We start from the raw sequence: 47,733 nt of genomic DNA, 5'->3' as shown, positions 1-47,733 counted from the left end.
ATCCGCCACCAGCCCAAACTCAAGAGCCAGAGCAACCTAACGGAGTCCTACTAGTCGGCTAGTTGGCTAGTCGAGGTGTCGGCTCCCCTTGGGGGGAGGGAGCCGACACCGTCCTATGCGCTCATGATGCCTCGGATGACTCCGAGGTCCAGCAAGTCCTGTGGCCGGATGCGGAGTTGGTCGGCCGTGGCCCGCACCTCGCCGGCCGGGCGCTTGAGGATCGCTGCGGCGAGCTCCGGCGCGATGACGGAGAAGTAACTGTCCGGCGTGGCCCAGGTGTTGCCGGGCGCGGCCAGCGCGAGCGCGCCGCCCGAACCGCCCTCGCCGATCACCAGCGTGGTGACCGGGGTACGGGCCGTTGCGACCGCGGCGAACAGGTCCGCGATCGCCGAGCCCGTGCCCTGCCGCTCGGCCTCCGCGTCATTCGCGGCGCCCGGAGTGTCCACCAACGTCAGTACCGGGAAGCCGAGTCGGCCCGCGAGGCGGATCAGGCGCGCGGCGGTGCGGTAACCGGCGGGGCGGGTGGCCGTCCCGCACTGGGCGGCGTACGCGATGGTCCGCCCGCCATGCGAGCCGAAGCCGCACAGCATGCCGGCGTCGGTGCCGCCGCAGCGGTCGCCGCTGATGGTGGTGCGGTGGGTGAAGTAGGAGTCCAAGTAGGCGGCGGCGCGCGGGCGTTGGGGGGAGCGGGCACGATCGGCCGCGTCCCAGCCGGTGGTGGGGAGGTCGGGTGTGCCGAGGGCGGGTGGAGGGGGCGCGGGCTCCGGCGAGGGGCTGGTGAGCAGCTCCAGCCACAGCGACAGCGTCTGCCGCAGCTCCTGCGGCTGTACGACGGCGTCCACCGCGCCCGCCGACACCTGGGCCTCGGCCGTGTACGCCGCCGGGTCCGCGTCGGGCGGGCGGACCCGGGAGCCCGCGAAGCCCACCTGGGCGCCGGGCAGCGCAAGGGTCACGTCGGCGCCCGCGCCCAGCGTGGCCCAGCCGCCCCCCGTCGTCGGGTCCCGCAGTACGGCGATCTGTGCCGTCCCCGCTTCCCGGGTGAGCGCCGACTGGCGTGCCACGCGCTGGAGTTGGGTGAGCGCGAGCATGCCCTCCTGCATCCGGCTGCCGCCGGTCGCGACGAGAGAGACCAGCGGGAGACGGTGCTCGCGCGCGTAGGTGTACGCCGCCTCCAGCCGGTCGCCGGTGCGCTCGCCGAGCGAACCGCCGAGGAAGCCGAACTCGAAGGCGATCAGTACGACGGGGGTGGAGCCGATGGTGGCGCGGCCGCAGACGACGGATTCCTCCTCGCCGGTGCGGGTGGCGGCGCGGGCGCGCGAGTCGTCGTACCCCTGCCAGGACAGTGGGCCGTCGGGCTTGAAGTTGCCGACAGGGGAAGCCAGTTCACTGAACTCGCCGTCCGCGACGAGGGCGATGGCCTCGCGGGTCGTAAGGCGTTCAGTCATTGCTGTTCCTTAGGGCCCGCTTCAGGATCTTGCCCATGTCGTTGCGGGGCAGGGCGTCCAGGAAGTGCACGACGCGGGGGCGCTTGTGCGGGGCGAGGCGGCGGGCTACGTGGTCGGAGAGCTCCGGGCCGAGGGCGGCGGGGGCGGGGGTGCTGACCGGCACCACCCAGGCCACGATCCGCTCGCCGAGATCGTCGTCGGGTTCACCCGTGACGGCCGCCTCCCGCACGGCGGGGTGTTCCAGCAACGCGTTCTCGATCTCACCGGCGCCGATCTTGTAGCCGCCGCTCTTGATCAGGTCGGTGGCCTTGCGGCCGACGATGCGTACGTAGCCGTCGGCGTCCAGGGTCGCCATGTCGCCGGTGCGGAACCAGCCGTCCTCGGTGAACGCGGCGGCGGTGGCGTCGGGGCGGTTCAGGTACTCCGTGAAGAGGTTCGGCCCGCGGACCTGGATCTCGCCCACGCGGTCATCGTCGGTCGCGCCGGTCGGTGCGCCGTCGGTGTCGTACGCGGCGATCGTCGAGCCGTCCTCCTCGACGAGCCGCAGGTCGACGCCGGGCAGCGGCACACCGACGGTCCCGGGCCGGGGTTCACCGTCCACCCGGACACTCGTGTTCATCAGGGTCTCCGTCATGCCGTACCGCTCGATGACCCGGCGCCCGGTCGCGGCCGTGATGCGCCGGTGGTCGTGCACGGGCAGCGCGGCGGAACCGGACACCAGGAGCCGCGCCCTGCCGAGCGCCTTGGCCAGCTCCACGTCCTCGTCCAGGGCTTCGGCGAGCCGGTGGTACATCGTCGGCACCCCGAACAGCATCGTGGCGCCGTCGTTCAGCTCCCGGGCCACGCCCTCCGCGCTGAACCGCCCCAGATGCCGCAGCGACCCGCCGCGCCGCAGCGGCCCCAGCACCCCCAGGATCAGCCCGTGCACATGGAACAGCGGCAGCCCGTGCACGAGGACGTCGTCACCGGTCCACTGCCAGGCGTCGGCCAGCGCGTCGAGGGTGGCGGCGATCGCCCGGCGGGGGATGACGGCGCCCTTGGGCGGGCCGGTGGTGCCGGAGGTGTAGACGACGAGGGCGGCGGAGTCCTCCGGGAACTCCTGGACGGCAGGCGAACCGCTACGCGCTGGGCGCACCTCGACACCGCCACCCCTTGGGCGCACCTCGACGTCGATCCGCTCCAACTCCCGTAGGCCGGCGGGCAGTTCCGCTGCCGCCGACGTCAGCACCACCGACGGCCGGCTGTCGGACAAGATGTGCCCCAGCTCGCCCTCACCCGACTTCGGGTTGAGCGGCACGGCGGGCACTCCGGCGAGCAGCGCGCCCACCACTCCTACGGCCGTCTCCAGGCTCGGCGTCGCCCACACGGCGACCCTCCCGGCCCCGCCGAGCCGCTCCGCCAGCGCCCCCGCCGCGTCGGCGAGCTCCCCGTACGACAGCGACCGATCACCGAACCGCACCGCAGGCCGCTCCGCGACCGAGCCGCCCACCAGGGCCGGAAAGAGGTGAGACACGCGTACTCCTTGTCAGAGGGACTGCGCAGGGACTTTCTGCGGGGGACCTTCTGATCTGTTCCTACACGATGACGCTTCTGAAGTGGGTGGTGAGTCGCCGGTCCGCGTCCAGGACGTGGAACGCCAGTGCGGGCGGCAGGCCCAGGTGGACATGGTCCTGCGGGTGGGCGCGGTCTTCCCACGGGAGGCGGGCGGTGGAGACGACACCCGGCGCCACGAGGAGGGGGCGGCCCGCGAAAGTGGTCGCCGCCGGGGTGTGGGCATGGCCGGTCAGGAAGGCGGTGAGGTGGGGGTGGCGGGCGGCCAGTTCGGCGAGCGGGTGCTCGTCCAGCAGGCGGATGCTGTCGACGTAGGGGATGTTGAGGGTGGTCGGAGGGTGGTGGAAGGCGACCAGGACCGGGGTCGTCGCCTCTGTCAGTACCTGGTCCAGCCAGACCAGTGTCGCGTCGTCCAGGTGGCCGTGGTCCTTGCCCGGCACCGAGGAGTCGCACAGGGCGAGGGTGAAGCCGGGGGCGTGGTGGACCTGGTTGACCGGGCCGGGCGCGAGCCGGTGGCCGAGCAAGTGCTCGCGGAACGAGGCGCGTTCGTCGTGGTTGCCGGGGCAGACCACAACCGGGTGTCGGGAGGTGAGAAGCCGGCGGGCCTCCTCGTACTCGGACGGCAGGCCGTGGTCGGCGATGTCACCCGTGACGAGGACAGCGTCCAGGTCGTAGGGGAGGCCTTCCAGATACGCCATGACGGCGCGGGTGCGTTCGATGCTGCGCTGCCCGCTGTCGATGTGGATGTCGCTGAGGTGGGCGATGACGATCACGGGGGTCCTTTCGTGGTCCGCTTGTTCGTCCGTGCCACGAACCTAAGCGACTCCCGGACCACGAATAAGATCCAGTCCCATGCCCGAAAACTGGTCCAGTTCGCGGCTCGACCTGCATCTCGACCTCGACGCCGAGGGTGGCCGCCGCGCCCGCCTGGAGACGGCCCTGCGCGACGCGATCCGCGCCGGCCGGCTGACCACCGGGACGCCGCTGCCCTCGACGCGGGGGCTCGCCCAGGAGCTGGGCCTGTCGCGCGGGACCGTCACCGCCGCCTACGACCAGCTCGCCGAGCAGGGGTACTTGACTACTCGGCCGGGCGCCGCAACCAGGGTGGCCGAGGTGCTGCCCCATCTTCCGGCTCAGGTACCGGCCGACACTCCTGCACATCCTCCGCCGCATGATCTGCGCCCCGGCCGTCCCGACGTCAGTGCCTTCCCTGCCCGCGCCTGGCTCGCCGCGACGCGCCGCGTCCTGGACCGGGCCCGCCCCGAGGTGTTCGGCCCCGGCGATCCCCAGGGCCGTATCGAACTGCGTACCGCCCTCGCCGACTACCTCGGTCGCACCCGCGGCGTGCTCACCACCCCGGACCGGATTGTGATCACGTCCGGCTACTACCAGGCAGTCCAGTTGCTCTGCCGGGTCCTGCTCGCCCAGGGCCGGGAGGTCGCCGCGTTCGAGGACCCCGGCCACGACTTCTACCGGGACACGGTCTGCCGTGCGGGCCTCCGCGCGCACGCGCTTCCGGTGGACGCGTACGGCGCGGACACCGAGGCCCTGACCGCACGCACCGACGCGGTCTTCCTCACTCCCTCGCACCAGTACCCGACGGGCGTGCCACTGCACCCCGGCCGCCGCCAGGCCTTCTGTGCCTGGGCGCGCTCCTCGGGCGGGCTGATCGTCGAGGACGACTACGACGGCGAGTTCCGTTACGACCGTCGTCCCGTCGGCGCGCTCCAGAGCCTGGCGCCCGACCATGTCGCGTACTGCGGTACGACGTCCAAGACGCTCGGCCCCGCCCTCCGCCTGGCCTGGACGGTCCTGCCGCCGGATCTGGTCGAACCGGTCGTTCGGGTGAAGCAGGAAGACGACCTGTACACGGAGACGCTGGGCCAGTTGGTCCTGGCCGACTTCATCGCCACGCACGCGTACGACCGCCACATCCGCGCCGCCCGCCAGCGCTACCGCATACGCCGGGAACTGCTGATGGACCGGCTGGCCGCGTTCCCCGGCCTCACCGCCCACGGCGTCCCGGCCGGCCTGCACACCCTGGTCACCCTGCCGCGCGAAGGGCCCACGGAGGCCGACCTCCTGACCATGTGCGCAGACCGGGGGGTGGCCCTGCGCGGTCTCACCGAGCTGCACCACCACCCCGACAGTGACCGCCCCGAGGGCCTGCTGATCGGCTTCGCGGCGCCTTCCGAACGGGCTTGTCCGGCAGCGATCGACGCCCTGACGGGGGTCCTTGCGGAATCCATTACGCTCCCGAGCGCCCGTCGTCCGAGGCCACCGCAACCTTGAGGACGGCCCAGACGGTCTTGCCCAAGCTGTGGTCGACGGTCCCGAACTCGTCGGCCAGTTCCCGGACCAGATAGAGCCCTCGGCCGCCGCACCCGTCAGGGTCGGGCTCGCGGACCTCCGGGCTCCCGTCACCACTGTCCAGGACCTCGACCTTGAGCAAGTCGTCCTGCAAGGACAACCGGAGTAAGCACTGCCGGCCGGGCGGCACTCCATGGAGTACCGCGCTGGTGGCGAGTTCCGAGACGCACAGCTTCACGTCCTCGTGGCGGCTGGTGACCCCCCACTTCGTCAGCGTGGCGAGGGTGAACTCGCGTGCCGCGCGGACGGAGACGCGTGACCGCGGGAACCGTCGCTGCCGTAGCAAGAGCATGGTGCTCCACCATCCTTGGTCCTGGGCTGTACGATTTCCAGCAAGTTACTGCTATTCGCGAAAAGCGGCAAGGTATCGGAAGGGTGGTCCGGCTCTTCAACTCGCTTACTGTGTAAAGCGGCAAGGTTCGGTGGGCGCGTGGACACGAGAGGGGAGGCGCCATGAGTCCCGGCGAGTGGACCAGCACCTCGATGCCGTATCTGACTCCGCGTGAACAGGGGGAGCCGGACGCCTGGAGTGCGGAACTCGAAGCGCGGGGGCAGCGGGGAAGCCAGCGTGTCGTACACGCGGGGGAGGTGCCGGCGCCTTCCGGAATCGCCGAGTTGCTGGGTCTGTCCGTGGCGGCGACGGTTGTCGTACGTCGCCGCGTCATCTATCTCGCTGATGAGCCCTGCGAGTTGACGGACACGTACTACCCCGTTGACATCGCCCGGGGTACCCGGCTCGCGTCGACGGCCAAGATCCGAGGCGGGGCGGTCACCCTGCTCGCCGAGCTCGGGTACGCGGCGGCCCTGGTACGGGAGGACGTCGTGGCACGTATGCCTACCGAGGACGAGCGAGAGGTACTGGGGACAGCGGAGGGCGAACCCCTCCTACAGCTGACCCGGGTCACTTTCGATCACGAGGACCGGCCCATCCAGGTGGACCGCATGGCGATGCCCGCCCACCGCCAGCAACTTCGGTACGAGATCAGGGTCGGTGACGACAGTGCCCAGAGCTGAGGACGAGGACCTCGACCGCCGTTCGCTGCATGAGCGGATCGCGGCCGATCTGCGCGAGGACATCATGTGCGGGGATCTGCCGCCAGGGGCCAAGGTGCCGTCCACGGTGCAGCTCAAGGCCCGCTTTGACGCGTCGAACGCCACTGTGCAGAAGGCGCTGCAACTCCTCAAGGACGAGCGGCTGGTCGTCGGGCGCGCCGGTGCCGCCGTCACCGTCCGGGAGCACCGCCAGCGGACGGTCCGGCCCGCCGACTACATGGCTCCTGCCGAGCCGGGCGAGCCCTACCCCTGGCTCAGGGAGTCGTCCAAGGACGGGGCGAGTGCGCGCAGCGAACTGCTGGAAGTGGCCGAGGTGACACCTCCCGCGGATGTCGTCGAAGCGCTGCACCTGCCAACGGGCGGCTCGGCGTTGCTGCGCGCCCAGTTGCTGCTGATCGACGACGAACCGGCGGAACTGGTTCAGTCGTACTACCCGTTGGAGATCGCCCGTGGCACGGCGATGGCCAAGCGCCGCAAAATCAAGGGCGGTACGCCCGCGCTCCTCGCGGACCTCGGGTACCCGCCGCGCTTGAGCGTGGACAGGGTATCGGCCCGTGTCCCCACGCAGGAGCAGTACGGGCTGCTGCAACTCCCCGGCGACCTGCCCGTGTTGCGCACGCTCCGCGTCGTACACAGCGACGGTGACCGGCCCATCGAAGCGTCGGTGCTGGTCAAGGCTGGGCATCTGTACGAGTTGCGGTACGAGTTCACCGCCCCGCCGATCTGATCGTTACTGTGCCCGTGTGCTGCCTGACATCGAGTTGACGCCCCCGGAGCGACAGGTATGGGACGCCTTTGCCGAGGGGCGGTGGGTGGATCTGCGGAGCGGGGAGGCCGAGGCCGATGATCCGGTGCGGGGCGGGAGTTGGGGGCCCGAGCGCACCGTCCGGGCGGCTGTGCTGGTCGCGTTGCTGGTGGGCGGTGACGCCGGGTCCTCCGGTGCTGTCGCCGGTCTGCGGCTCGCCGGTGCGCGGATCACTGGGCAGCTCGACCTCGACGGTGCGGAGATCGGCCATGTGCTCTGGCTGGAGCACTGCCGACTCGAGGAGGCGGTGAGCCTCTATGGGGCGTCGACCCGGACAGCCCACATCAGGGACAGCTGGGTTCCTGGCGTGGAGGCCGGGCTGGCCCGGGTCCAGGGGCATCTCGACCTGAAGCGTTCGGTGCTGGACGGGGACCGGCTCTCGCTCGTCAACGCCCACATCGCCGGCGAGCTGAACCTGAACGGGACGCGGATATCCACCCCCGGGGAGTGGGCCGTCTTCGCGGGCGGCCTCGTCATGGAGGGTGGTGTCTTCTGCAAGAACCTCACCACGCGGGGCGGGGTGCGGTTGTTGGGCGCTCAGTTGTCCGGGGGACTGTTCATGCAGGGGGCGCGGCTCAGCAGTCCCGAGGGTGTGGCGCTGGCCGCGGACAGCGTGACCGCCGGGACGCTGGATCTGTCGAAGGGGTTCACCGCGGAGGGCACCGTACGCCTCCGAGGCGCCCGGATCTCCGACAACCTGACCTTCGAGGGGGCGACCCTGAAGGGTGCGCGGGGCGGGGAGGAGCCCTCCGTGGTCTGCCTTCTGATGCAGGCCACCGACTTCGACTTCACCGTTGCCGAGACGCCCGAGGGGGCCGTCGATCTACGGGGCGCCCAGGTCTCGTACCTCTATGAGGGCGAGCACAGTTGGCCGGCCGTGGTGGAGCTGGACGGATTCGTCTATGGGTCCATCAAGATGGTCGAAGGGGGGCGACGGCGCGAGGCGGTGGGCCGGCCGGAGGGCGTGGTGCGCCGGGTGGGCTGGGTTCGGCGGAGTCCTGGTTACAGCCCTCAGCCGTACGAGCAACTGGCCAGCTGCTACCGGAAGGTAGGCCACGACGACGACGCCCGCCGGGTGCTGCTGGCGAAACAGCGCCATCGACGCCGTACGTCGGGCCCGGCCGGACGCGCCTGGGGACATGTGCTGGACGCCACCGTCGGATACGGATACCGGCCGTGGCTGGCCGGCGTCTGGCTCCTCGCGCTGATCCTGCTCGGCACGCTGGTCTTCGCGGCCGATGATCCGGTACCGGTCAAGGAAGGCGAAGGAGCCCCGTTCCAGCCCTTCGTCTACACCCTCGACCTGCTGATTCCCCTCGGCGGTCTGGGCCAGCGGGCGAACTGGTACTGGGCGGACGGCGGCGCGCAGTGGCTGGCGTACGCCCTGATCGCCGCCGGATGGGTGCTCACCACGGCGGTGCTCGCGGGCGTCACCCGCACCCTGAACAGGACTTAGCGTCGGGGACCAGGAGTCCGCGGCGGGCGAACCCGAAAGTCATGGCGCGGCCCGACCGGGGCACGTAGGGTCGGCGGAAGCTGACAATTTGATGAGTTAACTTCCGGGAGCCCCTTGGTGAGTGAGTCCCCGACTCTTGCCGAGACACTCGCGCGTCCCGACGCGCGGACCGCCGAGAAGAGCCTGCACCGAGGCGCAGCCCTCGGCGTACGGGTGCTGCCCGCGGCGTATCTCGCGGAGAGCGGGAAGCCGCTCTCCGAGTTCCCCCACGGGGAGCGGCGATGAGGCTTGTCCGTGGAGTGCGCGGGTTCGTGGCGGGGCTGCGGCCGGCCGGAACCGACTCCGAGATGCGGCGTCTCGCGCTGGAGCTGAGCCGTGTGCTGCGCAAGCGGATCGACAGAACCCCGGTGGATGTCCGGGAGTTGGCGCAGGCGCTGTGCGAGGAGATGAGTGGGCGCCGGGACGGGCGGCCCGTGCGGCTCCGCTTCGAGCGCTTCCCCGACGAGTTCGAGGTCACCGGCCTGTGGATGGAGTTCCACGACTTCGACCTCGTCGTCATCGAGGAGCGCGCCGAGGCCGTGCAGCAACTCGTCATCCTCGGCCACGAGTTGTGGCACATGAGGCAGGGACACCACAACCATCACATCGACGGGGCGGCCGCCGCGGCCCGTACCCTGTCGGACGGCACCGGCTGGCAGGAGATCGCCCTCACCGTCGCCGCCCGCCACGGGTCCCATGCGGCCGAAGAGGACGAGGCCGAGGATTTCGGGCTGCGGCTGGCGAGTGTCTTCCGCTCGTGGGTGACCGGATCCGGTGCGCGACCGGGGCCGGTCGACCCGGTCGGTCAGGCCATCCAGGCGTCACTGGGCTATCGCGGACCGCAGGACTGATCGGCGATGAGTCCCTCCAGCTTCTTCGACGACCTCTACATCTCCTTCTGGATACCGACGGCGGTCCTGGCCGTCGCCCTCGCGATCAAACTGCCCAGCATCGTCAAGCTCTGGAAGGACCCACTGCTCAGAGCGGTGGGCGGTCTGCTCGTCCTCGCCTGCGGTGTCTTCGTCTTCGCGGCGCCGCCGACCATCGCCTGGACCAACCGCGTCACCGGCGTACCGAACATCTCGGCGCCCGTGGTCTACAGCCTGCTCACCGCGTTCTGCGGATCCTGCCTGTTGCTGATCGCCGCCTGGCGGAACGGCATCTCCGACCGGTCCGAGGCGACCCGCCGCATCACACGGTGGGTCGTCATCCTCTACTCGGGCGTGATCATCGCGCTGTGGGTGCTGTTCGCGCTCGCCGACGTCCACCAAGAGCGGCGGCGGGACCTCGACACGTACTACGCCACCACCGCCTTCATGCGCGAGGAGATCCTGCTCTACCTGCTCGCACACACCGTCGCGTGTCTGATCACCGCCAAGCTGATCTGGAACTGGGTCCGCACCGACGGTCTGGACGTATGGCTGCGAGGCGGCCTGATGTGCCTGGGCGTCGGATACGCGCTGAACCTGATCTTCGACGGGGCGAAGCTCACGGCCGTCGTCGCCCGGTGGACCGGCCACGACCTCGACTGGCTGAGCACCAGTCTCGCGCCACCCGTCGCCTGTCTCTCCGCCATCCTGATCGCGGTGGGCTTCATCCTGCCCCACGGCGGCCAGTACCTGCGCCGCCGTGCCCGCACACGGCTCAGCCACTGGCGCCTCCGGTCCCTCTACCTGCTGACGCGAGCCGTCGGCGGCGACCGCGTCCCCTTCGAGCTGAGGGCCACGCCCGAACTGCGGCTGACGCGCCGCGAGACCTTCATCCGGGACGAGCTGCTCCACCTCGCGCGCCACATCGACGAGGACCTGAACCGACGGGCGTACGACAGTGCGGTCGGCCTGGGGCACGAGGCCGGCCGGGCGAAGTCGCTCGCCCATGTCGTGACGATCCAGGACGCCATCGAGACCAAGCGACAATGCCGGAAGGACGCCGCCTCGGCCCCCCTCAACAGCCCGGACATCGAGGACCTGCTGGGGGAGATCGAGGCCGTGTCCCGAGCCCTCCGCCACACGGACGACATCAGGGCGGTCCGCGAACTCGCGGCCGCAGCAGCAGAGAGTGTGCCCGCCACATGAGTGCCAGCCCCCGGAACGCCGATCCCCGGAGCGCCAGCCCCCGCAACGCCGATCCCCGGAACGCCCGTCGCCGGAGCGAACGACCTTCCGGCGCACGGCCCACGAGATCCGCCGTCGTCCTCGGCGGCAGCCTGGCCGGACTGCTCGCGGCGCGCGCCCTGACCGAGTTCGCGGACGTCGTCACGGTCGTCGAACGCGACGTCCTGCCCGAGGGGCCCGGGCCCCGAAAGAACCTGCCCCAGGCCCAGCACGTCCATCTGCTGTGGTCCGGCGGCGCCTCGGCGATGGAGGAACTCGTCCCCGGCATCACCGGACTGCTCACGGACGCCGGCGCCAACCGCCTTCCGCTGACCACGGACATGGTCGCGCTGTCGCCCCAGGGCTGGTACCGCCGCTGGAGCGAGTCCCACTACATGGTGCTCAGCAGCCGCGACCTCCTCGACGCGACCCTCCGCGCACGGGTCCTCGACGACGAACGGATCAAGCTCGTCGAACGCACCGAGGTGCTCGGTCTCCAAGGCACCGCCGGCGCCGTCACCGGAGTCCGCGTCCGCGGCCACGACGGCGCGGAGCGCACGCTCCCCGCCGGCCTGGTCGTCGACGCCACCGGACGGGGCTCCCGCGCACCGGAGTGGCTCGCGGCCCTCGGCCTCCCCGCACCGCGACAGCGGCAGGTCAACTCGGGCCTCGCGTACGCCAGTCGCCTCTACCGTGCCCCGGACACGGCCCGGCGCGGCTTCCCCGTCCTCAATGTGCAGGCCGCCCCGCGCGGCGGGGGCCCCGGCAGGGCGGGCATCCTGATGCCCGTCGAGGAGGGGCGGTGGCTGGTCACGCTCACCGGCACCCGCGGCGGCGAACCCACCTCCGACGAGAGCGACTTCGAACGCTTCGCCACCGAGGAGCTGCGCCACCCCGTCATCGGCGAGTTCATCGCGGGCGCCGAGCCGCTGTCCGGTGTCGCCTTCACCCGGTCCACCTCGAACCGCCGCTACTACTACGAGCGTTCGCGTCCCTGGCCCGACGGTTTCACGGTGCTGGGCGACGCGCTCGCGGCGTACAACCCGGTCTACGGCCACGGCATGTCGGTCGCGGCGCAGAGTGCCGTCGCGCTGCGCGACACGATCCGCGCCCGCGGCTGGGGCGGCCCCGGGCTGGCCCGCGCCCTGCAGAAGGCGGTGGCCCGGCCGGTGAACGCGGCGTGGGACCTCGCCACCGGCCAGGACGTCTTCTACCCGGGCGCGACGGAGAACGGCCCCACGCTCAGGGACCGGATCCTGGCCGCGTACGTCGACCGCCTCCTGCTCACCGCCACCGGAAACGGCCGCATAGCCCGCCGCTTCACCGACGTGTCGTCCCTGGAGCGCGGCGCCCACGTCCTGCTCGCGCCCAGCGTGCTCCTCGCCGCCGCGGCCGGCCCGCTCAAGCCGCAGCTCACCGGGCCGCCCCTCACGGCCGAGGAGTGGAAGGCCGCCGTCCCCCTCGGGTGAGCCGCCCCGCCGTGTGGAAACGCCTGGCCCTGCTCCGCGAGCGGTTGTTAGCCTGCGGAAAGATCACCAGGAGTTGCCTGCCGTACGAGGATGGAGCCCACCGTGGCCCGCAGTGCCGCACGTGTCCGTATCGCGCTCGCCACCTACCTCCCCGGTGAGGAGTCGCCCAGGGACCGGGACCTGCCCGTGCTGGTGGCTGCGCTGGAGAAAGCGGGGGCCGAGGCCGTTGCCGCGCGCTGGGACGATCCGGACGTCGACTGGGCGGGGTTCGACCTCGTCGTGATCCGGTCCACCTGGGACTACAGCTGGCGCGTCGCGGAGTTCGTGGCCTGGGCGGAGCGGTGCGGGCGGGCGACGCGGCTGGTCAATCCGGTGGGTGTGGTGCGGTGGAACGCCGATAAGAGGTACGTCGGGGATCTGGCGCGGGCGGGGGTTCCGGTGGTGCCGACCCGGTATCTCGCGCCGGGGGATCCCGTCGACCTTCCCGAGAACCGCGAGTTCGTCGTGAAGCCCACGGCCGGCGCGGGCGCGCGGTATGCCGCCCGGTACGCCCCCGAGGAGCGGGAGACGGCCGTACGACAGCTCGCGCGGATGCACGCGGAAGGGCTCACCGCGATGGTGCAGCCGTACGTGAAGAACATCGACGCCGGTGGAGAGCGGGCACTGCAGTTCTTCGGCGGGCGGCTGCTGCACGCCAGCCGGAAGGGCGCCGTCCTGGAGCCCGGGACGGCGTACGACGAGGTCAAGGTCGCCCATCCCCGGCTGGAGCCCTGGGAGCCGACCCCGGCCGAACTCTCCGTCGCGGAGCGCGCGTTGGCCGCCGTACCGGACGCGGGAGAGGTGCTCTACGCGCGCGTGGACCTCGTCGACGGCGAGGACGGGGAGCCCTGCGTGATGGAACTGGAGCTGATCGAGCCCAATCTCTTCCTCTGGCTGCACCCGGAGTCGGTGCCCGCGGTCGCGCAGGCGATCATCACGGCCGCCCACTGACGCTTACGCGCTGCAACAGGGGTTATGACTGCTCATTGATGCCCACGCGCTGCAACAGGGGTTGTGGCTACCCATTGATGCCAACACGCAGCAAGAGGGATTATGACTGCTCATTGATGAAGCCAACGCGCCGCAACAGGCATGACGGCTGCCCGTTGCGCCACTCGCTCCAGTAGCCGTCACGGCTGCCCCTTGACGCCAACACGCTGCAACAGCCCCCAGGTGAACTCCGCCGCGCAGTCGTGTCGTACGCCCGATGTGTCCGGGGCCGCGAAGGCCAGACCCCAGCGGGTCGGTGCCGTGCCTTCCAGGGGGCGGGCGGGGGCGAAGGCGTGGGCCGCCTCGTCGACGGTGCAGGACCAGGGGGTGAGGTCGTCGAGGGTATCGAGGACCGGGCCCGGGGCGCCTGGGGCTCGGACCAGCCACTCGTTCCAGGCCACCCCGTTCGGGGCGACCAGGACCTCGAAGCGGAGGTCGGGCCAGAGGGGGACGGGCCAGAGCAGGGCCTCGCAGGCCAGGTCGCCGATCTGGCGGGGGATCACCGACTCAGGGGTGCCCAGGATCGAGCGGTAGCGGGAGATGGCCGCGCGGGAGCGCGGGGCGTGCTGCATCGCCTGCCAGCGGCGGTTGGCCTCGCGCATGTCGGCGATGGAGACGCCCAGCTCGTGGCGGGCGTCCTCGACGAGGTCAGGGTTGTGGTCCGCCATGCGGCGCAGCAGGACCAGCTGGAAGTCGAGAGGCGTGAAAGGAGTCGTGGGGCGTTTCGCGGGCGGCATGCGGTCCATCGTCGCGTATGCGCGCGGCGCCCGGACGGCGGCCGTCCGGGAGGAAGAGGACGGAGTTCACATAGCGGGGGCCGCGCGGCGGAAGCACCCTGCGCAGCAGTCCCTGCGAGACGACGTGGGACGTACGGGCCTGGTGGGCTTCCAGGGGGAAGGACGCGAGGGGCAGCCAGGTGTCGCCGGGCAGCACCCAGCCCACGTAACCCTGCTGGGTGAGGTGCGCGACGACGGGGGCGACGGGCTGGATCCGGGACTCCAGCTCGATGAAGAGAGCCGGGCGGTCGTGGGCGATGAGGGCGTTCGCGCCGCGCAGGACCGCGAGTTCGTTGCCGTCCACGTCGATCTTGATGAAGTCGACGTCGTGGAGGTCCAGGCTGTCCAGGGTCAGGCAGGGCACGTCCAGGGCGCGGGCGTGGATGTCCCTGCGGACGAGAGAGGACACGCCTCGGTCGCCGGCGTCGTCCGGGGGGAACCACAGGTGGGCGGTGCCCCGGTGGTCGGAGGCGGCGGCGTGGATCACGCGGACGTTCGCGGGAGTCGCGGAGGAGAGGAGCCGGGCCAGGTGCGGGACCGGTTCGACGGTCACCACGCGGTCGGCCCTGGTGGCCAGACGGCGTGTCCAGGGGCCGTACCAGCCGCCCACGTCCACCGCCGTGCCGCAGCCGGGCGGGCAGAGGTCGGACAGCCGGGCCAGTTCGGGCTCGAAGCGCGGGTAGACGAGGCGGGCGGTCGCGGCGACCAGACGCGTGGGGAGGAAGCGGGCAAGGCGGGCGGTCAAGGTCCTCGGCGCAGGGCCGTTCGCAGGGCTGCTCATGGGGCCATCCGCTTGAGGAGTTCCTCGTGTTCGTCGGCGCCCACCTGCTCCCCCGAGGACGGCAGCAGTTGCGGAATGCCGTCCACGATCGGGTAACGGCGTTGCAGGCGCGGGTTGTACAGCGCCGCTTCCGAACCCACCGACTCATCGGGTGCGAGGAGGTGGAGCGGGCCCTTGTCCAGCGGGCAGGCCAGGATCTTCAGCAACGGGTCGTCGGGGTTCACGGGGGAGTCAACTCCTTGGTCGCTACGGGGGGTTGGGGCGCGGTGTCGTGCTTGGGCATGGCGAGCAGGACGGAGACCGCGAGAGCGGTACCCGCCAGCCGCAGCGTGAGCCGCACGGGTTCGTGCGGCAGCGCCTCGCCGAACGCGAGGGTGCCGAGCACGGCCGTGAACAGACTCGTCACCGTCGTGCAGACCGGCACGATCAGCGAGGCCCGGCAGCGCTGCAGTGCAGCCTGCGACATGACCAGGCCGAACGCGCCGGTGAAGAGCAGGAGATAGGGGTACGGGGAGCGCAGTAGATCAACCATCGCGCCGCCCAGGCCACTTGTCGTCAGATAGCTGGACACACCCTTGATGGCGAGCGAGCTGACCCCGTACAACAGGCCCACCGCCACGCCGTATTCGACGCCGGTGGACGGCGTCCGGTGCCGGTGCCGGGAGCGTCGCTCGGCGGCCCCGTACAGCCAGATGCCCGCCGCCAGGGACGGCAGGCAGACGGTGAGGATCAGCGGTGCCGGAGCGCTGCGGCTGACCGTGTCCGAGTCCTCGCTCAGCGACAGCACCACCATCAGCAGCGCGGCGAGGATCGCGCCGAGTGCGTACCGTTCGCGGCTCGTCGTCCGCTCGCCCAGTAGCCGGGAGGAGAGCAGGACGAGCAGGACGAGACCGGAGACGAAGATGCCCTGGGCCGCGGCGATGGGAAGCGTCCGGTAGACGGCGAGCTGGGCGCCGAACCCGGCGGCGAGGGACAGCGAGCCGCCGATCCACAGCGGGCTGCCGAGGACCAGCCGCAACAGCCGGGCGGGGCGGCGGATCTCGACCTCCGGCATGGCCGCCAACGCGCGTTTCTCCAGCACGAATCCGGTGCTGTACAGGACGTTCGCCAACAGGGCCGCGGCCACCCCCCACCACATGGTCTACGTCCTTCGGGCGTGCAGGAGCAGGATGGAGGACGCCGACGGGACCGCGCAGGCCAGCCGGTCCAGCGCACGCAGCGGACGCGGTACGCCGTGGAAGGGCGCCCCCTTCAGCCGTACGACCTCGAATCCGGCGGCGGACACGAACTCCCGCAGCGCGCGGGCCGTGTAGAGGCGGAGATGGCCCACGACCTCCTTGCCGGGGCGGCCGTGGATCGCGCGCAGGCTCACCTCCGAGAACACCGGCTGCACGCCGGCCAGCAGCAGAGCGCGGTTGTACCAGGCGGCGAGGTTCGGGGTGGAGAGCATCAGGTGGCCCCCGGGGCGCAGCACCCGGCGGAGCTCGTCGAGTGCGGAGTCCGGGTCCACGAGGTGCTCGATCACCTCGCTGAACAGCACCGCGTCGGCCGATCCCGTCGCGAACGGCAGCCCACCGTCGGTGAGTTCACCGCGGACCGCGTACGGCACATGGGCGTGCGCCCGGCGGAGCGCGTCCTGCGACCAGTCGACGCCGACCAGCCGGTGCCCCGCGAGAAGAGGTGCCGCGGTCGCGGCCGCGCTGCCGTCGCCGCAGCCGACGTCCAGGACCGTCTTCGCGCCCGCCGTCGCCGGGCCGAGCGCGGCGGCCAGCATCCGGGCCTGGCGCAGGCTGCGCGCGCTGCCGGACGCGACGGGCACGGCCGGATCCTCGTAGAAGTCGCGAAGTCCCCGGCGTACGACGCCTGTTGTCGGCGTGGCCGCGGGAGCCTTTGTCGTCATGGGCCGTTCTCCTCCGTCGCGTGCAGATAGTGCTCGAAGAGGTCGCGGAGGTGGGCGCCGTCACCCTGGCTGAGCAGGGTCCGCGACCAGCGCAGGGCGACATGCAGGCGGCCCGCGGTGGAGGCGGTGGTGACGGTCAGGCCGCGGGGCATCCGGGCCGGCGCGGAGAACCAGACCGCGGTGGCGCGGCCCGCCGCCTTCCCGAAGTCCAGCGGGTACGGGATCCGGCCGATGTTGCTCAGCAACGTGGTCGAGGTCCAGGGCGCGGCGGCCCTGCGCAGGCCCCGGGTGACGGCGGCGCGCCAGGACACCGGGATCACGGGGGCGGTCAACAGGGCGGCGCCGTGGCCGAGTTGGGGGCGCTCCTGGGACTTCAGGGCCTGGGTGCGGAGCGCGGTGTGGCGCAGCAGCTCGCCCATTCTCTCCGCGTCCAACTCCTCCGGAGCGAAGGTGACTTCGACGAGTCTCGTGCCGTTCCCGATGGGCATGGCCATATCCCTGGGCCGGTCGTCGACCGGCATGGTGATCCGCAAGGGGCGGGGACGGGCGCCGTGTTCCCTGTTCCAATGGGCGAGCATCAGGGCCGTCGTGACCATGAGCTGGTCGTTCACCGTGTACGGGGAGCCCTTGGGGCGGCGCGGGACGCTGAGCTCGGTGACGAGCAGGCCGTTGCCCGGGGACGGTTCGGGGGTGCCGTGGGCCACGCGGGCGGGCGGTGCCCAGGTGGAGGGGGTGTCCGCCCGCTCGGCCGCGGGTGCGCCGGGTGTGCGTACGGGGGGTGCGGTGGGGGAGTTGTCCCGCCCGCCGTACAACTCCGCCGCCGTGGCCAGGATGCGGAGGCAGGCGGGGCCGTCGAGTGCCGTGTGGTTCATGGTGAGGAAGAGGACGGTGCCGTCGGAGGTGCCGTCCTCGTCGACGACTTCCAGGCGTACCGGCGGCGCCGCCGACAGCGGCGGGGCGTTGTCCAGCGCCCGGTCGCGGGCGTGCTTGAGGGCGTCCCGGTCCGGCGGCGGGAACGTCACGACCTCCACGTCCGGGCCGTCCGTGAGCTCCCACTCGTACCGGAGCCGGTACCAGCGCCCCGGCGCCTCCCGCATCAGGATCCGGGGGTGCCGGCGCAGGGCCTCGGTGAAGGCCGACCGCATACGGACGGGGTCCAGCCGGCCGGGCACGTGCACCTCGATATGGACCGTCTCCGGCTCCGCCTCCTGCAGACAGTGCCGGGAGACTTCGTCGACGACGGGGAAGGGGACCCGCGCGGGGGGCCCGACCGGCCCACCCGCGCCGTTCCGTGCGGGGTGCTCGACCGCGGTCATGTGGCTTTGTCCCTCCCTGCTTCGACGGAGCGGGCGGACCCGGTCCCGGGCCCGCGAGCGGAGATCGTCGGCCCGGACAGTTCGGGGGGATTCGGTTCCGACCGGGGAAGATCCAGCCCCGGCCGGGGGGAATCCAGCCCCTCCGGCGTTTGAGGAGCGGGGTCCGGGGCGGAGCCCCGGGAGGGGACGGGTAGGGGCGGAGGGGGCGAATCAACGCCGGTACCCGACTCGGACCGCGCCACCGACGCGCTGGGATGGGCGTCGGGCTTCCCCTGGGCGGGTTCGGTTCCGGTGCCGGGCTTCCGCTCGGCAGGCCCGCCCCCCGCGCGGGGATCGAAACCCGGCCCGGGGTTCTCCCCCCGCACCCGCTGCGGCAACGGCGCGGTCGGCGCCTCCGAACCGGCTGAGCCCGGTGACGACGACCGCCGCCATGGCGGCGGACCACCGGGAGCGGCCTCCCCGACAGCCACCAACCCCGCGAACAGCCCGATCAGCGCCAGCAGTTGAGCCGCCGCCGAGAACGCGCCCGCGTCCGCGGACACCGCCTCCCCGGCCCCCGTCGCGGCAGCGATCCCCGCCCCGGTGAACGCGAGGAACGCGATCGGTACGAGGAGCGCGTGCCGTTTCCACGCGAGCAGCGCCAGCGCGGGGACCAGCAGTGCGAAGAACCCGGCGATCACGATCGCGACCAGTGTGAGCGCGACCAGGCCCAGCCACACCCCGGGCCCCGGCGGCACCGGCTGCGGCTCGTCGGGGTTGGGTTCGCGGCGGCGCCACAGGACGAGGCCCACGAGGGCGGCCACGCCGACCCCACCGCCGATCAGCCCGGCCTCGTACATCGTCGAGGGCTCGTACGACAGCTTGACCGTGCCGCCCGCGCCGGCTGGGATCTGCCAGCCCTGCTGCCAGCCGTCGAGCCGTACCGGCGTGAGTTCTTTGCCGTTCAGCGTCGCCTTCCAGCCGTCGTTGAAGTTCTCGTACGTCGTCAGGTACGAGGCCGCACCCGAGCCGACCGTCACCTCGCGTCGGTCGCCAAGCCAGTCACGTATCCCCAGATCACGACCGGCGGTGGCGGCCTCCGTGACCGTCCCGCGGGTCAGCGTCACGTCGGTGACGGTGAGCGGTCCTGCGTCCCCGGCCTCGACCCGGTGCGAGCCGGTACCGAGGTCCAACTCGGCATCGTCGCTGCCTTCCTGGCAGAGGGTCAGTTCGATGGCCCGGCGTTCCACCAGGTCCGCCACCGTCCCGGTCGCGCTCGTCTCGTACAGCTTCCCGTCGACCGCGACCGCCGGCCCCTTCCCGCAGGGGAGCGAGAACTCCCGGGTGCCCGACGGCTGCTTGGTGCGGTACTGGTCGAGCGCCGGGATGTAGGCCTCCGTCAGACCGACCGGCAGCTGCAGGTCGGTGTCCGCGACCGGGTTGTGGACGGTCAGCGGCGCGGTCTCGGTGACGGTGATGTCGAGCCGGTCGGTGGTGATGGGCTCGAAGCGGGCCCAGCCGTTCTCGTCGACGCCGACGATCGCCGCCCCGTCCGGGGAGCTGATGGCGATCTTCGTCGGGCGGGTGGACAGGCCGCCCGCCGGGGCCAGGACGATCGAGGAGACCGGCTGCTTGCCCGGCCAGCTCAGGTGGATCGTCGGGTTGTCGCCCGCGATCCACGCCGTCGTCAGGTCGCCGTCGGTGAGATTGCGCGCCGAAAGACCCGCGCCGAGCTGTGCCGTCGAGTCGGCCGTCGCGACGATCCGGCTCTGCTGCTCGGGCGCCACCTCGTACAGCAGCTTGTCGAGTTCCTCGCCCGGGACCGGGACCGCGCTCGCCTTGATCTCGTACGTCCCTGCCGTCGAGGTCGAGAAGGTGCGGTGCAGGCCCGCCTCCGTACCCGTCGGGGACAGCCCGGTGGGGTCGGCGGACCGGTGCAGGGACACGATCTCGGCGGTGGCGTCCGAGTCGGCGGCGTCCGTCGGGAGCTTCAGCAGGCGGGTCACCTGGACGTCCGGGATGTCGATCTCGGAGAAGCCGGCGCCGGTCAGGCCGGCATGCTGCTCCGTGGAGTCGACGATCGTGATCTTCAGCCAACTCGTCGACCCGGACGGCGACTTGATGCTCTGCGGCATCCCGTTCGGCTGGAGATAGCTCGTGGCGGAACCCTTCTCCGTCTCCACCCGGACCCGCGTCGCCGCCGAGCGCACACCGTCCTGCGGCAGCGGAGTCACCTTGAACGAGGACGGCATGTCCACGGACCCGTTGAAGCCGATCCGCAGCCACTGCCCGTCCGCCGAGCCCGCCGCGCCCTCCGCCCACGCGGTGTCCGGGTTGCCGTCGAAGGCGTTCACGGGGTCGTACTGCGGGAGGTAGAACAGCCAGTTGCCGGTCGAGGAGGCCGTCACCGAGCGGGCGCCGCGCAGTTCGGCGACCGTCTGGTGCTCGATGCCGCTGGTCGGCAGGATCTGGTGCGGTTTCTCGCCCGGGTCCTGCGCGCTGTCGCTGTCGTTGCGCTGGTCGGCCGTGTACGTGTACGAGGTGTTGGCGTTGACCAGCCCGAAGCGGGTGTCGGCCCGTCGCAGCCCGTCCCCGACCACCTGGACCGCCGGGGTGCCGAGGCCGGGATGGTTGTCGCCCGTGAGCACGGCGGCGCGGTCCCGCATCGACGGGTCGGCGGAGAGCGGGAGGAGCGCCTCGGGGCCGCCGGAGACGACGGCGGTGTCGGCGATCGGCTTGAGCCCGGCCTGCCCCGGCCGTGCCACGTCCTCGCTCGCCGGCTCGTAGATCTCCACGGCCCGCTGGCGCGGATACAGGCCCTCGACCTGCAAGGGGGTGTCCTCGGCGATCCGGCCACCGGTCATTTCGGGGCCGAAGCCCGTCACCCGCTGGTAGCCCGACTGTTCCAGGGTCCGCTTCACGGTCGTGGTCGGGACATAGCCGAGCTGGTCGGGGTCCAGGTCATTGCGTACGACGACGTAGTAGAGGCCGGCCCGGCTCAAGTAGTCGGCCAGACCCGGGACTTCGGCGCCCGTCATCAGTGACTGCTCGACCGCGTCCATGGCGCGCCGGTTGCCCGCGGTGCCGAACGGCACGTAGTCGCGTTGCGCCCAGCGGGACTCGGCGAGCACGTCGAGGGGCTGGTCGATGGTGGAGCCCCAGGTGTAGATGCCGTGCGCGGTGGCAGGGACGACGAGCGCGCGGGAGTCGGGGGAGTACTTCTCCAGCCAGTCGGCCGTGGACTGCCAGTACTTGGGGAGCTCCTGGAACGAACCCGGGTTCAGGATCGAGCCGTTGAGATACGGCCAGGCGAGCCCGGGGAGCACCAGGACCGCCGCGATCAGCGGAGCGTAACGCCGCCCGCGGACCCGTCTGGCCCCCCGCTGTTCCGAGGCGATCCCGACCAGATGGGCCAGCCCGAACACGAGGGCCAGCGCCAGGCCCGCCTGGAACTTGTAGATGTTGCGGAAGGGGACGAGCCCGCCGTTCAGCCAGTCCTGGACCACGCCGTGGAAGGGCGCGCCGAACGAACCGCCGTACCCGGCAAGGGTGATGAGCACGACCGACAGCACGGTCAGCACCAGCCAGCGCCGCTCGGGCAGGTCACGGCGGGCGAGCCCGGCAAGACCGAGGCCCGCCGCGAGCGCCGAGCAGACGATCACGATCACCGAGGACACGACCGTCCAGCCGGCCGGCAGCCAGGCCTCGCCGAAGTGCAGATAGGCGACCCAGTTACCCGCACCGCGCAGGGTCTCCGTCGCCGACATGGTGGCCGTCGTGGTCTGCGAAGTCTCCACGTACGGAAGGAAGTTCTCGCCGTAGATGCCCAGCATCAGCAGCGGGATCACCCACCAGGCGGTCGCCAGGATCACGCCCGGCACCCACCAGGCGATCAGTTTGCGCTGCCGGGGGCCGCGTGGACGGGAGAGGAGGTACAGGCCGACGGGGAGCAGCGCGGCGAGGGTCGAGGCCGCGTTCACCCCGCCCATGAAGGGGATGACCAGCGCCGAGCGGAGGGCCGCGACGCGGGCGCTGTAGCGCTCGTTGGTGAGCGGGAGCAGCACCCAGGGGAGGAACGCGCCGGGGAGCGCGGCGGCCGAGGTCGAACCGACGACGATCGTGAACACCGGCCACAGCGCATACGCGAGGGCGGCGAGGAGCCGGGACGCGGGCGTGCCGATGCGCAGCCGCTCGGCCAGCCGCAGCGCGCCCCAGAACGCGACGGACACGATGAGCGACATCCACAGCCGCTCCGCCAGCCACACCGGCAGGCTGATCAGCTTGCACAGGCCGTAGAACGGCAGCATCGGCCAGACGTAGCCGACGTACTGGTCCTGGATGCCGCCGAAGCCGCCCCGGTCGTGCCACAACTGGCCCAGATCGGAGAGGAACTGCCAGGGATCGAGCGCGACACCGAGCTTGGTGTCGAAGGTCGTGCGCCCGGGGTGCACGACCAGGAACAGCACGAACAGCACGGCCCAGAAACCCAGCAGCCACCGCCGCGACCGCGGCCCCTCCGGGGGGCCGGAGGTGGTCGCGGTGGGGCGGACGGCTGCCGGGGGTGGAGCCTGGACCGTGCTCGTCATGGTGAGGACCGCCGGAGGATGAGAAGGAGATTCCAGGTGGCGAACTCGCGCAGCCCCGGCGCCTTCGCGACGGCTCCCGCGAGGAACGGCCAGTAGCGGGAGCGCGCCGAGACGACCCTGACGTCGTCGCGTGAGCGCACCTGCCGCAGGGTGGTTCCGATGTGCACGGTGAAGAGGTTCTCGCCGAGGGTGTGCTTGGCAGGCTTTCCGGTACGACGGTGGTAGCGGGCCCGCGCCCGCTCGGCGCCCAAGTAGTGCCAGGGCGCCCACTCGTGACCGCCCCAGGGGGACAGCCAGTTGGTGAACGACACGTAGATCAGCCCGTCGGGCCGGGTCACCCGCACCAGCTCGCTGATGAACGTCTGCGGATCGGCCACGTGCTCAAGGACGTTGGACGAGAAACAGACGTCCGCGACCCCGTCCGCAAGCGGCAGCAGATAACCGTCCGCCACGACCGCCGAGCCGGGCGGCTTCGGCCCCAGCTCCGCGACATCCGGTTCGAAGAGATACGCGTGCGCCCCGCGCCGCCGGAACTCCTCGGTGAAGTACCCGCTGCCCCCGCCGACGTCCACGACGGTACGGCCGTCGACGGCCCCGTCGTACGCCTCGACCTGGTCGGCGGCGTCACGGGCGAGCAGTGAGTAACAGGCCTCCGGGTCGTCCTGCTCGTGCCGGAAGGCCCGGAAAAGGGTGACGGACCGGCGTATGGAGGGGTCCTTCATACGTGCGGTGGCGGCATTCGTGGTGCCGGGCCCGTCACCGTCTTCGCGGTCATTTGTGGTGCCGGGCCCGTCACCGTCTTCGCGGCCATTCGTGGTGTCCAGCCCGTCACCGTCTCCGCGGCCACTCATGGTGCCCAGCCCCTCACCGCCTCCGCGGCCACCGCTCTGAACCGGCGGACCGTGTGGTTCCAGCGGTACCGCGCGGCACGGTCGCGGGCCGCCTTGCCCATCAGGGTGCGGCGGTGGGCGGACAGGGTGAGGGTGCACCAGGCCGCGGCGAACGAGGACTCGCCCCGGGCCAGGACACCCGTCTCGCCGTCCACCACCGAATCGCGCAGACCGGGTACGTCGAAGGCGACTGCCGGGGTCTCGCGGACCGCCGCCTCCGTGACCACCAGGCCCCAGCCCTCGACCGCCGAGGGGTGCAGCAGCAGCCAGGCGGCGCACAGCAGCCGGTGCTTCTCGGCCTCGGAGACATGGCCGGCGAACTCCACGCCGGGGCCCGCGAGTTGCTCCAGGCGCTCCCGCTCGGGGCCGTTCCCGATGATCACCAGACGGCCGCCGGTGACCGGGCGTACCCGCTCCCAGAGCCGCAGCAGCAGATCGATCCGCTTGTACTCGACGAGCCGCCCCATCGCCACGAACAGCGGCTCCGGCGAGCGCGAGCCCTGCGGGCCAGGCTCCTCGACCCCGTTGTGCACGACCCGGACACGGTCCCGCTCGACCCCGATCTCGTGCAGCGCGTGGGCCGTCGACGGGGAGACGGCGACCAGCAGGTTGCGGCGCTGTGCGGCGCCCGCCAGCGCCCAGTGTTCGAGTCTTCGGCCGATCCGGGCGGCGGGCGCCAGCGGTCCGCCGAACCGCATCCGCCACAGGTCGGTGTGGACGTGGTTGACCAGGCAGAGCGTGGGGCCGTGGTGCCACAGCGGCGCCAGGTACGGCATGCCGTTGGACACCTCGACGAGCAGGTCGCAGTCACCGATCTGCCGGTGGAACGTGGGGCGGGCGCGCAGATAGTGCCCCAGGTCGCCGCCCGCCGAGACGACCCGGTAGTCGCGGTAGGCCGCGGGCCCGCCGCACAACAGGGTGACCTGATGGCCGAGTTGGGTCAGCCCCTCGGCGAGGCGGTCGACCAGGAGTTCGGAGCCGCCGGCCGCCGGGTTGTCGAGATCCCGGCGGGCAAGGAAAACGATTCGGTGCGGCGGCTGGGGAAGCGCCGGAAGGTGCTGCGCGGAGCGCGGGTACGTGGCGCGGTGGGAGTCCCCCCGCTCGAACGAAGTCGAGAACGAGGAAGGGGACGGCACGTGCTGGGGCATGGGTGCTCCAACTCGTCTCAGGGTGCGGAACTCAGCGTGGGGGGTCGGACGGTGGTTCATCGAGCAGGAGTGCAGGAGTGCAGGAGTGCAGGAGTGCAGAGGTGCAGGGTGTGGATCTGGCGGTTGGTCCTGCGGAGGTGGGGGTCTGACGGTCCTGCGGGTGTGCCATTCTGTGGGATTTGTAGGCACTTGCTGTATCGGGGGTGTGAACGGACTGTGCTCGGGTGGGGGTGGATAGTTTTCGCCCAGCGGTTCGATGCTGCTACTCACCTAGGTGACAATTTTTCAGCTTTGTGAGCTGACGCCTCATCACATCGTGGGTGCAGGCTGGGAGGACTCGGGCGTATCGGGATGCGGGCGGCCGCGTACCACCAAAACGACTCCCACCGCGGCGAGTACCAATCCCAGCGCACCCGCCCCGATCGGCAACGTCTGCCCCACCGCTCGCAGTTGGCCGCTCTCCTCCTTGGCCCGGTCCACCGCGAACTTCTGGGTGTCCGCGGTGAAGGCGAGCTTCTCGGCGTCCAGCAGCACTGCGGCGTCCTCCTTGCCGCCCGGCGCCCTTAGCGTCTTGCGGGGTCCGACCTGCGCGTACAGCACGCGGCCCGTGCGCTGGTCGACGACGAGTTCGACGAGGTGGTTGGCGTACCACTCCTCGGCCAGCACCTGGCTGCGCTCGGGTTCGCCGACGATCGCGCCCGGCACGAGCCGCGTCCCGGTCTTGGTCGCCGGGACCGTACCGGTGAATCGATAACCCTCGTACCCCTGAATCGTCTTGGTACCCCGGAAGTTCAAAGTCACCGTCGCGCCAAGGGAGTTGTCCCACCAGCGGTACGCGCGTTTCTGCACGTCGAAGGGGAACTTGAGGTACGCCTCGCCCTGGATGTACGGCTTTTCCTGGCAGCAGTGCACCGGCTTGTTGGTCGTCCGGTCCATGACCCACCGGTGCGGGGTGAACTCCAGTGCGTCGTGCGGGTCCGCCGCGGGCAGCGACTTGTCCGTGTCGACCGTGGTCGTCACGTCCCAGACCCCGTTTCCGCTGGTCTCGCTGGCGGCGACGTCACCGCGTACCTTCTGCGTGACGGTGATCTTCTGGTCGGGCACGGTCTCGACCTTGTCGACGTCGAAGACGCTGCCGGTGCCGGTGTAGACGGCGGTCTGGTCGATGTCGATCGGATTCACGGCGGCATGTGGTTTCACGTACCACGCGAGCAGTGGGGCCAGCACGAGGAGAAAGGTCCCGAGACCCAGCAGGATCAGGGCGGCGGGCGAGGCTTTCCGGTGCATCCGGGCACTCCAGGGGGCGTGAGACGGCTCGACACGCGGGTCGTGCGGGCGGGTCGGCACCGTGGGGAAAGTGCACCTGCGGTATGGGCCGGGAACCGTAGGCGCACCCTTGACGGAGTGTCAATGCATTGTCGAGACTGTGGACTTGCCGGACGGGACCGGCGAACATCGGGAACGCACCACGGGGAACGGGCAGGGGTCGCCGACCGCACGACCGTGGGACGACCACGGCCGCGGACGAAGCGGCCGGGGTGGGGACGACCTCCGACAGAGAGGCTGACCCGCGATGTCCAGACTGCTCGCCGCCGCACTGACCGTCCTCGGCGCCACCGCACTCGCGGTGGGCGCCGCGCTCGGCATCGTCGCCCTCCTCGAAGCGACCCCCGACCAGCCGAACACCCCGCTCATCACCTACGAGAACGCCGGGCAGGAGCGCTGACATGCCGTCGCGCGCGGGAACGCCGATGGTGACGGCACGCGGCCCGTCCCTCGTCGGAGCGTCGACGGTGACGGCACGCGGCCTGTCCCTCGTCGGAGCGTCGACGGTGACGGCACGCGGCCCGTCCCTCGTCGGAGCCCCGACGTGACCCCCCGCCCGGGAACCGTCACGACGCGCTCGGCCTGGCGCGACGTCCCGCGCCTCCAGGTGCGCCAGTTCGCGGCGCTCGCGATGGCCGAGGCGCCGGTGCTCGCCGAGGAGATCCTTCAGGAGATCCGCCACGAGTACCCGACGCTGCCCGTCTTCCTCGACGACTCGGGCGAGCCCATGGCGCTGATCGGCATCCGCCGCGCCATCGAGGTGTTCGTGCAGCACCTGGAGACCGCCGAGGGCCGGCCCCGCGTCCACCCGGAGGTCTTCCAGGAGTTCGGCCGCGGCGAGGGCCTCAACGGCCGCAGCCTCGACTCGCTCCAGGCGATCTACCGGCTCGGGGTCAGACTCGCCTGGCGCCGGTTCGCCGAGATCGGGCAGCGGGTCGAGATCCCGCCACCGGCCATGTACGAACTCGTCGACGCCGGATACGAATACCTGGACGGTCTGGTGGACCAGTCCGTACGCGGCTACGCGGAGGCCGCCGCCCGGCAGGCCGGGGAGCGCCTGCGCCTCCAGCGCCGCCTGATGGAGCTCCTGCTCTCGGAGCGCCACCACCGGGGCGACCCGGCCGAGGCGCTCGTCGAACGCGCCGCCCGCATCGGCTGGCAACTGCCCGACAAGGTCGCCGTCGGGGTACTGCTGCGCCCCGCCCGGGAGGCCGTCGCGCCCGCCGTGGGCCAGAGTGTCCTGCTCGACATGGAGTACGAGCAGCCCCGCATGGTCGTGCCCGAGCCGGACGCCGCGGGCCGCCCCGAACTGCTGCACCGCGCGCTGACCGGCTGGTCCGGCGCCATCGGCCCGCCTGTACCGCTCGCCGACGCCGCGAAGTCGCTGCGCTGGGCGGAGGCCGCCGTACGCCTGATGGAGCGGCGCCTGCTCCCGGTCGGCGAGGTGCTGCACTGCACGGAACACACCGAGGCGCTGGTCCTGCTCCAGCCCGAGGAACTCATCGACGACCTCGCCCTGCGCTGCCTTGCCCCCCTCGCCCACTGCGGCCCCACGCACGGCCGCCGCCTCGCCGAGACCATGCTCGCCTGGCTGGAAACGCGCGGTGGCGCCCCCGAGGTCGCGGCCCGCCTCGGCGTCCATCCACAGACCGTCCGCTACCGCCTGCGCCAGATAAGGGAACTGTGGGGCGACGAGGTCGACGACCCGGACCGCCGCTTCGAGCTGGAGCTGGTGCTCAGGGCGCAACGCCTGCGCGGGGAACTGGGCGACCCCAGAGCCCGGCGCTAGGTCCTGGCCACCTGCCCCGCACACACCAGCGGTTACGCACACCGCACACCCATTGCCCACCCAAGACCACTATGAGTAACCTGTGTTCGCAATGCCGATCGACTGTTGACATTTCGAACGCTAGGAGGGGGCCGGCTGTGGGACGCCTTGTACCTGCCGTGACCCGAGCTCTGGACATACTCGAGCTCTTCCTCGACGGGGACGGTACGCTCTCCGCCCCCGACATCGTGCGCAGGCTGCAGCTGCCACGCACGACCGTGCACGAGCTGGTCACCACACTCGCCGCCCGTTCGTACATCGTCCAGGTGCCCAGTCAGCCAGGACGCTACCGGCTCGGTGTGCGGCCGTATCAGCTGGGCAGCCGGTACGCGGAGCAGCTGGACCTCGCCGCCGAGGGCCAGCAGGTCGCCCGCTCGGTCGCCGAGACCTGCGACGAGACCGTGCACGTCGCCATCCTGGAGGGTGCCGACGTCATCTACATCGCGAAGGTGGACTCCACGCACGCCGTGCGCATGGTGTCCGCCGCCGGCCGCCGACTGCCCGCCCACTGCACCTCGGTCGGCAAGATGCTGCTCGCCTCGCTCCCCGACCGGGAGCTGGCGGCCCGCGTCCCGGACGACGCCGAGCTGGTCGCGATGACGCCCAACAGCATCACCGAACCGGCCGCCCTGCGCGAGGCCCTCGCCGAGATCCGCGGCCGGGGCATCGCCGTGGAGAGCCGCGAGTCCAATCCGGACGTCAGCTGCATCGCCGCCCCGGTGCGCGACCGCACGGGCCAGGTCGTCGCGGCCCTCTCCATCTCCGTACCGATGATCCGCTGGAGCGACGAGCGCCGCGCCGAGCTGGAGCAGCTCGCAGCGAAGGGCGCCGTCGAGCTGTCCGAGCGGCTGGGCCACCGGAGCGTGGGATGACGGCGGTCGAGGTCGCCGTACACGAGCACGCGACCCTGGGGGAGGGGCCCACGTGGGACTCCCGGGAGCAGCGGCTGATCTGGGTCGACATCCTCGGCTCGCGGGTCCACACCTTCGACCCCGACACCGGCCGTCGCACGGTCATGGTCACCGAGCAGCACGTGGGCGCCGCGAAGCCACGGGAGGGCGGCGGCCTGGTGGTCAACCTCCGTGACGGCGTGGGGGTTTACGACGGCATCGACGGCTTCCGGTGGCTGCATCGGGAGCTCGTCCCCGGCCGCCGTGGCAACGACGCGGCGGTCGCGCCCGACGGCGCCCTGTGGTTCGGCACCATGCGCTACGACGAGGCGGCGGGCGGCGGCACCCTGTCCCGGCTCGCCCCCGACGGCACCGCGCGGACCGTCCTGGACTCCGTCGCCGTCAGCAACGGCATCGGCTGGAGCCCCGACGGCCGGCTGATGTACTACGTCGACTCGCCGACCCGAAGCATCGACGTGTTCGACGTCGGCGATGATCAACTGCCGGTCGACAGGCGGCAGTTGGCGGCGGTGGACGACGGCTTGCCCGACGGTCTCGCCGTCGACGCCGACGGCTGTGTCTGGGTGGCCCTCTGGGACGGCGGAGCGGTCCACCGCTACACCCCGGACGGGACCCTCGACCGTGTGCTCGAACTGCCCGTACTCCGCCCCACCGCCTGCGCGTTCGGCGGCGCCGACCTCACCGACCTGTACATCACCACAGCTCGTAAGGGCCTTGAGGCGCCGCATCCGTTGTCGGGCTCGGTGCTGGTGGTGCCCGGCGCCGGGAAGGGGCTCCCGCAGCCCGCGTTCGCCGGTTAGCCACGACCGGCACCGGTCAGCCACGACGGCCGGTCGGCCACGGCCGAAGGGAACGTGATCCGGCTCAGCCGGACGCGGTGTGGCCGAGAGAGTCCACCACCGTCACCGGTACTCCTCCGGCCGCACTGCCCAGCAGCGTCAGCTTCACCTCGCCCGGACCCGAGGGTGTGGTCCCGTCGGACAGGACAGCGAGGGCCAGTGTGTTCTCGCCACGTGTCCGCAGCACCCCGTTCGGCAGGACGAAGGTGTGCTGGGGGCCTACGTCGTTGATGTACTGGCCCATGTTCCAGCCGTTCAGGAAGATCTGGACGCGGTAGGCGCGGGTCGGGTCGTCGGTGAGCGTGAGCCCGATTGAGGCATCGACGCCGGGGTCGACGGAGAGCCGGAACCGGGTGCGGTACCAGACGACGCCCTGTCGCATTTCGGCCCGCGGGAAGCCGACCGCCTTCCAGCCGCTGTCCGCGAACCCGGGCAGATGCCAGCCCTCGCGTTCCCCGTACAGCCCGCCGTGGTTGAGCGGCCCGCGCACCGGGTCGGGGGCCGCCTCACCCTGGATCCGCCAAGTGACGGCGGGGGAAGCCCCGTTGAAGGTTGCGGAGGCCAGCCCGCGGGCCGCCTTATGGGTGTCGTCCGCCTTCGCGTCCTGGTCGTGCTGCATACGGCGGACGAGCACGGAGAGGACGTGCGGTCCCTCGCCGAGGGGGAGGGGGAAGACCGCGGTGTCGGCCCAAGTCCCCTGCCTGACCGTCTTCTTGTCCGGCACCGGCATCCGATGCGTGCCCAGTGGCTGCCCGTCCAGCCAGGCCATCAGCACCCCCTGCGTGCCCGTGGTGAAGGCGAGGGACACGGACTCCGCCGCTCCCTCGAAGCGTCCCCGGTACCAGACGTCTCCGTAGTGGAAGCCGTAGTCGTCGGCGAACAGCACGGGCTGCCCGGCCGGTACGGGGGTGCTGCTGTACGAGGACGTCCTGTCCGCGACCGTCCACCCCGAGTCGTCGAAGCCGGCGGCGGACTCCGGGTTCTCCGCGGACCGCCGCCAGTCGATCAGCACGGGGAGCCGGACCTCCGGCACGCCGGGCAGCCGCTGCTCGGCCAGCAGACTCCCGGAGGACGTGGCACGCGTCCTCAACGCGCCCTGATTCCAGACGACTTCACTCGCCCCGCGCGGTCCCCACACCTCCAGATCGGCCGCCTCCACGGTGTCGCCGGTGAGCTGGACGGTCGAGTCGTGCAGGGCGGCGGTGCGCAGGAGCGCGGGGCCGCGTACCAGTACCGGGCCCGACGGGGTGTCGTACCGCCACAGCCGTCCGGAGGTCTCGTCGTCCGCGAGGAGCAGCAGCAGCGGCGCCGAGGCACCGCCGCCCTCCACCAACACCCGCACAAGACCGCCGAGTCGAGCCGAGACCCGGAGCACACCACTCTCGTACTCGTATGCCGCGGCCCCCTCAAGCACGGTCACCGTCGGCTCACTCGCGCACTCCAGCGCGGTCTCGGTCGTCTCTCCGGAGCGGCCGGTGAGCACGGCGATGTCCTGCCGTCCGGCCGCGAGCCACAGCATCGGCTGCGCGGTGGAGTACGCCAGTTTGCGCCGCCCGAAGGCGATCCCGGTGGCCAGGAGCCGGGCGTCGGCGGCGGGCACGGTGAGGGGAAGCGCCGAGAAGGGAAGCGCCGTCGTCACCTCCGCCGCGGTGTCGTTGCGTACGACGTAGAAGCGCGCGCCGGTGTCCGGGTTCACCAGCGGATACACCTTGACCTGGGGGTCCGTTCCGGTGACCGGCTCCGCACGGTCCAGCTTGGCCAGGTCGGGCACGGAGTGCAGCAACTGCCCGATCTGGTGCATCGGGACCAGCTTGGCGGTGGGCTGCCGGGCCTCGTCGAGGGCGGCGCCGTAGTCGTACGACGTGTAGACGATCGGTGCGGGCAGCCAGCCCCAGGAGGTGCCGCCGAAGGTCATGTAGACGTTGTGGATCTTGATGCCGTTGGCGAGGTTGGTGAGGTAGAAGCGCCGCTCGTACGCCGCGTCACGCGTCCTGGCCGACTCCGCGTACCCCGTGCCGTCGAACTCCACCCCGCCCCACGGATCGAACCAGCCGCCCCCGAACTCGGGCACGAACCCCGGGGTCCGCGGACTCGCCGTCGAGCCCCCCTTCGTACCGCCGACTCCGAAGTACCCCCAGTCCGGCGGGGGTTTGAAGGGCGACGGATACCCGTCGAAGCCGTACAGCCAACGCCCGCTCTCTCCGCCCGTGTCGAAGGTGCCGGGGGCCCAATAGCCGTTCCTGCCCTTGTCGTTGTGGAACAGCGGCACGTCGATGCCGTCGTCGCGGACCTTGGCGTACAGGTGGGCCATGTAGTCGCGGCCGAGGGGGCTGGTGACGTGGTCCGCGTACTCGTTCTCCAGCTGGTAGAGGACGACCGTGCCGCCGCCGTCGGTGTGCAGGTGCCGGGCCACGATCCGGTCGACGACGGTCAGCCACTCGTCGACGTGCTTCAGATAGGTCGGGTCCGAGGTCCTCGCCACGCCCTCGGTGGCGGTCAGCCAGCCGGGGAAACCGCCCGCGTCGACCTCGGCGTTGATGTACGGGCCCGGTCGCAGGATCACGTACAGACCGGTCTCGGCGGCCATGCGCAGGAACAGGTCGAGGTCGCGGACGCCGGTGAAGTCGTACGTCCCTGGCGCGGGGGAGTGGTAGTTCCAGGACACGTAGATGCTGATCGCGTTGTAGCCGTGGGCGCGCAGCTTCTGCAGGACGTCCCGCCACAGCGACGGGCTCGGGAGGCGGAACGGGTGGACCTCGCCGGACCACAGGACGACGCGCCTGCCGTCGATCAGCAGCGAGTACGCGTCGAAGCCGACGGTGTGCCGGTCGCCGTCGGCACCCGGCGGCCCGGGTGCGGGTGCTGTGGGCGTGGCATCGACGGCGTACGCGCCGCCGTTCCCACTGCCGCTCAGGGAGAAGCCGAGGGCGGTGGTCGTGGCGAGTGCGCTGAAGGTACGTCTGCTCAACACCATGAGGTTCTCCCCTGGACAGCGGCGGCTCGGGTGCGGCCATTGTCCACAGCGATTCGTCCCGCAATGGTCGTATGAGGATCTCGGCGCGGGTGGATTGCCCGGTACGGGCGCTACCGGAGCCGACCGTCCGGCAGGGCGAGGGCCCACCGGTGAAGGCGGAGGCCCTCGCCGCCGCGCAGGCCATCCCGTACAAGTTCCTGGAGGGAATCCTCGTCGGCCTCCGGCGTGGCGGCCCGGTCGTCAGCCGGCGCGGTGGCGACGGCGGCTGTGCACCGGCGGCCCGGGAGAACCCGTGGCCGCCGACCCGCGACCTCAGTTGCCGCAGCCCGTGGAGACGCGGGCTTTGGAGGACCAGGTGTTGGTGGTCACGTCGAGGGCCATCAGCGTCGAGTTCTTCGCGTAGCCGTAGGCGGTGCAGTCCAGCAGGCCGGTCGTGAAGTCGAAGCCCCCGCCGGGCCGCCCGGAGACGGAGCGCGCGGTGGTGGTCTTGTACCAGCTGGGAACGCCCGGCACGCCACCGTCCTTGAAGAGCGCCATCTTCACCTGCCCGCCGACGGTGAAGCTCTGGTCGCGCAGGACGAGGCCGTGGACGCCGATCGTGCTCGGCGCGCGGGTGGCCCAGACGTACGGGTGGTATCCGTACGCCTTGCCCTCCACCGCGCCCAGTTCGGTGGTCTCCGGGGGCGCCGACCTGGCGGCGGTCGGACGGGCCGCCGTGTCCGAGTTCCCGCCGCATCCGGTGGTGGCCATGGCCGCCGCGGCGAACAGGACCGCGAGTCCGAGTGCGGTGACGCGGCGGCCGGAGCCGGCCTTGGACGCGCTGTCCATGATGTCGTGCGTGCTGCTGCGCATGATGTTCTCCCCCTGGAAATCGTCGGCCGCGACCCCGTGGGCGGCCGGCGTGCAGAGGGACACCGGCCTGCGTACGGCGGTTGCGGCAGCGTGTGCGACGAGACGGTCACAGAGCTGGGCGGGGCGGCCGGCCAGATCATGGAAACCGCAGGCCACGGGTGTTGTACGGGGGGTGGTTCGGCGACCGGGGCGTAGCCGTGAATGTGCCTGCGTGTGGAGGGCCGTTCGCGTCGGGGGGTGAACGTGACCGGGCTCTCTGCGGGAGCCGGGGGGAGAGGGGAGCCTCCGGCGGAGGGGTGGGTTCCGTCTGTGCGGCGTCCTCATTTGGCACCATGGGCGCACGCGGGTTCTGCCCTTGGTGTCACCTCGGTGACTATGTGCCCGCGGTCACGGCCTTGAGCTCGTCCAGGGACTCCCGGATGAGCTGTGCCATCGGTCGCTGGTTGGTCTCGTCGACCCAGCGTTCGTACGCGATCTTGAAGACGGCGATCCCCGCCTCGGCGGCCAGGCCCGCGGTCGGGTCCGCGACGCCGCGTTGCCGCAACGCGTCGGCGAGTGCCGCGGACAGTGACGCAAGCTTGATCAGCTCGCGCTCCCGCAGCTCCGTGTTGGCGGCAATGACCTTCTGGCGCTTCTGGGAGTGTGCGCGGTGCTCCTCGAAGACCGCCGCGGCGGCGTCGAGGGCGGCGGCCACCGCGTCGATCGGGGCCGCGGACGCGGGGGCGCCGTTGAGGGCGCCCACGAGGAGCTCCTCCAGTGAGTTCGAACCCTCGAAGAGGACCTCGCGCTTGTCGGAGTAGTGCCGGAAGAACGTCCGCTCCGTGAGCCCCGCCCGCCTGGCGATCTCGGTCACGGTGGTCTGTTCGTACCCGCGCTCGCTGTAGAGCTCCAGTGCGGCCTGCGCCAGTCGGCCACGCGCGTTCGGTTCCCATCTGCCCATACCCCGGATTCTATGTGATGACAGTGACTGGCATCAGGTGTAGGTTGATGACAGTTGCTGACATCGACTGCCTCGCCATGGCGCGAGCAGCCGAACTACTCAGGAGGTCTCCCATGCGCGTGTTCATGACGGGTGCGTCCGGCTGGATCGGATCCGCCGTCGTCCCCGAGCTCATCGGCGCGGGCCACCAGGTCACCGGGCTCGCCCGCTCCGACGCGGCAGCCGCTGCCCTCACCGAGGCCGGGGTGGAGGTGTTTCGCGGCACGCTCGACGACCTCGATGCTCTGCGCGAGGCAGCCGCCGCGTCGGACGGTGTGATCCACCTCGCGTTCAAGCACGACATCGCCTTCTCCGGGGGCTTCGAGAGCGCCGCCGACGCGGATCGCCGTGCTGTCGAGACGTTCGGCGAGGCGCTCGCCGGTTCGGACCGGCCGCTGGTCATCGCCTCCGGGACGCTCGGGCTCACCTCCGGGCGGGTGGGGACCGAAGAGGACGGGCACGGTCCCGCCTCGGATGTCGCCGCCTGGGGCGAGGGCCCGCGGACCCGGCTGGCCACCGCCGAGCTGGTGCTCTCCTTCGCGTCGCGCGGAGTCCGCTCATCCATCGTGCGGCTCTCTCCGACCAATCACGGGGAAGGAGACAACGGCTTCATGGCGTCCCTGGTCGGCATCGCCCGCGACAAGGGCGTCTCCGGCTACATCGGCGACGGATCCAACCGCTGGCCCGCCGTGCACCGGCTCGACTCCGCGCACCTCTTCGGCCTGGCGCTGGACAAGGCCCCGGCGGGCTCGACGCTGCACGCCGTCGCCGACGAGGGCGTGCCGATCCGTGCCGTCGCCGAGGTGATCGGACGCCATCTCGGAATCCCCGTGGCGTCCGTCGCCCCCGAGGACGCGGGCGAGCACTTCGGCTGGCTGGCCGGCCCCCTGGGGGTCGACAGTCCCGTGTCGAGCGCGCTGACCCAGGAGTTGCTCGGGTGGCGGCCGGCCCAACCAGGGCTGCTGGAGGACCTCGACAAGGGCCACTACTTCGCCTGAGGACGTAGGCCGGGGCGAACGGCTCCCGTGCGGGGGCCGGTTCGGAGGAGGACGGCACGCGGTTCCGCCCGGGCCGGTGAGGCAGGATGAGGTCTCCGGTCGGTGCGCGAGGGAGGCCACAAGTGGGTTATGAACTGCAGGCGTTGATCGCCGGAGGCGAGCTGCTGCGGGCTGCCTCACAAGACCTCGCCGACACCACAGTGGTGCCTCTTGGGCAGGGCCTGTCGCTGCTGCCGATGACGGACCAGCTCCTCGACGCCGTCACGGAAAGCAGCGCGGTCGGGCCGCTGGGGTTCTGGCGGCTACCGGGCGGCTTCGACGGACTGCTCGCCGGGTGGTCCGCCGCGGGACCGGTCGCCTACGCGGAGGCCGAGTACTTCGGCGGCGTAGGCGAACAGCGCGCTGCCGTCTGGGCCGACGGGGCCGTGGTGCTCGGGCCGCTGCACGCCTCGGAGGGCGAGCCGTTCCCCGCTGCCGGAAGCCCGATCGCCCAGGCCCTTCGGCGACTCGGCGCAGTGGCCGGTGCGGCCGAGGACGAATTCGAGGCCGTGGGACTCGGCCGCCATCGCCGCAACGAGGACTGGCTCCCTGCCGGGAACCGTGGACCCGGCTCAGTGTTTGACGTCCAGTCTGCTGAACGCGCTGGTCAGGCCCTGTTTGAGCTTGCGTGCCAGCGGCACCTCGACGAAGCGGTGGACGAGCCAGCTCAGGGCGAGCATCGCGATGATGAGGGCAGGGACCAGTAGGCGGGCGTCGATGTCCTGGTGCAGGTAGTGGATCAGTGTGGTGCCGATGGCGTAGTGGAGGAGGTAGAAGGGGTACGAGAGCGATCCAGCGGTGGCCAGCCACTTCCACTGGATTCGGTCGGTCAGGCCGAGGGCGATGCCCACCATGAGGAGCAGGAAGAGCGTGTAGAGGATCAGCGAGCCGGACCAACTCGACACCTTTTCCACACTGATCCGGGCCGGCAGCTGGTTCTGGGACATCACCCAGGCCAGGCCCAGGATGCCCCACAGCAGCAGGTCCTGGCCGAAGCGGTGCATGAGGTACAGGGCGAGGCCGGCGATGAAGAACCATGCGGCCTCGGGGTTGGCGACCGTCACCAGCAGCGGAACCCCGGAGTTGGGCGCGACGGCCGCGAGGGCGCCCCAGACGCAGCAGAACAGCACGACCTTGCGGTACGTCAGTCCGGTCGCCACCACCAGCATGAAGATGACGTAGAAGCGCAGTTCGGACCAGAGCGTCCAGTACACGCCGTCCACCGCCGGCGCCCCCTCGCCCTGCTGGAGCATGGAGAGGTTGAGGATGACCTTCACGGAGGGGAGGGCGGTGAACTGCGCCGGCCACAGCGTGAGTACCGCGGTGGTGAACAGCACCGCGAACCAGTAGGCCGGGTAGAGGCGGATGACGCGCGAGACGAAGAAGTCCCTGGCCCGCCGGCCCCAGCTGGACATGCAGATGACGAAGCCGCTGATGACGAAGAAGAACTCGACGCCGATCCAGCCGTAGGTGGCGAACGGGAAGAGGCTGGGAAAGATCTCCGAGACCGGACGGCCCCAGATGAGGTTGTCCGGCTGGTTGGCGCGATAGGTGCCGATGTAGTGGTGCAGCGCCACCATCAGGGCGGCCACCAGCCGCAGCGCGTCGATCACATACAGCCGGGGCTTGCGGCGCGCGCCCCCGGCAGCGGACGGTGGCTCTCCCCGCGCCGACGGGAGCGTGTCGTGTTCGATCGGCTGGTGCTGCTGCCGCCGTTGCTCGGCGGCGACGCCTCCGGCCTGTATCACGTGTCCAATCCGCCTGTCCGGCCCGTGCGGGAGCCATCGTCCGAATGATCGAGAGGTACAGGCCCGACACACGGGGGATCCGGCTCGCCCGCACCGCGTCCCGGCGCGTGAACGGCAGCCCGGCGAGATCGCACGCCGGATCTCCCAGGGGTACCCCGGCTCTCACAGGGACGCCACGCCGCCCAGCGTGGACCGTACCCGCACAGCCTGGGAGGCACCTGGGTAGCCGCAGGGTCCGCCCTACGGCGGCGTGCCCTGAGCGGGGACGACATGGCTCCGCAGAGAAATCTCATTCGGCTCGTATGCCCACCGGAGCACAGGGCACACGCACCCGAACGGGTGTCACGCACGACACTGAACTGCGCGCCCGCCGCGGTCCACGCCCGCACTCTCGGCATCGACAGCACCGTCGCCGTCGAAGGGCAGCGGGCCTCCGCCGGAGACCGGGGCGCCCACGCAGCCGATACCGGCCGCAGGCTGTGACGTCAGCTGACGACGAGAGAGGACACCCATGGGTATTTACGTGTCGGTCAGAGGATGGCTGGAGTGCGACGACAAACAACTCGTCGCAGCCCGGGAAATCATCTCGGCTCACGAAGACGATCACTACTCCAACGGATGGGGCACACCTCGCCGCCACGTCAACTGGACTCACTACATGTTCTACGGTGCGGACATCCGAGAGTCGGCCCTGGAATGGCTCCTTCACCAGATCCGGGACATGGCGAGAATCCCTGCCTCCGATGATGACGGAGACCGCGTCAGGGGACTCTTCCTCGCCGGTCATGAAATCGATGGCACGGCTGAATGGCAGGTTCGCGAGGGTGGGCTCTTCATCTCGCCGGGCGACAGCAGACACCGTTACCTCGGCGGATAGCCGGCCATGCGTTCGGTCAGGCAGCTGCTGCCTGGGCTTTGCGGGCGAGCAGGTGGATCTCCCGGAACTGCCGGCGGTCGGTGGGCTCGGGCTCGCGGATCATCCGGGCCACCTCGGCCAATCCGGACTCGCGCAGCAGCGTGGCCAGGTGATCGGGCCACCATCGGTAGGCCGGGGCGACGGTGTGGTCGAAGAGCTGCGTCGGGTGGGACGGATCCTCGCTTGCCGAAAAGCCGAGCAGAAGATGGCCGCCGGGTGCCAGCACGCGGTGGAACTCCGCCAGGACGACGGGGAGTTCCTGCGGCGGCGTGTGGATGATGGACCAGCGTGAGAGTACGCCGCCCAGCGCGCCGTCGGCGATGTCCAGCGCGGCCATCGAGCCCACGTCGAACCGCAGGCCCGGATGGGCCCGGCGAGCCAGCTCGATCATCGCCGGGGAGGCATCAACACCGAACGCCGTCAGCCCCAACTCGTCGAGATGAGCGGTGATGTGCCCGGGCCCGCACCCCAGGTCCGCGACCCGACCGTCCCCACCCGCATGTACGACCTCGGCGAAGGCACCCAGGATCGCGCGGTCCAGGGGCCTGTCCCGAAGTGTGTCCCGGAACAGCTGCGCATAGGTGAGGGCAGCAGCGTCGTACCCGTCGCGGGTGGCACCGAGGGCATCGTGTTCGACCATGCCCGCGACGGTAGTTCGTGGCCCGCCTTGAGCCCAACCCGGTCGGCCCCGGGCGGCTGCCGGGCTACCGGGGAAGCTCCGCTCGGATGGTTTTGCCGGCGGGGCCCGTGCTCACGGTGACCGACCTGGCCAGCTTCTGGACCATCGGCCAGCCGAAACCGCCGGTTCCACCGGTGAGGTCGGGAGCGCGTTCCCGTGGCGGTCGTGGGTCCGCGTCGGTGACGGCGACGGTGATGGCGCCGGGGCGCGCCCACAGGCGCAGGGAGCAGGAGGTGCCCTGTGCGTGCCGTACGACGTTGGTGACGAGTTCGGACACCACGAGGGCGACGCTCGACGCGACCAGGGTGTCCACCGCCGGCGTGAGGCTGTTCATAAAAGCGTGGGCGAGGTCCCGCGCGTCCGCGATGGCCTCGGGCCGGGCGTCGAAGACCGCGTGGTCCCATGGGCGGCCGTTCACACGCGGATGTCGCGTTCGCATAAGCCCTCCTCGTACGGGGTGGCTTCTGTTCAGGATGAACGCCTGCCCCTGAAGCGCACGCTGTAACGCACTCCCGGGCGGCCCTTGAGTCGTCGTCTCTCCCACCGGCCCGGCCATGGGGAGGGCTTCGCACATTGGGTACGTGCGCAGGGGAGTGAGGCAGCAATACGCGGGTAGGCGCTGGACACGCTTCTGTCGGGGGATGGCAGAGGGCCGACGGACCAGGGAGGGCAACGATGACGACGATGGCGACCATGACGACGGCAGTCCGGACACACACGGACACCGGTTTCGCAGGGCTGCCGGAGATCGTCGACCCGCAGACGGTCGCGCCGAAGGACGCGCGCGACCTGTCGACGCGGTTCTTCGCTCAACTCGCCGTACTGGAAGAGGGGACCCCCGAGCACCAGTACGCGCGCAACACCCTCATCGAGATGAACATGTCGCTGGTCCGCTACGCGGCCGGCCGGTTCCGCCACCGCGGCGACGACATGGAGGACATCGTCCAGGTCGGCATGATCGGCCTCATCAAGGCCATCGACCGCTTCGAGCTCACCCGGGAGACCCAGTTCGCGACGTTCGCCGTGCCCTACATAGTCGGCGAGATCAAGCGGTTCTTCCGTGACACGTCCTGGGCCGTCCACGTTCCGCGCCGCCTTCAGGAGGCCCGCGTCGAACTCGCCAGGGCCACCGAGGAACTCAGCACCCGGCTGGGGCGCGCTCCCAAGGTCGGTGAACTGGCCGCTCTGATGGACCTCACCGAGGACGAGGTCATCGAAGCCCGCATGGCCTCGAACGGCTACAACTCCACCTCCCTCGACGCCGCCATCCACGGCGACGGCGACGACGGCGAGACCGCCCTGGCCGGCTTCATCGGCGAGGAGGACCCCGCGATGGAGCTCGTGGAGGACTTCCACGCCCTCGCCCCGCTCATCGCCGAACTCGACGACCGCGACCGGCACATACTGCAGATGCGTTTCGTCGACGAGCTCACCCAGTCGCAGATCGGCGAGCGCCTCGGTGTGTCCCAGATGCATGTCTCCCGCCTCCTGACGCGCACCCTGGCGCGTCTGCGGGAGGGAATGCTCACCACCCGCTGACTCCGGTCGCGTACGACGGTTGTGTACGAGGGTTGTGTACGGGGTTCGCGTACGACGGGTTCAGCGGGCGTGCGGCGTGAAATCGCAGGTGTGTGACGGGAGTCGGGGAGGGGCGCAGCCCCCTTCGCGGCTCCCGTCCGACTAACCCGCCTGGTTGTACACGGCTCCCGCGGCAGGCCAGCCCATGGCCTGAGGTTGTGGGGGAGGATCTGGCTGGGTCCGGCCGCGGACCTGGGCGGCGGTCAGTCCGCTGGGGTGGGCGCCCGGCACCGGGGCCATCACGCCGGGCTGGGGGGCCTGCATGGCCGCTGCCATGCCGGGCATGCCGGTCTGGGCGTAGGCGGGCAGTCCGGCGGCCGGGACCGGCGCGTACCCGGGCATCGGGGCGGCCTGCGGCGGCATCACGGCAGCCGGTGCCGCGGCTGGTGCCAACCCCGGCATGGCACCGGGAGCCTGCGCGGGGGCCGGTGCCGGCCAGCCGCCGGTCTGCGGGCCCGCGAGGCTCTGCGGGCCCGCGAAACTCTGTGCACCCGCGAGACTCTGCATCGCCGCGGCCTGTGCCGCCAGCCCCGGCATGCCCGCCCCGTTCGTGGCGCCGACGAGTCTGTCCACCGCCGCCGTACCCGAGCTGTAGTTGGTCCCGTTGACCATCTCGGGTACGGCGGCTCCCCTCCTGGTCCCGTAGAGCACGCCTTCCAGGCCGGACACCAGGCGACGCACGTCCACCTGGGGGCGTACCACGAGTCGCAGGAAGCGGCTCGACGAACCGATCTTGTTGCCGCACTCGCGGACCAGGATGCGGTGCTCGGTGAGCAGCCGGTCCCGGACCACGGTGCCCTCGGCGCCCACGGGGAGGCGCACGAAGAGGAAGTTGCCCTGCGAGGGATAGATCGTCAGACCGGGCAGGTGGGAGAGCTGCTGGGCCATGTCGAGGCGGTCGCGGCGGACCATGTGCAGGCTCTGCATGTACTCCTGGCCGTGGTTCTTGAGCATGAACACCACGGTCTCCGCGAAGGAGTTGAGATTCCACTTGGGCAGCATCGAGCGGACCTTGCCGGCCAGCGCCGGGTTGGCGACGAGGTAGCCGAAGCGGATGCCGTGCAGGCCGAAGTTCTTGCCCAGGCTGCGCAGCACGATGACGTTGGGCCGCATCACGGCGTCCTCGACGACACTCGGCTCGTGCTCGGCGTCGGCGAACTCCAGGAACGACTCGTCGATGACGATGAGGTCCAGGTCCGCCATCGCGTCCATGAACTGGACGAGCGCCTGGCGGGGTACGAAGCCGCCGTCGGGGTTGTTCGGGTTGCAGATGACGGCGACCCGGGTGCCGCGGGCGCGGATGAACTCGGCGTACTTGGCCAGGTCGAGGGCGAACCCGCTGGACTCCTGCAGCGGGAACATGTCGACGCGCTTGCCGGTCTCCATGGGCTGGTCGGTCCAGCGGCCGAAGGTGGGGACGGGTATGGCGAGGGACTCCCGGACCAGCAAGTGGTCGATCCAGGTGATGAGTTCGGTCGAGCCGTTGCCCATCGCGACGCACTGCGGAGGGAGTTGGAGCAGGTTGCAGAGCTCGGCCGTGATGGTGTCGGCGCTGCTCGGGTAGTACGTGATGATCTCGCGCAGCCGACTCGCCAGGTCGTCGAACATGGCGGGTGTCGGGAAGTAGGGGTTGCACGGGATACAGAAGTCGACCGGACCGGCCCCTTCGCCGCCCTCACGGGTGAGCGCTGCCATTGAGGGGCTGTGCGCCGCCGTGCTGCGGAACAGCGAGGTGACGTTGTCGGCCATGGAACCTCCGTAGGGGGCGGGCCCGGTGGGGAGGACGGGCCCTCCGTCTGTGGGTGGCCCGCGCGGGGGAGCGCGAGCCACCCAAAGGTACGGATACGGAGGGGGTGCTGTTCAACTCGTGTGAATTTGGTGAGAGTTAATGATCACAGGCAACTGAAGGGACCCAATATCCCTCAGGGGCCCCTCAGAGGCTCCACCGGGACCTCAGTCGTCGACGGCGTGCACCGTGGTCGTACGGATGGCGGGGCCCCGCACGAGGCGGGGCCCAGCGGCTTACGAACCGACCTTGCGCTTGTTCCACACGTCGAAGCCGACCGCCGCCAGCAGGGCCAGGCCCTTGATGACCTGCTGCCAGTCGGAGCCGACGCTGAGGAGGTTCATGCCGTTGTTCAGCACACCGAGGACCAGACCGCCGATGATCGCGCCGAGGACGGTCCCGACGCCGCCGCTCATGGACGCGCCCCCGATGAACGCCGAGGCGATCGCCTCCAGTTCGTAGTTCAGGCCCGCCTTCGGTGAGGCCGCGTTGAGGCGGGCGGCGATCGCCATACCCGCCAGGGCCGCGAGCGCGCCCATGTTCAGGAAGACCAGGAAGGTGACCTTCTTGTCCCTGACGCCGGACAGCTTCGCCGCCGGAAGGTTGCCACCGATCGCGTAGATGTGACGGCCGAAGACGGCGTTGCGCATGACGTAGCCGTAGCCGACCACCAGCACGCCGAGGACCAGCAGGATGATCGGCGCACCCTTGTAGCTGGCGAGCAGCATGGTGACGACGAGGATCGCGGCACTGATGGCGACGAGCTTGAGCAGGAAGAGGTTCCTGGGCACCACGTCGAGCGAGAACTCCTGCTGGCGCTTACGGTCGCGGACCTCCTGGAGGACCGCGAAGACGATCAGGGCGAGGCCCAACAGCAGGGTGATGTTGTGGTAGTTGGTGTTCGGACCGGTCTCCGGCAGGAAGCCGTTGCCGAGGTCCTGCAACCCGTTCGGGAAGGGGCCGAGGGTCCGCCCCTCCAGCAGGATCTCCGTCAGACCGCGGAAGATCAGCATGCCGGCGAGGGTGACGATGAACGACGGTATGCCGCCGTACGCGATGAAGAAGCCCTGCACCGCGCCCGCCAGCGCGCCCATCATCAGGCACAGCACCACGGCGACCGGCCAGGGCACATCGTGCTGCACGGTCAGTACGGCCGCGAAAGCGCCCACGAACGCGGTCAACGAGCCCACCGACAGGTCGATATGGCCCGCGATGATCACCAGCATCATGCCGATCGCGAGGATCAGGATGTAGCTGTTCTGCAGGACCAGGTTGGAGACGTTGCGCGGCAGCAGCAGGTCGCCGTCGGTCCACACCGCGAACAGTGCCACGATCAGGCCGAGGGCGATCAGCATGCCGTACTGGCGCATGTTGCGGCGCAGACCGGCCAGCACCAGCTGGAGCAGGCCGCCGCCCGCCGCCGATCCGCTCTTTCCGGGCGGCGCGGGGGCCGGCGTCCTGGCGGTCAGATCCGTGCTCATCGCGTTACCTCTTTGTCCTTTGTCATCTGACGCATCAGCGTTTCCTGGGAGGCCTCCGCCCGCGAGAACTCACCGGTCAGCCGCCCCGCGGCCATCGTGTAGACGCGGTCGCACATCCCGAGCAGCTCCGGCAGCTCGGAGGAGATGAAGACGACCGCCTTGCCCTCGGCGGCCAGCTTGTCGATGACCGTGTAGATCTCGAACTTGGCTCCCACGTCGATGCCCCGGGTCGGCTCGTCCAGGAGCAGCACCTCCGGGCCCGCGAAGATCCACTTGCTGAGGACGACCTTCTGCTGGTTGCCGCCCGACAGCTTGCCCACCGGCTCGAAGACGGTCGGCGCCTTGATGTTCATGGACTTGCGGAAGCCCTCGGAGACCTGCCGCTCCTCGTGCTCGTCGACAACACCGTGCCGGGACACCTTGCCCAGGGCACTGAGCGAGATGTTGCGGTTGATGGTGTCGATGAGGTTGAGGCCGTAGTGCTTGCGGTCCTCGGTGACGTACGCGATCCCGTGTCCGACCGCCTCGGGGACGGACTTCGTCCGGATCTCCTTGCCGTCCCTGAAGACCGTGCCGCCCGCGTACCGGCCGTAGGAGCGCCCGAAGACGCTCATCGCGAGCTCGGTGCGGCCGGCGCCCATCAGGCCCGCGATGCCGACGATCTCGCCGCGCCTGACGCTGATCGACACATCGTCGACCACCTTGCGCTGCTGGTCGATCGGGTGGTGCACGGTCCAGTTGCGGATCTCCAGGGCCGGGGCCTCGCCCACCTCCCCGTCGTACGGGGTGCGTTCGGGGAAACGGTGGTCGAGGTCGCGGCCGACCATGCCGCTGATGATCCGGTCCTCGGTGGTCTCGGCTGCCTTCACGTCGAGGGTCTCGATGGACTTCCCGTCGCGCAGGATCGTCACCGAGTCCGCGACCCTGCGGATCTCGTTCAGCTTGTGGGAGATGATGATCGAGGTGATGCCCTGCTTCTTCAACTCCAGGATGAGATCGAGGAGTTTGCCGCTGTCCTCGTCGTTCAGCGCGGCGGTCGGCTCATCCAGGATGAGCAGCTTCACCTTCTTCGACAGCGCCTTGGCGATCTCCACCAGCTGCTGTTTGCCCACGCCGATGTCGGTGACGCGGGTCTCCGGATGGTCGCCCAGGCCGACCCGGCGCAGCAGCTCGGACGCGTGCCGCAGGGTCTCGTTCCAGTTGATGAACCCGCGCGTGGCGTGCTCGTTGCCGAGGAAGATGTTCTCCGCGATGGAGAGGTACGGCACCAGGGCCAGCTCCTGATGGATGATCACGATGCCGTGCTGCTCACTGGCCCTGATGTCCTTGAACGTACAGATCTCGCCCTCGAAGAGCACGTCTCCCTGGTAACTCCCGTGCGGGTGGACGCCGGAGAGGACCTTCATCAAGGTCGACTTGCCGGCGCCGTTCTCCCCGCAGATGGCGTGGACCTCGCCCTGACGGACGGTCAGTGTGACGTCCGACAGCGCCTTGACGCCGGGAAAGGTCTTGACGATCGAGCGCATTTCCAGGACGGGTCTCGCCATGGTCGTGCCTTCCAATCCCTAGAGTGCGGAGGCTGCTTGAGCTCGCTCTCCGCTACTTGAGGTCGCTTTCCTTGATGTAGCCGGAGTCGACGACGACCGTCTGGTAGTTGGCCTTGTCCACGCTCACGGGCACCAGCAGGTACGCGGGCACGACCTTCGCGCCGTTGTCGTACGTCTTGGTGTCGTTGGTCTCGGGCTTCTTGTCGTTGAGGACCGCGTCGACCATGTTCGAGGCCACCTTGGCGAGTTCACGGGTGTCCTTGTAGACGGTCATCGACTGCTCGCCGGCGATGATCGATTTCACCGAGGCGACCTCGGCGTCCTGCCCGGTGACGACCGGCAGCGGCTTGCTCGCACTGCCGTAACCGTCCGACTTCAGCGCCGAGATGATGCCGATGGAGATGCCGTCGTACGGCGAGAGCACCGCGTCGACCCGGCCGCTCTTGTACGAGGCGGTGAGGATGTCGTCCATGCGCCGCTGCGCGGTGGCGCCGTCCCAGCGCAGGGTGGTGACCTGGGTCAGTTCCGTCTGGCCGGACTTGACGACGAGCTTGCCCTCGTCGATGTACGGCTGGAGGACGGTCATCGCGCCCTGGAAGAAGTACCGGGTGTTGTTGTCGTCGTTCGAGCCCGCGAACAGTTCGAGGTTGAAGGGACCCTTCTCGCTGCCGTCCTTCAGCCCGAGCTTCTCGACGATGTAGGAGCCCTGGAGCTCGCCGACCTTCTCGTTGTCGAACGACGCGTAGTAGTCGACGTTCTCCGTGCCGAGGATCAGGCGGTCGTAGGAGATCACCGGGATGTCGGCGTCCTTGGCCTGCTGGAGCACGTTGTTGAGGGACTTGTTGTCGATCGCGGCGACGATCAGCGCGTCCACGCCCTGCGTGATCATGTTCTCGATCTGCGAGACCTGCTGGTCCGGCTCATCCTCGCCGAAGGCCAGCTTCGTCTTGAAGCCCTTGGCCTCCAGGTTCTTGACGACGTTGTCGCCGTCGGCGATCCAGCGCTCGGAGGACTTGGTGGGCATGGAGATGCCGATGGTGGCGTCACTGGCATCGGTCGCCTTGTCCTCACTGCCCCCCTCGCTGCTCTGCCCGCAGGCGGAGAGGGTGAGGGCGAGGGAAGCGGCTCCGGCTATGGCGGCGAGTGCGGCTCTGCGGTTACGCATGATCATCATCCTTGATGTGTGGGCCGGTTCGGTCTGGCGGTGCGGGGACGCTTCCGGTGGGGGCGGGAGGTGGGACCAAGAACAGGTGTGTGGGATTGTGTGCGGCTGCGTCGCCTTTTGTGAAGGGGGTTGGCGTGGAACGTTATGAGGGCGTTTCGAATCGCCGTAGCACGCCCGGCAGTCGAGAACCGAGCGGCGCCATGTCACCGTCGGCTCCGTGCCGCGCGAGCAGGTCCAGGGCGAGCCGGCCGCGCCGCACCCGTTCCCGGGCGGTGCTCAGGGTCAGCTCCCGCAGATGGTGCCCGTAGGGGTAGATGCCGGGCGCCTTGGAGAGGCCGAACTTCAGATAGAGCGGTGCGCCACGCCGGATCAGCTCGGCGACCTCGTACATCCGCACATACCCGCCGAGGTCGTCGGGGGCCTCGATGTACATGTCCATGGGGGCGGCGGAAACCCGCCGGATCTCGGTCAGGTGAGTGAGCGTCAGATCACTCGGCACGTTGAGGGAGTCCGCGCCGAGGTTCTCGTACACGGCGTACGAGGCCGGGTTGACGGGGCCCACCAGCGCCGAGAGCTTGAGGGTCGTGTCGGCCGGGATGATCCCGGCGACGCGTGCGCGGTGCAGCGTCCACAGCACACCCTCGTCGGCGACGAGCAGGCACGTGACGCCCAACTCCGTTGCCCGCAGGGCGTCTTCGACGCATCCGGCAACCGCGTCGTGGCCCCGGGCACGCAGCCCGCCGCCCCGCGAGTCGGAGCGCACCGAGCCGCCGATGTCCCAGGTGCCGCGCGGCCCGGTGAACAGGCAGAGCTCGATGGCGTGTTCGGCCGTGGCCTCGACCATCTCGGTGATCTCGGAGTCGGTCAGCATCCAGACGCCGCTGCCCTGGCTGATCCGGTGGATCGGCACATCGAGCCGCGAGGACTCCTTGAGGACCACGGCAAGGGCCTCGGGACCCTCGACGGACGGGACCTCGGTACGCCAGCGGCCGCCTCCCGGGAAGCTGTGCGGCGAGGCGTCGGCGGGGGAGAGGGGCGGCGCGCCCAGGCCGAGCGCGGCGAGCGCCTGCTCGCCGGGTCGACGGGCTGCCGGAGGCGGGACGTCGGTCACAAGCTGTCCTTCCGCGTTCGTTGACTGGAGTGCGTTCGATATCCCGAACATGGTTCGTGTCGATGGGAGTGCGCCGGTGCGGTGCGGTCGGGCACCCCGCACCGACGTACTGCTCAGGCGAGCGGAAGGAGTCGGCTCATGGGCCGGGGACGGCCTGGTGTGTGGCGGGGGGTGGTGTGGTTCGTGGGCCGGGGACGGCCTGGTGTGTGGCGGGGGGTGGTGTGGTTCGTGGGTTGGGGACGGCCTGGTGTGTGGCGGGGGGTGGTGTGGTTCGTGGGTTGGGAACGGCC

44 protein-coding genes and 1 pseudogene are annotated in these 47,733 nt (G+C 70.6%); 19 read left to right on the top strand and 26 right to left on the bottom strand.

The annotated features are described in order from the left end of the window. Positions 1-113: 113 nt before the first annotated feature. The 3 genes from ACFWP7_RS26615 to ACFWP7_RS26605 all read right to left on the bottom strand — a co-directional run bounded on the left by ACFWP7_RS26615 (position 114) and on the right by ACFWP7_RS26605 (position 3,769). The gene (locus tag ACFWP7_RS26615; protein WP_384385740.1) at positions 114-1,445 is read right to left on the bottom strand and encodes a carboxyl transferase domain-containing protein; all 1,332 of its coding nucleotides are present in this window, start codon (positions 1,443-1,445) and stop codon (positions 114-116) included. Next, entirely contained in the window at positions 1,438-2,958 is a 1,521-nt protein-coding gene (locus ACFWP7_RS26610) for an acyl-CoA synthetase (RefSeq protein WP_384385737.1), read from the bottom strand. Before ACFWP7_RS26610 ends, ACFWP7_RS26615 begins: the two co-directional genes overlap by 8 nt. A gap of 61 nt (positions 2,959-3,019) precedes the next feature. Beyond that, positions 3,020-3,769, bottom strand: coding sequence for a metallophosphoesterase (locus ACFWP7_RS26605; RefSeq protein WP_384385734.1), 750 nt, complete (start codon positions 3,767-3,769; stop codon positions 3,020-3,022). 79 nt (positions 3,770-3,848) lie between these two features. On the opposite strand from ACFWP7_RS26605, the gene ACFWP7_RS26600 reads away from it, so the two are divergent. After that, positions 3,849-5,288 (top strand): PLP-dependent aminotransferase family protein, encoded by a 1,440-nt coding sequence (locus ACFWP7_RS26600; RefSeq protein ID WP_384385732.1) that lies wholly within the window; start codon positions 3,849-3,851, stop codon positions 5,286-5,288. On the opposite strand, the gene ACFWP7_RS26595 is transcribed toward ACFWP7_RS26600, so the two are convergent. Next, on the bottom strand, positions 5,245-5,658 hold the full coding sequence (locus tag ACFWP7_RS26595; protein WP_384385729.1) for an ATP-binding protein: 414 nt from the start codon (positions 5,656-5,658) through the stop codon (positions 5,245-5,247). The two genes, ACFWP7_RS26600 and ACFWP7_RS26595, sit on opposite strands and share 44 nt — an antisense overlap. A 161-nt stretch (positions 5,659-5,819) precedes the next feature. Between ACFWP7_RS26595 and ACFWP7_RS26590 the strand changes: the two genes are divergently transcribed. From ACFWP7_RS26590 to ACFWP7_RS26555, 8 genes are all read left to right on the top strand, one after another. After that, a complete protein-coding gene (locus ACFWP7_RS26590; RefSeq protein ID WP_384385726.1) occupies positions 5,820-6,380 on the top strand; it encodes a GntR family transcriptional regulator in 561 nt (186 codons plus the stop codon). Next, positions 6,367-7,146 (top strand): GntR family transcriptional regulator, encoded by a 780-nt coding sequence (locus tag ACFWP7_RS26585; RefSeq protein ID WP_384385723.1) that lies wholly within the window; start codon positions 6,367-6,369, stop codon positions 7,144-7,146. Before ACFWP7_RS26590 ends, ACFWP7_RS26585 begins: the two co-directional genes overlap by 14 nt. A 16-nt stretch (positions 7,147-7,162) precedes the next feature. Then, positions 7,163-8,680 (top strand): oxidoreductase, encoded by a 1,518-nt coding sequence (locus ACFWP7_RS26580; RefSeq protein ID WP_384385720.1) that lies wholly within the window; start codon positions 7,163-7,165, stop codon positions 8,678-8,680. 117 nt (positions 8,681-8,797) lie between these two features. Next, a complete protein-coding gene (locus tag ACFWP7_RS26575) occupies positions 8,798-8,965 on the top strand; it encodes a hypothetical protein (protein WP_384385717.1) in 168 nt (55 codons plus the stop codon). Further along, entirely contained in the window at positions 8,962-9,570 is a 609-nt protein-coding gene (locus tag ACFWP7_RS26570) for a toxin-antitoxin system, toxin component (RefSeq protein ID WP_384385714.1), read from the top strand. Before ACFWP7_RS26575 ends, ACFWP7_RS26570 begins: the two co-directional genes overlap by 4 nt. A gap of 6 nt (positions 9,571-9,576) precedes the next feature. After that, positions 9,577-10,794 carry an MAB_1171c family putative transporter gene (locus ACFWP7_RS26565; RefSeq protein ID WP_384385711.1) on the top strand — a complete coding sequence of 406 codons (1,218 nt, stop codon included), beginning with the start codon at positions 9,577-9,579 and terminating at the stop codon, positions 10,792-10,794. Between the two features lie 140 nt (positions 10,795-10,934). Then, complete coding sequence (locus tag ACFWP7_RS26560) at positions 10,935-12,281, top strand: pyridine nucleotide-disulfide oxidoreductase (protein WP_384385754.1); 1,347 nt, start codon at positions 10,935-10,937, stop codon at positions 12,279-12,281. Positions 12,282-12,371: 90 nt separating this feature from the next. Then, positions 12,372-13,271, top strand: a complete 900-nt coding sequence (locus ACFWP7_RS26555; RefSeq protein ID WP_384385708.1) for a RimK family alpha-L-glutamate ligase — start codon at positions 12,372-12,374, stop codon at positions 13,269-13,271. Between the two features lie 179 nt (positions 13,272-13,450). On the opposite strand, the gene ACFWP7_RS26550 is transcribed toward ACFWP7_RS26555, so the two are convergent. The 10 genes from ACFWP7_RS26550 to ACFWP7_RS26505 form a co-directional block, all read right to left on the bottom strand. Then, positions 13,451-14,056, bottom strand: coding sequence for a hypothetical protein (locus tag ACFWP7_RS26550; RefSeq protein ID WP_384385705.1), 606 nt, complete (start codon positions 14,054-14,056; stop codon positions 13,451-13,453). Then, the gene (locus ACFWP7_RS26545; RefSeq protein WP_384385702.1) at positions 13,959-14,867 is read right to left on the bottom strand and encodes an FkbM family methyltransferase; all 909 of its coding nucleotides are present in this window, start codon (positions 14,865-14,867) and stop codon (positions 13,959-13,961) included. Before ACFWP7_RS26545 ends, ACFWP7_RS26550 begins: the two co-directional genes overlap by 98 nt. Next, positions 14,864-15,091, bottom strand: a complete 228-nt coding sequence (locus tag ACFWP7_RS26540; RefSeq protein ID WP_384385700.1) for a Trm112 family protein — start codon at positions 15,089-15,091, stop codon at positions 14,864-14,866. Before ACFWP7_RS26540 ends, ACFWP7_RS26545 begins: the two co-directional genes overlap by 4 nt. After that, positions 15,088-15,993 (bottom strand): hypothetical protein, encoded by a 906-nt coding sequence (locus tag ACFWP7_RS26535; protein ID WP_384385751.1) that lies wholly within the window; start codon positions 15,991-15,993, stop codon positions 15,088-15,090. Before ACFWP7_RS26535 ends, ACFWP7_RS26540 begins: the two co-directional genes overlap by 4 nt. Before the next feature lie 15 nt (positions 15,994-16,008). Next, a complete protein-coding gene (locus ACFWP7_RS26530; protein ID WP_384385697.1) occupies positions 16,009-16,767 on the bottom strand; it encodes a class I SAM-dependent methyltransferase in 759 nt (252 codons plus the stop codon). Then, the gene (locus ACFWP7_RS26525; RefSeq protein WP_384385694.1) at positions 16,764-18,083 is read right to left on the bottom strand and encodes a condensation protein; all 1,320 of its coding nucleotides are present in this window, start codon (positions 18,081-18,083) and stop codon (positions 16,764-16,766) included. The genes ACFWP7_RS26530 and ACFWP7_RS26525 overlap by 4 nt, the downstream gene beginning before the upstream one ends. Beyond that, entirely contained in the window at positions 18,080-22,648 is a 4,569-nt protein-coding gene (locus ACFWP7_RS26520) for an alpha-(1->3)-arabinofuranosyltransferase family protein (RefSeq protein WP_384385692.1), read from the bottom strand. Before ACFWP7_RS26520 ends, ACFWP7_RS26525 begins: the two co-directional genes overlap by 4 nt. Beyond that, positions 22,645-23,370 (bottom strand): class I SAM-dependent methyltransferase, encoded by a 726-nt coding sequence (locus tag ACFWP7_RS26515; RefSeq protein ID WP_384385748.1) that lies wholly within the window; start codon positions 23,368-23,370, stop codon positions 22,645-22,647. The genes ACFWP7_RS26520 and ACFWP7_RS26515 overlap by 4 nt, the downstream gene beginning before the upstream one ends. Positions 23,371-23,495: 125 nt before the next feature. Further along, the gene (locus tag ACFWP7_RS26510; protein ID WP_384385689.1) at positions 23,496-24,686 is read right to left on the bottom strand and encodes a glycosyltransferase family 4 protein; all 1,191 of its coding nucleotides are present in this window, start codon (positions 24,684-24,686) and stop codon (positions 23,496-23,498) included. Between the two features lie 309 nt (positions 24,687-24,995). Next, positions 24,996-25,973 (bottom strand): DUF3068 domain-containing protein, encoded by a 978-nt coding sequence (locus ACFWP7_RS26505; protein WP_384385687.1) that lies wholly within the window; start codon positions 25,971-25,973, stop codon positions 24,996-24,998. Positions 25,974-26,259: 286 nt separating this feature from the next. On the opposite strand from ACFWP7_RS26505, the gene ACFWP7_RS26500 reads away from it, so the two are divergent. The 5 genes from ACFWP7_RS26500 to ACFWP7_RS26480 all read left to right on the top strand — a co-directional run bounded on the left by ACFWP7_RS26500 (position 26,260) and on the right by ACFWP7_RS26480 (position 29,551). Further along, the gene (locus ACFWP7_RS26500; protein ID WP_384385684.1) at positions 26,260-26,412 is read left to right on the top strand and encodes a hypothetical protein; all 153 of its coding nucleotides are present in this window, start codon (positions 26,260-26,262) and stop codon (positions 26,410-26,412) included. 1 nt (position 26,413) lies between these two features. Next, complete coding sequence (locus ACFWP7_RS26495; protein WP_384385682.1) at positions 26,414-26,560, top strand: hypothetical protein; 147 nt, start codon at positions 26,414-26,416, stop codon at positions 26,558-26,560. Beyond that, entirely contained in the window at positions 26,557-27,801 is a 1,245-nt protein-coding gene (locus ACFWP7_RS26490; RefSeq protein WP_384385679.1) for a PucR family transcriptional regulator, read from the top strand. The genes ACFWP7_RS26495 and ACFWP7_RS26490 overlap by 4 nt, the downstream gene beginning before the upstream one ends. Positions 27,802-27,938: 137 nt before the next feature. Next, positions 27,939-28,712 carry an IclR family transcriptional regulator gene (locus tag ACFWP7_RS26485; RefSeq protein ID WP_384385676.1) on the top strand — a complete coding sequence of 258 codons (774 nt, stop codon included), beginning with the start codon at positions 27,939-27,941 and terminating at the stop codon, positions 28,710-28,712. Continuing rightward, positions 28,709-29,551: an SMP-30/gluconolactonase/LRE family protein gene (locus tag ACFWP7_RS26480; RefSeq protein ID WP_384385673.1), complete on the top strand. Its 843-nt coding sequence runs from the start codon at positions 28,709-28,711 to the stop codon at positions 29,549-29,551. Before ACFWP7_RS26485 ends, ACFWP7_RS26480 begins: the two co-directional genes overlap by 4 nt. A gap of 64 nt (positions 29,552-29,615) precedes the next feature. Here the strand turns inward: ACFWP7_RS26480 and ACFWP7_RS26475 are convergent, their stop codons facing one another. After that, the gene (locus tag ACFWP7_RS26475; RefSeq protein WP_384385670.1) at positions 29,616-32,564 is read right to left on the bottom strand and encodes a beta-galactosidase; all 2,949 of its coding nucleotides are present in this window, start codon (positions 32,562-32,564) and stop codon (positions 29,616-29,618) included. Between the two features lie 71 nt (positions 32,565-32,635). Between ACFWP7_RS26475 and ACFWP7_RS26470 the strand changes: the two are divergent. Next, positions 32,636-32,830: pseudogene (locus ACFWP7_RS26470) on the top strand (Rrf2 family transcriptional regulator); the annotation flags it as partial. Between the two features lie 46 nt (positions 32,831-32,876). Here ACFWP7_RS26470 and ACFWP7_RS26465 read toward each other — a convergent pair. After that, positions 32,877-33,416 (bottom strand): hypothetical protein, encoded by a 540-nt coding sequence (locus ACFWP7_RS26465; RefSeq protein ID WP_384385667.1) that lies wholly within the window; start codon positions 33,414-33,416, stop codon positions 32,877-32,879. Between the two features lie 373 nt (positions 33,417-33,789). Then, the gene (locus ACFWP7_RS26460) at positions 33,790-34,356 is read right to left on the bottom strand and encodes a helix-turn-helix domain-containing protein (RefSeq protein WP_384385664.1); all 567 of its coding nucleotides are present in this window, start codon (positions 34,354-34,356) and stop codon (positions 33,790-33,792) included. Between the two features lie 113 nt (positions 34,357-34,469). On the opposite strand from ACFWP7_RS26460, the gene ACFWP7_RS26455 reads away from it, so the two are divergent. Next, a complete protein-coding gene (locus ACFWP7_RS26455; RefSeq protein ID WP_384385661.1) occupies positions 34,470-35,393 on the top strand; it encodes an SDR family oxidoreductase in 924 nt (307 codons plus the stop codon). Between the two features lie 302 nt (positions 35,394-35,695). On the opposite strand, the gene ACFWP7_RS26450 is transcribed toward ACFWP7_RS26455, so the two are convergent. Together ACFWP7_RS26450 and ACFWP7_RS26445 are read right to left on the bottom strand one after the other, a co-directional pair. Further along, complete coding sequence (locus ACFWP7_RS26450) at positions 35,696-35,959, bottom strand: hypothetical protein (RefSeq protein ID WP_384385658.1); 264 nt, start codon at positions 35,957-35,959, stop codon at positions 35,696-35,698. Positions 35,960-36,004: 45 nt separating this feature from the next. Next, on the bottom strand, positions 36,005-37,180 hold the full coding sequence (locus ACFWP7_RS26445) for an acyltransferase family protein (protein ID WP_384385655.1): 1,176 nt from the start codon (positions 37,178-37,180) through the stop codon (positions 36,005-36,007). A gap of 339 nt (positions 37,181-37,519) precedes the next feature. Here ACFWP7_RS26445 and ACFWP7_RS26440 point away from each other — a divergent pair, with 339 nt between their 5' ends. Both ACFWP7_RS26440 and ACFWP7_RS26435 read left to right on the top strand, forming a co-directional pair. Then, the gene (locus tag ACFWP7_RS26440) at positions 37,520-37,663 is read left to right on the top strand and encodes a hypothetical protein (RefSeq protein WP_384385652.1); all 144 of its coding nucleotides are present in this window, start codon (positions 37,520-37,522) and stop codon (positions 37,661-37,663) included. Between the two features lie 28 nt (positions 37,664-37,691). Continuing rightward, a complete protein-coding gene (locus ACFWP7_RS26435; protein ID WP_384385650.1) occupies positions 37,692-38,057 on the top strand; it encodes a hypothetical protein in 366 nt (121 codons plus the stop codon). A 16-nt stretch (positions 38,058-38,073) separates the two neighbouring features. On the opposite strand, the gene ACFWP7_RS26430 is transcribed toward ACFWP7_RS26435, so the two are convergent. Both ACFWP7_RS26430 and ACFWP7_RS26425 read right to left on the bottom strand, forming a co-directional pair. Continuing rightward, positions 38,074-38,736, bottom strand: a complete 663-nt coding sequence (locus ACFWP7_RS26430; RefSeq protein WP_384385647.1) for a methyltransferase domain-containing protein — start codon at positions 38,734-38,736, stop codon at positions 38,074-38,076. A 64-nt stretch (positions 38,737-38,800) separates the two neighbouring features. Further along, positions 38,801-39,214 (bottom strand): ATP-binding protein, encoded by a 414-nt coding sequence (locus ACFWP7_RS26425; protein WP_384385645.1) that lies wholly within the window; start codon positions 39,212-39,214, stop codon positions 38,801-38,803. A gap of 254 nt (positions 39,215-39,468) precedes the next feature. Here ACFWP7_RS26425 and ACFWP7_RS26420 point away from each other — a divergent pair, with 254 nt between their 5' ends. Further along, positions 39,469-40,314, top strand: a complete 846-nt coding sequence (locus ACFWP7_RS26420; RefSeq protein ID WP_384385642.1) for an RNA polymerase sigma factor SigF — start codon at positions 39,469-39,471, stop codon at positions 40,312-40,314. Positions 40,315-40,455: 141 nt separating this feature from the next. On the opposite strand, the gene ACFWP7_RS26415 is transcribed toward ACFWP7_RS26420, so the two are convergent. The 5 genes from ACFWP7_RS26415 to ACFWP7_RS26395 all read right to left on the bottom strand — a co-directional run bounded on the left by ACFWP7_RS26415 (position 40,456) and on the right by ACFWP7_RS26395 (position 47,443). After that, positions 40,456-42,102, bottom strand: a complete 1,647-nt coding sequence (locus ACFWP7_RS26415) for a pyridoxal phosphate-dependent aminotransferase (RefSeq protein WP_384385639.1) — start codon at positions 42,100-42,102, stop codon at positions 40,456-40,458. Positions 42,103-42,375: 273 nt separating this feature from the next. Next, positions 42,376-43,620, bottom strand: coding sequence for a multiple monosaccharide ABC transporter permease (mmsB, locus tag ACFWP7_RS26410; protein ID WP_384385637.1), 1,245 nt, complete (start codon positions 43,618-43,620; stop codon positions 42,376-42,378). Next, entirely contained in the window at positions 43,617-45,167 is a 1,551-nt protein-coding gene (mmsA, locus tag ACFWP7_RS26405; RefSeq protein ID WP_384385634.1) for a multiple monosaccharide ABC transporter ATP-binding protein, read from the bottom strand. Before mmsA ends, mmsB begins: the two co-directional genes overlap by 4 nt. Positions 45,168-45,219: 52 nt before the next feature. Beyond that, positions 45,220-46,332: a multiple monosaccharide ABC transporter substrate-binding protein gene (gene chvE, locus ACFWP7_RS26400; protein ID WP_384385631.1), complete on the bottom strand. Its 1,113-nt coding sequence runs from the start codon at positions 46,330-46,332 to the stop codon at positions 45,220-45,222. Between the two features lie 142 nt (positions 46,333-46,474). Continuing rightward, entirely contained in the window at positions 46,475-47,443 is a 969-nt protein-coding gene (locus ACFWP7_RS26395) for a hypothetical protein (protein ID WP_384385628.1), read from the bottom strand. Between the last annotated feature and the right edge of the window lie 290 nt (positions 47,444-47,733).

This window comes from Streptomyces sp. NPDC058470, assembly GCF_042721055.1.
GTDB lineage: Bacteria > Actinomycetota > Actinomycetes > Streptomycetales > Streptomycetaceae > Streptomyces.
This window is presented reverse-complemented; position numbering and strand designations above follow the sequence as displayed.

Coding starts and splice junctions, on each gene's coding strand:
- ACFWP7_RS26615 (WP_384385740.1), bottom strand. CDS start 1,445: ATGACTGAACGCCTTACGACCCGCGAGGCCATCGCCCTCGTCGCGGAC.
- ACFWP7_RS26600 (WP_384385732.1), top strand. CDS start 3,849: ATGCCCGAAAACTGGTCCAGTTCGCGGCTCGACCTGCATCTCGACCTC.
- ACFWP7_RS26595 (WP_384385729.1), bottom strand. CDS start 5,658: ATGCTCTTGCTACGGCAGCGACGGTTCCCGCGGTCACGCGTCTCCGTC.
- ACFWP7_RS26590 (WP_384385726.1), top strand. CDS start 5,820: ATGAGTCCCGGCGAGTGGACCAGCACCTCGATGCCGTATCTGACTCCG.
- ACFWP7_RS26570 (WP_384385714.1), top strand. CDS start 8,962: ATGAGGCTTGTCCGTGGAGTGCGCGGGTTCGTGGCGGGGCTGCGGCCG.
- ACFWP7_RS26565 (WP_384385711.1), top strand. CDS start 9,577: ATGAGTCCCTCCAGCTTCTTCGACGACCTCTACATCTCCTTCTGGATA.
- ACFWP7_RS26555 (WP_384385708.1), top strand. CDS start 12,372: ATGGAGCCCACCGTGGCCCGCAGTGCCGCACGTGTCCGTATCGCGCTC.
- ACFWP7_RS26550 (WP_384385705.1), bottom strand. CDS start 14,056: ATGGACCGCATGCCGCCCGCGAAACGCCCCACGACTCCTTTCACGCCT.
- ACFWP7_RS26545 (WP_384385702.1), bottom strand. CDS start 14,867: ATGAGCAGCCCTGCGAACGGCCCTGCGCCGAGGACCTTGACCGCCCGC.
- ACFWP7_RS26530 (WP_384385697.1), bottom strand. CDS start 16,767: ATGACGACAAAGGCTCCCGCGGCCACGCCGACAACAGGCGTCGTACGC.
- ACFWP7_RS26525 (WP_384385694.1), bottom strand. CDS start 18,083: ATGACCGCGGTCGAGCACCCCGCACGGAACGGCGCGGGTGGGCCGGTC.
- ACFWP7_RS26520 (WP_384385692.1), bottom strand. CDS start 22,648: ATGACGAGCACGGTCCAGGCTCCACCCCCGGCAGCCGTCCGCCCCACC.
- ACFWP7_RS26515 (WP_384385748.1), bottom strand. CDS start 23,370: ATGAAGGACCCCTCCATACGCCGGTCCGTCACCCTTTTCCGGGCCTTC.
- ACFWP7_RS26510 (WP_384385689.1), bottom strand. CDS start 24,686: ATGCCCCAGCACGTGCCGTCCCCTTCCTCGTTCTCGACTTCGTTCGAG.
- ACFWP7_RS26505 (WP_384385687.1), bottom strand. CDS start 25,973: ATGCACCGGAAAGCCTCGCCCGCCGCCCTGATCCTGCTGGGTCTCGGG.
- ACFWP7_RS26500 (WP_384385684.1), top strand. CDS start 26,260: ATGTCCAGACTGCTCGCCGCCGCACTGACCGTCCTCGGCGCCACCGCA.
- ACFWP7_RS26495 (WP_384385682.1), top strand. CDS start 26,414: ATGCCGTCGCGCGCGGGAACGCCGATGGTGACGGCACGCGGCCCGTCC.
- ACFWP7_RS26480 (WP_384385673.1), top strand. CDS start 28,709: ATGACGGCGGTCGAGGTCGCCGTACACGAGCACGCGACCCTGGGGGAG.
- ACFWP7_RS26475 (WP_384385670.1), bottom strand. CDS start 32,564: ATGGTGTTGAGCAGACGTACCTTCAGCGCACTCGCCACGACCACCGCC.
- ACFWP7_RS26465 (WP_384385667.1), bottom strand. CDS start 33,416: ATGCGCAGCAGCACGCACGACATCATGGACAGCGCGTCCAAGGCCGGC.
- ACFWP7_RS26460 (WP_384385664.1), bottom strand. CDS start 34,356: ATGGGCAGATGGGAACCGAACGCGCGTGGCCGACTGGCGCAGGCCGCA.
- ACFWP7_RS26455 (WP_384385661.1), top strand. CDS start 34,470: ATGCGCGTGTTCATGACGGGTGCGTCCGGCTGGATCGGATCCGCCGTC.
- ACFWP7_RS26450 (WP_384385658.1), bottom strand. CDS start 35,959: ATGGCGGCCGAGTCCCACGGCCTCGAATTCGTCCTCGGCCGCACCGGC.
- ACFWP7_RS26435 (WP_384385650.1), top strand. CDS start 37,692: ATGGGTATTTACGTGTCGGTCAGAGGATGGCTGGAGTGCGACGACAAA.
- ACFWP7_RS26430 (WP_384385647.1), bottom strand. CDS start 38,736: ATGGTCGAACACGATGCCCTCGGTGCCACCCGCGACGGGTACGACGCT.
- ACFWP7_RS26425 (WP_384385645.1), bottom strand. CDS start 39,214: ATGCGAACGCGACATCCGCGTGTGAACGGCCGCCCATGGGACCACGCG.
- ACFWP7_RS26420 (WP_384385642.1), top strand. CDS start 39,469: ATGACGACGGCAGTCCGGACACACACGGACACCGGTTTCGCAGGGCTG.
- ACFWP7_RS26415 (WP_384385639.1), bottom strand. CDS start 42,102: ATGGCCGACAACGTCACCTCGCTGTTCCGCAGCACGGCGGCGCACAGC.
- mmsB (WP_384385637.1), bottom strand. CDS start 43,620: ATGAGCACGGATCTGACCGCCAGGACGCCGGCCCCCGCGCCGCCCGGA.
- mmsA (WP_384385634.1), bottom strand. CDS start 45,167: ATGGCGAGACCCGTCCTGGAAATGCGCTCGATCGTCAAGACCTTTCCC.
- chvE (WP_384385631.1), bottom strand. CDS start 46,332: ATGCGTAACCGCAGAGCCGCACTCGCCGCCATAGCCGGAGCCGCTTCC.